This window comes from Burkholderia sp. BCC0405 (assembly GCF_902833075.1).
In the GTDB taxonomy this organism is placed as follows: domain Bacteria; phylum Pseudomonadota; class Gammaproteobacteria; order Burkholderiales; family Burkholderiaceae; genus Burkholderia.
This window is the reverse complement of sequence record NZ_CADFEO010000021.1, coordinates 112436-156121: the sequence shown is the minus strand read 5'-3', so window position 1 is coordinate 156121 and position 43686 is coordinate 112436. Positions and strand designations below refer to the sequence as shown.

Below are 43686 nucleotides of genomic sequence, written 5' to 3'. Positions count from 1 at the left end.
GCCATCGTTCGGCTGCGCTGCATCGACAGCAGTTCTTCCCGCTCGGCTTCGCTCAGATTCATTTTGCCCATGCACCATTAGATCAGTGCAATTTCATTGGTTCAATGGACTAGCGCGCGTCGGCCGGCGCCGGCGCGCGGGTATCGCTCGGCGTCTCGCCGAAGCGCGCGCGATAGCTGCGGCTGAAGTGCGCGCTGTTGTTGAAGCCCCAGCGAAACGCGATCTCGCTGACCGTCAGGTGCTTCAGCGACCGGTCGCGCAGGTCGGCGCGACAGCGTTCGAGCCGCCGCGCCAGGATGTAACGCGTGAGCGGCATCCCTTCGATTTCGAAGATGCGCGCGAGCTGGCGCGGCGACAGGTGGATCGCGCGGCTCACCGAGTGGCTGTCGAGATCGTCGTCGGCGAGATGGCTGTCGATGAACGCCTTTGCGCGCGACAGCGTGTGGACGGTCGACTTGGTCGGCGACGCGTCGCCGTCGCGCAGCCGCAGCATCGACTGCACGAGCTCGAGGATCGCGGCGGCGCGCCGTTCGCGTGCGTCGGGCGTGGCTTCCTGCGGCGCGGCGAGCAGCGCATAGACCTGCCGCACGGCCCACGACGCGATGCCGTCGTCACGGTCGATCTTGACGAGGCTGCGGTAGCGCCACGGGCCGACGCGCGCCTCGAACAAGTCGCGCGGCACGTCGAGCACGGTCATCGCCATGTCGGCGGGAAAGCCGTGACCGTATGGCATCGACGTGTCGTAGAGGACGAGGTCGCCGGGCCCGTGCTGCATGCAGTCGACGTCCTGGAACGTATAGCCTTGCCCTGCGTGCATCAGGCAGATGAACACGGCGTCGCGCGGGTCCGCATGGATGTTGTGCGGGGTGCGCACGACCGCGTGCCGGTTCGCGACGATGTCGCAGGCGCCGAACAGCCCGAGATCGCGCCTGCGCAGCGACGCGTCGATGCCTTCGGACGACTTGCCGCTGCATTCGATCCGCACGAGCGTGCGAGCGACATGGTCGACCCAGAAGTCGACGCGTTCGTGGCCGCGTACGGCGCGCGTCGAGATCGTGGCGATCTCCGTGCTGGTGTCCGGCATGACGTTCTCCCAATGACCGCTCGTGCGGCGCAGTCTCGGGCAGGGCGAATGACGCGGTCAATCGGTGAAAGACCCGGGACAGGCCTGTGACGCGCCTGCAGCGGGGCGTTGCGGGGGCAGGCGCGATCGATGTCCGGCCGAGTCAAAGGAAGCGGCCGTGCGAGTCAAGACACGTGTGCGATTTCGGGTTAGGTCGTGCCGGCTCACTTCGATGCAGTCGATTGCAGGCCGAGCGGCACGTCCTGCTCGTAACCCATCTTGCCGCCGCGGAATTCGACGCTGACGTAGCCGGCCCGCCGCGCGTCGGCGACGTTCGCATAGATCGACGTCATCACCATGCCCGCGTCGCAGTCGAACGGGATCGTGCGGTCGATGCGGCCCGTCGCGATGTTCACGGCCCGCAGCGACTGCATCGCGATGCCGCACTTGTCCGACAGCGCATAGACGCCGACCAGCATGTGCGTCTTCGTGCGATACCACATCGGAATATCGACGGTGCCGTCGAGCTGGAGGTGATCCTGATCGTTGTCGTTCAGTCTCCCGACTTCGTTCAGCGTGATCGGGAATGCCTTGCGACCGTCGTCCCAGGTGCCGGTTGCCGTTTGACCGGCGACGTTCAGCGCGATCGGGCAGGGCTTCGGCCGCGATGGCGATGCGGCCGGCACGACTGGCGATTCGGCACTCGATGCGGGCGGCGATGCTTCGCACAGTGTCATGCGGCCATCGGGCTCGCGGCGGCCCCGCAACGGGATCGGCTTGCGATGCGCGTCGTAGTAGTAGCTGCCGTCGACGCGCCAGCGGCCCGCGTCGCTGCGGTCGATGGCGTCGTAGGTCTGCAGCGATACGTGGACGGGCGCATTGCCGATCGTGCCGGTGTAGTTGACGACTTCGTACCAGCCTGCGCAAGACGTGGCCGGCGCGCATGCGCACAGCGCGGCGAGCATGGCGGCGAACGGGGAGACGTAGCGGGCACGGCAGGTGTTGCGGGGCATGGGCGGTCTTTGTGCGTGGCGGTGGTTCGGGCATCACGGATATCGGCCCGGCCGCGTCGCGTTGCGCGGCCGCCCGCCGGGATGCACGCCATTGTATTCATCCGCCAGTCCCGGATCGCCTGCATCCGCGAATGCGGCGACACGGGAATGCTCGTGACACGGGCCGGTCGCGAAACCGCGCAGGCTGCGCGATCCGGTCGACCGCCCCGCTACCGACGACCTCAGACCGCACTGGCCTCGTCGATCCGGCGAATGTCATCCTGATCGAGCCGAACGCGGATCGCCTCGCCGAGCGATGCCAGCTGCGCCAGCGACGTCGCGCTCGCGATCGGCGCGGTGATCGTCGGCCGCGCGATCTGCCATGCGAGCGCGATCGCGGCCGGCTGCGTGCCGTGCTTCGCCGCCACCGCATCGAGCGCCGCGAGGATGCGCAGCCCGCGTTCATTGAGATACCCGGCGACGCGATCGCCGCGCACGCTCTTCTTCAGGTCGGCCTCGCTGCGGTACTTGCCCGACAGGAAGCCGCTTGCGAGCGCGTAGTAATTGACGACACCGAGCTTCAGGTCGCGCACGACCGGTTCGAGATCGCGTTCGTAGTCGGCGCGATCGAACTGGTTGTATTCGGGCTGGATGACCTGGTACGCGGGCAGGCCGTCGCGCTTGCTGATGGCGGCCGCTTCGCGCAGGCGTGCGCCGCTGTAGTTCGATGCACCGATGATTCGCACCTTGCCCGCGTCGATCAGCGTCTGATAGGCGCCGAGCGTTTCTTCGAGCGGGGCCGTATCGGCGAGATCGCTGTGCGAGAAATACAGGTCGATGTAATCGGTCTGCAGACGGCGCAGCGAATCGTCGGCGGCTTTCAGGATGTTGTCCCGGGTCAGCCCCGCGCGCGCGGCCAGCAGGCCGACCTTAGTCGAGATCACGACCTGCTCGCGCTTGCCGGAACGCTTGAGCCACTTGCCGATGATCGTTTCCGATTCGCCGCCGCTGTTGCCGGGGGCCCAGGCCGAATAGACGTCGGCCGTGTCGATGAAGTTGATGCCGGTGTCGGCGAGCGCGTCGAGCAGCGCAAACGACGTGTTCTCGTCGACGGTCCAGCCGAAGACGTTGCCGCCGAACGCGAGCGGCGAAACCTGGGTGTTCGATGTGCCGAGGGTGCGTAGTGCCATGTTCTGCTCCGATATCTGCTGGGTGACGGAATTGAACTGCGGGATGGGCCGGGACGAGTGCGGCGAGACGACGGGTACGGGGTGCGGTCACGCCGATGTCGCGGGACGCCGGACATTCTCGCCGATCGCTCCGATTCATGCAGGCGGCGCGCGGCCGCGATGGCGGACGGCTTGACGCAGATGACGGACGCCTCGTCCGTTGTGTGAGCGCTTCGCGCGGCTGCGTTCGATCGGGAACCGATTTTTGTTGCGGCTGGCGCGACGGGGCACGGAACGGCGTGTGGGCGGAAGTGGGCGGGAAGGTGGATGCTCCGGCATTGCGCCGGAGCGGGCGGGACGACGGGCGGCAGGCAACCGCCCGTGTATTGGTGAGCCGGTCAGCGCAACTGCACGGCGGCGAGAAACAGCACCATGCTGCCGATCGCGCCGTCCAGCACGCGCCACGCCATCGCCTTGCGGAACCACGGCGCCAGCAGTCGCGCCCCGTAGCCGAGCCCGAGGAACCACACGACGCTGACCGACATCGCGCCGATCGCGAACGCGAGCCGCGCGCCTTCCGGCTCGCGTGCGCCGGCCGTGCCGATCAGCAGGAAGGTGTCGAGATACACATGCGGGTTGAGCCACGTGAACGCGAGCGTCATCAGCACGATCGCGAGGCCGCTCTGCGGCGGCGGCGCGATTGCGTCGCCGCGCACGTCGAGCGTTTCGTGGCCCGGCTTGAACGCGCGGCGCAGCGCGTTGATGCCGAACCACGCGAGATACGCGAGGCCGACGTACAGCACCGCGTGGACGAAGGTCGGATAGCGTTCGACGAGCGCGGATGCGCCGCCGACGCCCGCGCCGATCAGGATCATGTCGGACAGCGCGCACAGCAGCACGATCTTGCCGACGTGCGAGCGCATGATGCCTTGCCGCAGCACGAAGGCGTTCTGCGCGCCGATGGTGACGATGAGCGATCCGCAGAGTGCGGCGCCGTGGGAAAAAGCGAGCCAGTTCATGGTGGGTGACAGCAGTGGAAGCAGTAGACGGATGAATCGGGTAGCGCTAGTCTGCGGTCAGCATGAAAATAAGAGAAGCTAAATCACCTAATGCGGATTAAGGAAATCTAATGCTCGACTACGCGTTGCTCGATGCCCTCGCGGCCGTGATCCGGCACGGTTCGTTCGAGCGGGCGGCCAAGGAGCTGAACGTCACGCCGTCGGCCGTGTCGCAGCGCGTGAAACTGCTGGAGGAGCGGGTCGGCAGCGTGCTCGTCAAGCGCGGTCAGCCGTGCGTCGCGACGACGTCGGGTGCATTGCTGTGCCGGCATACCGAACGCGTGCAGCTGCTCGAGGCCGAGCTGGGTGGCAGGATGCCGGCGCTGCCGGGCCAGATCGCGAGCGCGTGGCCGACGTTGCGCGTGGCCGTCAACGACGACAGCGTTGCGACGTGGTTCATCGACGCGGTCGGGCCGTTCTGCACGGAGCGCGAGACGTTGCTCGACCTCGTGATCGACGACCAGGATTACACGGCCTCGCGCATTCGCGACGGCAGCGTGCAGGGCGCCGTGACCGCGCAGGCCGAGCCGATCCAGGGGTGCCGGTCGGAGCGGCTCGGGCGCATCCGCTATCGCGCGGTGTGCGCGCCGGCGTTTTACGAACGCTACTTCGGCGCGGGCATTACGCGCGATGCGCTGCGCCGTGCGCCGTGCGTGATGTTCAATCCGAAGGACGGGCTGCAGGCGCGTTTCATCCGGCGCGTGACGCGCGCGGATCTCGATCCGCCGCAGCACTGGATACCGCACGTCGCAGGCTACCTGCGTGCATGCGAAACGGGATTGGGATGGGGGATGTGCCCGGACCGGATGGTCGACCGCCAGCTGGCGGCGGGTGAGCTGGTCGACATGTCGCGCGGGCGAACGATCGACATCGACCTTTACTGGCAGAGCTGGCGTTTGTCGATCGGCTGGCTCGACGATTTCAGCGCGGCGCTGAAGGCGCGTGCCGCGCTGTTTCTCGATTGATCGATCGCGTGACGCAGGCGGCGCGCGAGAGGCGCGCGCCGTGCGGCATCACATCAGACGTGATGCAAACCGTCGAAATCGACGATTTGGACGTGGCGGCCCTGCATTTCGATCAGGCCGCGCTTCTGGAATTTCGACAGCGTGCGGCTGACCGTTTCGAGCGTCATGCCGAGGTAGCTGCCGATGTCTTCGCGCGTCATCCGCAGGTTGAATTCCGACGGCGAGTAACCGCGCTTCAGGTAGCGTGACGATACGTCGAGCAGGAACGCGGCGACGCGTTCTTCGGCATTCAGCGAACCGAGCAGCATCGTTTGCGACGTTTCGCGCACGATCTGTTCGCTCATCAGCTTGTGCATGCGCAACTGCATCGAACCGGCTTCGGAGCACAGCGCCTTGAGCGCGCTGTACGGAATCACGCAGACGGAGCTGTCTTCCAGCGCGACTGCCGTGCGCGGATGCGTGTCGTCGCAGATGCCGTCGAGGCCGAGCGCTTCGCCGGCGAGATGCAGCCCGGTGACCTGCTCGCGGCCGTCGTGGCGCGTCGCGACGGTTTTCAGCGAACCGGAGCGTACCGCGTACAGGTTGTCGAATGCGTCGCCTTCGCGGAACAGCGCTTCCCCGCGCTTGACGGGGCGCGCCGCGCAGATGACCGACTCGAGACGACTGAGCGCTTCGGGCGCCAGGCCCTGCGGCATGCACAGGTGCCGCATTGCGCATGACGAGCAGTGCGCGGCCTGGCGAGGAGCCCAGCTGCCGGCATGAGGCGTGGCGGCGGGACGTGTGGCGACGGGCGTCAGCATGATCGTTTACTCCGGCGTTGAATCGACTGAATCATTGTCCCACCGCAACTTGCCGCTGTCGGGTGACAAAACGTCGCGACTGCCCGCGCATGCCGGATGCGGCTCACGCGGCCGGTGTGTCGACGTTGGCGGCCGCCGGAATCAGCAGCACGGGCAGGCTCGCGTGGCGCACGCATTGCTCGGCGATGCTGCCGAGCACGAGACGGCGGAACCCGCGGCGGCCGTGCGTGCCGAGCACGAGCAGATCGGCATCGAACGCTTTTGCGCCGTCGAGGATCAGCGACGACACGTCGTTGAGCGACGTCGCTTCGCTCAGCTTCGTCTCGCCCTTCACGCCCGCTGCCTGCATCAGCGCAGTGAAATCCTTCGCGAGTGCGTTGCCCTGCTCGACGAGCTGGTCGCGCAGCACGGACGGATCGTAGCCGGGTACGTTGTAGTAGATCGCGGCGTTCTCGACGACGTAGAACGGTTGCAGCTCGGCGCCGTGCGATTTCGCGAGCGCCAACGCGGCATCGAACGCGTGGCGGGACGTGTCGCTGCCGTCGACGGCAACCAGAATACGCTTGTACATAGTGTCTCCGAGTGGCGGGTTGAAACGTAGTCGGCCGGATGGCCGATCGGGCTGGGCAATGCGCAATGCTGCGAGGCAGAGTAAACCAATGGCCGGGACTTTGCAGTGCGGCGCCGATCGTGCCGTGCGACAGCGCCGCTTCCGTTTCTGCGGCGTACTGCCCTGCCATGCACTTGGCGCAGGCTGCGCCGCGTGTCGCGCGCCGTGGGCGTGGGGGGCTGTCTGCATTGTCGGCGGAATTGCATGCGCGCGCATCGATGTCGCGTGTGGCAAACGCACACGCACACGCAAGCGCAAGCGCATACGCATCGCCGCGCGCGCCGATCGCATCGACACGACGCGACGCGACACGACGCAACGGTCACGCGGTTGCCTCGCCCGCATCGCCATTCAATCGCAATCGCGCCGTTTCGACATGACCTCGATCAATGCAAGTGTGTCGCGGCGATTCACGGCATGCATGACACCGCCACTGTCGCCGCGCGGAATCGTTCGCTTTTGCATCGCGCAGTGACTGGCCACGGTCGACGCGCATCAATGGCGTACGCCGGCCCCCAGCCATCGGCTGTCGGCCGATACCGGTTCGCAAACGAACGATCGATTCAAACGCCGCGCCGGCTATCTCGGCACGTCCGTCAGCTCGAAAACGCGCTCCGGCCGCCGCTGGTGGCTGGGCCAGTACGCGCTGCCGTACATCCGGTGGACGGGGCCGAACAGCGCGTCGCTCATGGGCGGCGGCGCGTCGAAGCCTTTCTCGATCACCCTGTAGCCGGCACGCAGCGCGAACGCCGGATGATTGCCGCCGGGGCGGCTGTCGAAACCGGCGAAGCCGTCGCCAGCTTCCGGCATCGCGTTGACGAGCGACGCGTTGCTGCGCGTGATCTGGTCGGGCGAAATCGGCCCGCCGCCGGCGAGGCGCGCCGCCTCGCGGTTCTTGCCGTCGGTGTCGACCGTGCTGTCGTGCGTGTCGTCGTTGTCGAGCTCGATGCTGCGGGGATGCGAACGTGCGGTTTGACCGGATGATTCCATCGCGGCTCTCCTCGCGGCGAAGCGTTCCGGATCGAAGCAAATCCCGTTCCGGGCGTGACGGGAAAAGGCGCGCGGGCGATCGCCGCGGTCGCGCGACGCGCACTGATTTGTCGTGATTTATTTCAGCTAGAAGACGCGTTTTCTACAGAGTATGATTCTTTTCCTGCGAAGCGGCGACAGGAGATTCGGCCGCGCCGCTTCTGCCCGCGCCGGGGCGCCGCAGCACCCTTAAGACGGGTAGTGAACAACAAGGCAAGGGACTAGAGGTGGCGGATTCATGCAAGCGACTACTGCCTTCACGCACCGCGGTTATCTGTTGAATTGCGCGCCCGCGCGCGCCAGCGACGGTTCGTTCAAACCCTACGTCGTGATCTCCCGATCGAGCGACGGGGAACTCGTTGCGAACCGCTTTTTTCCGATCGAGCTCCAGTTCAACGACGAAGGCGACGCAATCGCGCACGCGCGCGATTGGGCCGTGCGTTGGATCGACGCGAGCAGCGTCGCGATCTGATGCCGCCGCAATTTGGCGCAATCGGCCGTCCGGCCGATTGCCGGCGTGCCGCTCCCGGACAAAAAACGCGGTAATCTTGCGGAACCCGTCACTTTATTAGCGGCCGTGCGACCGAGCGCGGCCGCCTGCATTGGCATATGTCGACATCACCCGCCCGTCAGTGGGGCCTTGAAGAAATCGTTGCCGGCTTGCGCGAGTCGCGCGAGGAACTCCATCGCACGCGCCATCCGCGCGGTATTCGCGAACTGCCGTCGCGCGATGCGATCTGCAAGATTGTGACCGGCCTGCGCGCGTCGATGTTTCCAACGCACTACGGCGCACCGGATCTGACCGACGAAAGCGTCGACTTCTACGTCGGCCACACGCTCGAAAGCACGCTGCGCATTCTGTCCGAACAGATCCGCCGTGCGCTGCCGTTCCTGCCCGAGCATGCCGATACGCCGTTCGCCGAACTCGACGAACGCGCGTTCGAGATCGCGCGCGAATTCGGCCGGCAATTGCCGGCGGTCCGCGCGCTGCTCGTCAGCGATATCCAGGCCGCGTATGCAGGCGATCCGGCCGCGCAGCACATCACCGAGATCCTGCTGTGCTACCCCGGCGTGCTGGCGATGATGCATCACCGGCTCGCGCACGCGCTGCACCAGCTTGGTGTGCCGCTGCTGGCGCGGTTCATCAATGAAATCGCCCACTCGGCCACCGGCATCGACATCCACCCGGGCGCGCAGATCGGCCCGAGCTTCTTCATCGACCATGGCACGGGCGTCGTGATCGGCGAGACGGCGATCATCGGCGAGCGCGTGCGCGTGTACCAGGCCGTCACGCTGGGCGCGAAGAGCTTCCCGGCCGATGGCGATGGTGCGCTGGTCAAGGGCAATGCGCGGCACCCGATCGTCGAGGACGACGTGGTGATCTACGCGGGCGCGACGATTCTCGGTCGCGTGACGATCGGGCGCGGCTCGGTGATCGGCGGCAACGTGTGGCTCACGCACAGCGTGCCGCCCGGCACGAGTGTCGCGCAGGGCAAGGTTCGCGAAGGCGGGAGCGCCGAGAAGCCGTAACGCGGCGCGCGGCCGTCGGCGGCCGCGCGCGTCGGTCAGTGCTTGCCGTCGGGCGCGCGGTGCTTGTACAGCACATCCTGGTCGACGCGGATCAGGTTCTGCCCCGCATCGACGACGAAATCCACCCCGTTGTACGCGTTGCCCGTCAGCATCAGGATCGCGCTCGCGACGTCGTCGGGGCCGGCGATGCGTGCGAGCGGCGTCGATGCGCGGCTCGCGTGTTCGAAGTCGGCCTGCGTCTGGTCGTCGCTCGGCAGCATCAGCCCGGGGAATACCGCGTTCACGCGCAGCACCGGCGCGGACGACAGCGCGAGCATCTGCGTGAGGTTGCCGAGCGCGGCCTTCGCGACCGTATAGCTGAAATGGTCGCGGTGAAAGTTTTCCTTGATCTTCTGGTCGACCACATTCACGACGACACCCTGCGTGCCGGCCGCGCGGGCCCGTTCGTAGAACGCGCGCGTGAGCAGGATCGGCGCGCGGCAGTTGACCGCCCATGCCTGGTCGAACGCCGCGAGGTCGAAGCTCGGGAAATGGTCCTGCCAGAACACCGATGCATTGTTGACGAGCACGTCGAGGCGCCCGAAGCGCGCATACACCTGGTCGATCAGCGCGGTGATCCGGGCGGCATCCGACAGGTCGGCCTGCAGCGCTACCGAATCGTGTCCGCCCTCGGCGATCGCACGGGCCGCTGCCTGGGCGGCATCGGCCGAACGGTCGTAATGCACCGCGGTGCGATAGCCGTGCGCGGCGAAATACTCGGCGAACGCACGCCCGGCCCGGCGCGCGGCGCCGGTCACGAGCACGACGGGCGCGTGCACCGTTTGCTTCGTCTGCTCCATTTATGTATTCGTCAGGTTGACGGAAGAAGGATTGGCGACGATCGACAGGAATTCGCGCCGCGTCGACGGATCGGTGCGGAACGTGCCAAGCATGCGCGACGTGACCATCTCGACGCCCGGCTTGTGCACGCCGCGCGTCGAAATGCACTGGTGCGCGGCTTCGAGGATCACGCCGACGCCCTTCGGCTGCAGCACGTCGAACAGCGTGTCGGCGATCTGGACGGTCATCTTTTCCTGGATCTGCAGGCGCTTCGCGAACGCGTCGACGAGGCGCGCGAGCTTCGAGATGCCGACCACGCGATGATTCGGCAGATACGCGACGTGCGCGCGGCCGATGATCGGCACCATGTGGTGCTCGCAGTAGCTCTCGAAGCGGATGTCCTTCAGCACGATCATTTCGTCGTAGCCGTCGACTTCGCTGAACGTGCGCGCGAGGATGTCGCGCGGCTCCACCGCATAGCCGGCGAAGAACTGCTCATAGGCGCGCACGACGCGCGCGGGCGTGTCGACCAGGCCTTCGCGTGCGGGATCGTCGCCGGCCCAGCGCAGCAGCACGCGAACCGCGTCTTCTGCTTCTTCACGGCTCGGCCGGGATGCGGTCGTTTCGGCCGGTGCGGACTTCTTTTTACCCATCTATCTGCTCCATCGAATGCCGCCGCCGGGGCGGCGCGGAATCCGGGCATTGTTTCATGCTTTCGCGGGGCGTGCGCGAGGCCTGGCGCTCACTTCGGCCATTCGTCCTGCTCGTCGTTGAACAGCGACGCGACGACGCCGCGCAGCCACGCGGTGCGCGGATCGTTGTGGTACTTGCGATGCCAGTGCTGCTTCAGGTCGAAGCGCGGCAGGGCGAGCGGCGGCTCGACGGGCACGATGAACGCATGCTCGGCCGCATACGCATAGCCGATCGCATGCGGGACCGTCGCGATCAGGTCGGTGCGGCTCAGGATGAACGGCAGGCTCATGAAGTGCGGCGTCTCGAGCACCGCGCGGCGCTGCATGCGCTGCTTCGCCAGGTACTTCTCGAGCACTTCCTGACTGCGCCCTTCGGCGCGCACGACCGCGTGCCCGCATGCGAGGAACTGCTCGACCGTAAACGGCGGCGCCTGCTCGAACGGATGGCCGCGCCGCATCAGGCAGACGAACCGGTGCGTGAACAGGCGCTGCTGGAAAAAGTTGTTGCCGTCGAGATCCGGGAAGTAGCCCACCGCGAGATCGATCGACCCGGCTTCGAGGCCGCGCCCGACCTCGTCGTGCGCGAGCGAGACCGAACGCAGGTTCGCGTGCGGCGCGCGTGTCGCGAACGCCTGCAGCAGCTTCGGCAGGAACACGATCTCGCCGACGTCCGACAGCGCGATCGAGAACGTATGCGTGCTCGCGGCCGGGTCGAAGTCGTGCGGCGCGACGAGGCCGCGCTCGATCTGCGCGAGCGCGTCGCGGGCGGCCGGCAGCAGCGCGAGCGCGCGCGGCGTCGGTTCCATCCCGCGCGACGTGCGCACGAACAGCGGATCGCCGAAGTACGCGCGCAGCCGGCCGAGCGCCGTGCTCACGCGCGGCTGGCTGACGCCGAGCAGGTCGCCCGCGCGGCTCACGTTGCGGGTGTCGTCGAGCGCGACGAGGTAGGGAATGAGGTTCAGATCGAGCGCTTCCATCGCGAGGCCAGTATCTTCAAAACGTATACAACATATCTCCTGAATCGCGTTGCCGCATAGTCGGGAAAGCGCTCAAATGTGTTCCATTACTCGAACCAATGTTCAGGAGACGAACAATGCGCACCCAAGTCGCGATCATCGGCGCCGGTCCGTCCGGCCTTCTGCTTTCCCATTTGCTGCGCCTGCAAGGCGTCGATTCCATCCTCGTCGAAGCACGTTCGCGCGAATACTGCGAGAACCGCATCCGCGCCGGCGTGCTGGAGCAGGGCACGGTCGATACGTTGAACGAAGCCGGCCTCGGCGACCGGATGCGCCGCGAAGGGCTCGAACACCACGGCATCGAGTTGCTGTTCTCGGGCCAGCGCCATCGCATCGACCTGTCCGCGTTGACCGGCGGGCGGGCGATCACCGTGTACAGCCAGCACGAAGTGGTGCGCGACCTGATCGCGGCCGGCGTCGAGCATGGCCACGCGCTGCACTTCGAAGTGAGCGACGTTGCGTTGCACGACGTCGAAGGCGAACACCCGTTCGTCACGTTCAAGCACGCCGACGGCTGCGAAGACCGCATCGACTGCGACTACATCGCCGGCTGCGACGGCTTCCACGGCATCGCGCGCCAGACGATTCCGGCCGAGCGGCTGAACACGTTCGAGCGCGTCTATCCGTTCGCGTGGCTCGGCATCCTCGCCGACGCGGCGCCGTCGCTCGACGAGCTCGTCTACGCGCATCACGACAACGGTTTCGCGCTGTTCTCGATGCGCTCGCCGACGGTCACGCGCCTGTACCTGCAGTGCAAGCCTGACGAAGACCTCACCGAATGGTCCGACGCGCGGATCTGGGACGAATTGCACACGCGCTTCTCGAACGACACGGGCTGGACGCCGACCGAGGGCCGGATCACGCAGAAAAGCGTGACGCCGATGCGCAGCTTCGTGTCCGAGACGATGCAGCACGGACGTCTGTTCCTCGCCGGCGACGCCGCGCACATCGTGCCGCCGACCGGAGCGAAGGGGATGAACCTGGCGGTGGCCGACGTCCGCGCGCTGTCCCGCGCGCTCGGTGCGCGCTACCGGACGGGCGACGCGACGCCGCTCGACACGTATTCGGCGACCTGCCTCGAACGCGTGTGGCGCGCCGAGCACTTCTCGTACTTCATGACGAACATGCTGCATTCGTCGCCGGAGGATTCGCCGTTCGTCAATCGCCTGAAGCTTGCCGAGCTGAAATACGTGACGCGCTCGCGGGCCGCCGCGCAGTCGCTCGCCGAAAACTACGTCGGGCTGCCGTTCGACGACGTGTCGGCCCCCGAGGCAACCCGCCTTGACAACGCGCTGTGCGCGACTCTATGATCGGCCATCGTTCGCTAATCGAATCTAGGTTCGAATAGCGAACAAAACCGGAGTCGATATCGGCCCCGGCGCGGCACGCGGCACGCGCGTGTCCCCTCGACAGGCCGCGCATCGAGCCGCGGGTTCGTATCAGGAAGAGACATGGTCAACAAGATTTTCGAATCGCTTCAGTCGGCGGTGGCCGACATCCACGACGGCGCGACAATCATGATCGGCGGCTTCGGCACGGCAGGCATGCCGTCCGAGCTGATCGACGCGCTGATCGAACAGGGCGCGCGCGACCTGACGATCGTCAACAACAACGCGGGCAACGGCGAGACGGGCCTCGCGGCGCTGCTGAAGGCGAAGCAGGTGCGCAAGATCATCTGTTCGTTCCCGCGCCAGAGCGACTCGCAGGTGTTCGACGGGCTGTACCGCGCCGGCGAGATCGAGCTGGAACTCGTGCCGCAGGGCAACCTCGCGGAGCGCATCCGCGCGGCGGGCGCCGGCATCGGCGGCTTCTTCACGCCGACCGGCTACGGCACCAAGCTCGCGGAAGGCAAGGAAACGCGCGTGATCGACGGCAAGCCGTATGTGTTCGAGACGCCGATCCACGCCGATTTCGCGCTCGTGAAGGCGTACAAGGGCGATCGCTGGGGCAATCTCGTGTATCGCAAGACCGCGCGCAATTTCGGGCCGATCATGGCCAGCGCCGCGAAGGTCGCGATCGTGCAAGTGTCGGAAGTCGTGCCGCTCGGCGCGCTGAACCCGGAACACATCGTGACGCCGGGCATTTTCGTCCAGCGCGTTGTCGAGGTGCCGCAGGCCGCGCACGCGGCCGAGCTGGCCGCCGAACACGCATCGCAAGCCGCCTGAGGAGACCCGAAATGAAACGACTGACCCGCGATGAAATGGCCAAGCGCGTCGCCCAGGACATCCCCGAAGGCGCGTACGTGAACCTCGGCATCGGCGTGCCGACGCTGGTGGCGAACCACCTCGATCGATCCAAGGAAATCTTCCTGCACAGCGAGAACGGCCTGCTCGGCATGGGCCCCGCGCCCGCGCCCGGCGAAGAGGACGACGAACTGATCAACGCCGGCAAGCAGCACGTGACGCTGCTCACCGGCGGCGCGTATTTCCACCACGCGGATTCGTTCGCGATGATGCGCGGCGGTCACCTCGACTACTGCGTGCTCGGCGCGTTCCAGGTATCCGCGACCGGCGACCTCGCGAACTGGCATACGGGTGCGCCCGATGCGATTCCGGCGGTCGGCGGCGCAATGGATCTCGCGATCGGCGCGAAGCAGGTGTTCGTGATGATGGAGCACCTGACGAAGCAGGGCGAGAGCAAGATCGTCGCGCAGTGCTCGTATCCGGTCACCGGCGTGCAGTGCGTAAGCCGCATTTATACGGATCTCGCCGTGCTCGACGTGACGGCCGACGGTCTTGCGGTGAGCGAGATCTTCACCGACCTGTCGTTCGACGAACTGCAGAAGCTGACCGGCGTGCCGCTGATCGACGCGACGCAAAAGGCCGCTGCCTGAATCGCAAGCGTGCCGGCGCGTGCGCCTGCGCGCATGCCGGCACGCTTGGGTAGACAATACGCGCACGCCGTTTCCCCAATCTGATGCCATGCTCGAAGACAGCGCCAGCCTGACCTCCCTCATCTGCGGCACCGAGCCGCTCAACCGGATCTGGTCGCCCCGCGCGACGATCCAGCGGATGCTCGACGTCGAGGCCGCGCTCGCGCGTGCGCTCGCCGCGCAGCAGGTGATTCCCGCCGCCGCGGTCGCGCCGATCGAGCGCGCGTGCGATGCCGGCCGGCTCGACGCCGACGCGCTCGCGCACGGCGCGGCGCTCGGCGGCAATCTCGCGATTCCGCTCGTCAAGCAGCTCACCGCGCAGGTGAAGGCCGACGACCCCGAGGCCGCGAAGTTCGTGCACTGGGGCGCGACGAGCCAGGACATCATCGATACCGCCACCGTGCTGCAGTTGCGCGACACGCTCGACGTGCTCGAGCCGATGCTCGACGAAGCATGCGCGTCGCTTGCGGCGCTCGCGCGCACGCATCGCGCGACGCCGATGATCGGCCGCACCTGGCTGCAGCAGGCGCTGCCGATCACGCTCGGCCTGAAATTCGCCCAATGGCTCGATGCGCTGCTGCGCCATCGCGCGCGCTTTGCCGAATTGCGCGAGCGCGCGCTGGTGCTGCAGTTCGGCGGCGCGGCCGGTACGCTCGCGAGCCTGCGCGAGCACGCGCGCGGCGTCACGGCTGCGCTCGCGGCGGACCTGAAGCTCGCCGTGCCGGCCGTGCCGTGGCATACGCAGCGAGATCGCATCGCGGAAGCCGCATCCTGCTTCGGGATGCTGACCGGTACGCTCGGCAAGATCGCGCGCGACGTGTCGCTGCAGATGCAGACTGAAGTCGGCGAGCTTGGCGAGCCGGCCGCCGCCGGCAAGGGCGGCTCGTCGACGATGCCGCACAAGCGCAACCCGGTTGGCTGCGCAGCCGTGCTGACGGCTGCCGTGCGCGCACCGAACCTCGTCGCGACGGTGTTCGCGGGCATGGTCCAGGAGCACGAGCGCGCACTGGGCGGCTGGCAGGCCGAATGGGATGCATTGCCCGATCTCGCACGCCTGACCGGCGGCGCGCTCGCGCAGATCGCACAGATCGTCGCGGGCCTCGACGTGAACACCGAACGCCTGGCCGCGAACCTCGACCTGACGCGCGGGCTGATTCTCGGCGAAGCGGTGATGCTCGCGCTCGGCGACAAGATCGGCCGGCTCGACGCGCATCACGTCGTCGAACATGCGTCGAAGGAAGCCGTACGCACGGGCGCGACGCTGTTCGACGTGCTCGCCGCCGATGCGACCGTGTCGGCCCACCTGTCGCGCGACGTGCTCGCGCGGCTGCTCGATCCCGCTCATTACGTCGGCGAGGCGCAGGCCTACGTCGACGCCGTGCTCGCGCTGCACGCGGGCGCGCAACCATCAGGAGAACATTGATGCCCTTCGCCACTGTCAACGGCGTGAAACTGCATTACCGGATCGACCGTGCCGCGCGCGACGACGCGCCGTGGCTCGTCTTCTCGAACTCGCTCGGCGCCGACCTGCAGATGTGGGCGCCGCAGATTCGTCCGCTCACGCAGCACTTCAACATCCTGCGCTACGACACGCGCGGCCACGGCCATTCCGATGCGCCGGCCGGTTCGTACACGGTCGACCAGCTCGCCGGCGACGTGATCGGCCTGCTCGACCACGTCGGCATCGCCCGCGCGCATTTTTGCGGGATATCGATGGGCGGGCTGACGGGTGCTGCGCTGGCTGCGCGTTTTCCGTCGCGCATCGTTCGCGCCGTGCTGTCGAATACCGCCGCGAAGATCGGATCGCCGGAAGTGTGGGCGCCGCGTGCGCAGAAGGCGCGTGCCGAAGGAATGGCGGCGCTCGCCGACGCCGTGCTGCCGCGCTGGTTCACGGACGCATTCGTCGAACGCGAGCCGCGTTTGTTCGATGCGATCCGCGACACCTTCGTGCATACCGACAAGGACGGCTATGCGGCGAACTGCGACGCGCTGAACGCAGCCGACCTGCGCGAGGAAGTGAAAGGCATCGCATTGCCGGTGCTCGTCGTGACCGGCGCGAAGGACATGTCGACGCCGCCCGACCAGGGCCGCGCGCTTGCAGCCGCGATTCCGGGTGCGCAGCACGTCGAATTCGACGCCGCGCATATTTCGAACATCGAGTGCACCGACGGCTTCAACCGCGCGCTGCTCGATTTCCTGACCGCGTGAGGCACCGGCGATGGACGACCACGAACGTTACGAAGCAGGGATGAAGGTGCGTCGCGCGGTGCTCGGCGACGCGCACGTCGACCGCTCGATCGAGAACCGCACCGAGGTGACCGACGAGTTCCAGAACCTGATCACGCGCTATGCATGGGGCGAGATCTGGACGCGCGACGGCCTGCCGCGCCATACGCGCAGCCTGCTGACCATCGCGATGATGGTGGCGCTGAACCGCGGCGAGGAACTCGCGCTGCACCTGCGCGCCGCGCGCAACAACGGCGTGACGCGCGACGAGATCAAGGAAGTGCTGCTGCAGACCGCGATCTATTGCGGCGTACCGGCCGCGAACTCCGCGTTCCATCTCGCGGACAAGATCTTCAAGGAACAGGATGCGGCCGGTTGAGTGCCGGGCTTAGACCGATCCTGATTCGAGGCCCGCTGACGGTTGGCGGGCCGTCGACATTGAATGACTGCGCCGGCAACGCATCGGCGCGTGAACAGAAGAATGGCGCGGCTGGGAGGCCGCGCTTCTTGCATCTATATCGGTGTTGCATGGGACTGGCGTAACAACGCCGGCCGACAAGGAGACTAGCGATGAATCGCACACCCGTGGTCGATGTCCAGACCTTCATCAACGAGCAGCCGTTCGGCGGTTTTCAATGGCTCGTATTCCTCATGTGTTTCGTGATCGTGCTGCTCGACGGCTTCGATACGGCTGCGATCGGCTTCATCGCGCCGTCGTTGCTCGGTGAATGGAACCTCACGAAACCGGATCTTGCACCGGTGCTGAGCGCCGCGCTGTTCGGCCTCGCGTGCGGCGCGCTCGTGTCGGGCCCGCTGTCCGACAAACTCGGCCGCCGCTCGCTGCTGCTCGGTTCGGTATTCCTGTTCGGCGTCGCATGCCTGATGTCCGCATTCTCGACGACGATCGGGCACCTGACGATCCTTCGTTTCATCACCGGCGTCGGGCTGGGCGCGGCGATGCCGAACGCGGTCACGATGATGGGCGAGTTCTGCCCGGACAAGCGCCGCGCAACCGTGATCAACCTGATGTTCTGCGGCTTCCCGCTCGGCGCCGCGTTCGGCGGTTTCCTGGCTGCCTGGATGATTCCGCATTTCGGCTGGCGCAGCGTGCTGATCCTCGGCGGCGTGACGCCGTTGCTGCTCGGTGTGCTGTTGCTGCTGAAGATGCCGGAATCGGTGCGCTTCATGGTCGCCAACAATCACGCTGTCGACAAGATCCGCGCGACGCTCGCGCGCATTTCGCGCGATGCGCTGAACGCCGGCTCGTTCGCGATGACCGAAGCCGCGCCTCAGACGGGCAGCAAGGGCCTCGGCGTCGTGCTGTCGCGCCCGTACATCGTCGGCTCGGTGATGCTGTGGATCGCATACTTCATGGGGCTCGTGATCTTCTACGCATCGATCAACTGGATGCCGATCCTGCTGAAAGATGCCGGCCTGGCGCCGAAGAGCGCGACGCTGATCTCCGCGCTGTTCCCGCTTGGCGGCGTGGGTGCGGTGCTGTGCGGCGTGCTGATGGACCGCTTCAACGCGAACCGCGTGATCGCCGTGTGCTACGCGCTGACAGCGGTGAGCGTCTATGCGATCGGGCAGGCGGCCGGCAACGTCGGGCTGCTCGTGCTGGTCGTCTTCGTGGCCGGCGTGCTGATGAATACCGCGCAATCGTCGATGCCGGCGCTCGCCGCCGCGTTCTATCCGACCGAAGGGCGCGGCACGGGTGTCGCGTGGATGCTCGGCGTCGGCCGCTTTGGCGGGATTGCAGGATCGTTCCTCGTCGCCGAACTGACGCGCCGGCATGTCTCGTTCGCGGGCGTGTTCGCGACGATCGCCGTCGCGGGCTTGCTCGCGTGTGTCGCGCTGCTGATCAAGCAGATGGCGCGGCCGCATGGCGTGGCGCAGCCGGCAGGCAAGATCGAATCGCTCGGGCATTGAGCGAAGCGCGGGCCGGTGCGATGCGCCGGCCCGCGGATGCGGCGGCCATCGGGCCGCCGGCTATTCTTCCGCGTCGTGTTCCTTCACGAAGTTGCGCAGATACGCGCGCAGCGCGGCCTCCCGGCTGCGATGATCGGCGAGGTTCGCGGCGCCCATGTCTTCCTCTTCGCCGAACATCGTCGGCGGTGCGCAGTAGATCCCGATCTCGATGTCTTCGCGCAGCACGCGAATCTCGTGCGTGAGCGGATGATATTCGGCGATCCAGTGCATCCCCTCGATGTGTTCGCCCGCCCTCAGCAGTGGCTTCATCGGCACTCTCCCGGCAGCGGCGGCGCAACCAGCGAAACGGTTGCGCGCGCCCGTAGCAAAAGGGTACGCCTGCATCGGGCGAATCTCAACGGGCGCACGGCGAGCGCTCACTACGCCAGCAGGTGCGCGACCAGCGGATACAGCGACAGGATCAGCAGCACGGCCATCGTCACGTTGAAGATGCGCAGCGCGCGGGGGTTCGACAGGAAGCGGCGCAGGCCGAGCCCGAAAGCGGCCCACAGGCTGATGCACGGGAAGCCGATCAGGATGAACACGACGGCCATCCACGCGGCGTTCATTCCGTAGTCGGCGGACAGGCGGATCGTCGTCGCGGCGGTCAGCACCATCATCCATGCCTTCGGATTGATCCACTGGAACGCGGCGGCTTCGATGAACGTCATCGGACGCGGCTTGCCGCCGTGCGCCTTTACTTCGCCCGACGTGCCGATGCGCCACGCGAGGTACAGCAGGTACGCGACGCTCGCGGCTTCGAGGATCGTGTACAGAAGCGGCATGCGCTTGAACGCTTCGCCGAGGCCGAAGCCGACGCAGAGCATCAGGATCGCGACGCCGATGCTGATGCCGAACAGGTGCGGCATGGTGCGGCGGAAACCGAAGTTGACGCCGGATGCGAGCAGCATCGTGTTGTTCGGGCCGGGCGTGATCGACGTGACGAGCGCGAACAGCATGCCGGCGGGCAACGCGCTCAGGGTGAGGAATTCCATCGCGGATTCTCCGTTCGGTTCTGGACTGGGATGGAGGTCAGTTTAGCGACGGTTTTCTGTACAGTACCGGTACAGTTGGATTGACGATTGCCGGTACGGGGGAGGTGGGTGGTGTTGTGTTGCGAGTGTTCTTGTTGTTGTCTCTCAGAAAAGATGTCCGCAGTCTCGATATGTTGTCTTTGAATAATTGGCTACCAGTGCTGGTGTTCGCCGGAGACTACGGGATCCGGACTTTCGGAAGGGTTGGCTGCGGTAGAGAAGCTAATCGACTGTCGGCGTGCCTCAGGAGCCAAGAATGGGAGCGGCACCGTCGACCGACGGGCAGTCCCGTTGAATCAGATGCGGTATGCGTTGGGTCTTATCTAACTCGGTAAGTAGAGTCACTGCATTGGGTGCGCATTTCGATGATTTCCAGTCAATGCAGCCACTGTTTCGTGCCAAGCAAGTCAAACTGCTACTCGTGATTTGATGGCAGGAACAACGCCTTCACCTCGTCCCGGTTGCGCAGGGCCAGGATGTGCCGAGGCGGACGCGCATTCGGGAGATCCAACCCATAGTAAGTCGCGAAATAGCCGACCAGACAGTTCCTGATCTTGACTCGCCACAGGGGCTGACCTCCGTCCGACGTCATGCCGAAATCTCGGGCAACAACTTTTGTCTGGTGGTCGTTCAGCGCAGCATGGGGGATCACCTCAAGCACCGACTCCTTGTGCCACTGCAGATCATGGTCGCTGGGTTGAGGCGACGGATCCGTTAGTGCTTTGGGCTGCTCGATGCGTTGAAGGGCGAAGTTCCTGAACTCCTCACTGCGGCTGTCGAACGCCCGTAAATGCCACCACGACCCGGTGTGAATCAACGCATGCGGCCAGATCCGCCTCTTCACGGGCCCGATGGTCGTCATCGAATGGTAGACCACCTCCAAAGCGGTCCCTGATCTGATCGCCTGTACGGCCAAGGATAAGGTCTGTCGTTTCACGCCATGCGTAGGTATCGGCAGCCCCTGAATCGGAAGCTGATTGCCCACAAGCGAGACTAGGGCGCTGGACTTGATTTGCGATGAGGCCAGTTGCAGAGCTAGGTACTCGTGAGGGTCGCCAGAGGCGAAGCGCGGCTTGAAGGCCGGCCCGGGGACGTAGAAGCGTCGCCGAGGTTCGAAGATCAGGCTCTGTGGAAACGCAGCTTCGTACTCCCGGAAGTCCTTGGTGACATGGTTAAGCACGACACCGAAGACAGTGCTCACGCGAGAACGTTGGATCTCACCCTCCCAAAGGAGAGTCGACTCGACAAAGCGCAAGCGTTCACGCTGTGAGTGGGAGGGCACGAACCTGATGGAAGTTGGTGGCACGATCTAATCAAAAAGTGTGGAGCACTCTTATTGCTCAGTCTACATCTAACAAGTATTGTATTATAGTAGCGTTGAGGCACCCACGGCGGATGGGCTGCTGTCATAATCGTGTCTTTCTCGGCCTGTGGTCTCATGATTTCTACACGTCTCGATCCGTGGTTGCGTGCCCTCGGCTATGCTGAGGCTTCGCCGTCGCTGCATCTGGCGCGAGACCCAGTGCCGCAAGATCATCCCTATGCGCCCGAGCTCAGGGACCTGCTGAACCCCAATGGAGAGATTCAGGCGCAGGCGGTGTTCGACGTCGATGGCGTGCCTGCCATCACCTTCTTCGTCGGCGGTGAGGCTTCCCCGCTGCAAGACCCTGCCCAACTCCTGCAACTCCGTCAGCGCATCTGGAATCAAGGGTTAATCACGGTCGTATTGGTTGCTGATCTCGATATGGCAACCGCCTACCCAGCATCCGCAGTCGCGGGGGCGCAGGCGAAGCTCAAGCTGGCTGACGCTAAGGTCAATGGCCCGTGGTCCTGCTCCGACCTATTGTCTGGCGATGTGCGAGAGCGTTTCCCGACTTGGTTCCGCCTGGAGGACCGCGTTGATCGCAAACTGTTGAGAAACCTCAACTTGACCGTGCGCGACTTGGCAACGTGCAAGTTGCGTAACGGACGGGAGTGCGGCAAGAGCGCTGCCCAATATCTAGTCGGCCAAGCGCTGTTCATCTCCTACCTGGAGCATCGCGGCATCGTCGACGAGCCGTACCGCTCGAAGAACAAGGTCGGCACGTTTGTGGATTTAGTGACCGGTCGTGATCGGGATGGCTTGGCACAGCTGCTGAGTAGCCTCAAAGATGATTTCAACGGGGACTTTCTGGAGCCTGACGCAAAGAAAAAGTCCTTATGGCTCGACCTAGGCAACGCAGGGTTTGATGTCATCGCGGACTTCTTGCGCGCAACGGATGTGGCGAACGCACAGCCAAGTCTATTCCCTTATAACTTCCGCTACATCCCCGTCGAGCTGCTATCCGGCATCTATGAGTCATTTCTTGGCGATAGGAAAAAGGAACTGGCTGCCTATTACACGCCCCGGCATCTCGCCAACGTGGTGGTGTCGCAGGCACTGACGAATTCGACGGATCTGCTTGCAGAGCGAATCTACGACGGTGCATGCGGCTCGGGCATTCTTCTGACGACGGCTTTCCGCCGGTTGATCGGCGCTGCCGAGGCCAAAGCTGAACGGCAGTTGTCTCTGCGCGACCGGATAGAGCTACTCCAGACTCAAATTTTTGGCAGCGACCTGAGCGAGGCCGCTTGCCGCGTCACGGCGTTCAGCCTCTACCTCTCGTTGCTCGAACAGCTCCAGCCTACTGACATCGTGGCGCTGTGTGAGGACGAGAACGTCAAGCTTCCCCCACTTCGGGATTTCAATCTCTTTTGCGGCCCCGACAAAGGCGACTTCTTTTCCGCTCAAAACCCGTTGGCCAACGAGCGCAAGTTCACTTTGTTTCTCAGCAATCCGCCATGGAGTGAGCCGGACGGGGAGTCCACCGGGCTCGCGGACGAGTGGGCTGCCGAGCAGGGTTATCCGCGACCACTACGGCAGATTGCCGCTGACTTCGTCTGGCGAGCGCGCGAGTGTCTGGTGCCCGAAGGACGCATGTGCGTCATCTTGCCGATGACGCTGTTGCTCAAGCCGACGAGCCAAGAGTTCCTGTCAGCTTGGCTGACGCAGGTGCGGTGGCTGCGGCTGATCAACTTCGGCGACCTGAAGGAACTGCTGTTCGACGAGGGCAGGGCTTCTTGCATCGTGTTGCTGGCCAGCCCGCGTATCCTCAGCGAGCACGACGAGTGGATTGTGCCGCCGACGGAGAAGTTCGAGTACTGGGTGCCCAAGGCTGATGTCGGCCTAGCATTCGGCCGGATTTCGCTGCATGGTGTTGATCGCCATCAAGTCCAGACGCAGGCCATCGTGCGGTCCAACCGCGAACTGGTCACCCGCATGTGGGGCGACGAGTTCGATATGGCCCTGTGGGCACGACTTCGCCTTCGCGGTACTTTCGGCGACTTGCTGCGTGGCAAACACAAGCGGTGGAGCCGGAGAAAGGGATTTCATCGCGTCGATTCGTACGTGGAGGTCGAGAAGCACGTCAGCAGCGCGCCGCTGTGGAAGATGAAGTTCCTCAGGCCGGAGCATCTGTATAGGTGCCCTGTGATTGCCGACGCAGATCTAGACGCCTTTCCGCGCGATGAAATGCCGACGCTTCCGAGCCTTGATGCCTCGTTGATCGAATTTTTCTCCGGTCCACGCATCCTCTTCCCCGATGGTCCCGCTCCGGACAGGAGCATCCGCGCCGCGTTCCTAGCGACCCCGGCGTCCTTTATGAGCAGTGTGGGCGTAATCGGAGGCCCTCCAGAGGATGAAGATCTGCTGCGATTTGCTGCCTTCTACCTGAGGTCAGATCTGGTCCGCTATCTCATGGTGACCCAGGTCTATCAGCTGTTAAGTGATCGTGATCGAGTATCGCTAAAGGACATCGAACAGTTTCCGTTCTATCCGCCAGAACGACATGCTGATCCTGCAAAGGCGCGGCGGATCGTGGGCAAGGTTGCGGCGATCTCCAGATGGCTGGAGCAGCGCGACGACTTCACTCGGCCTCGCGCTTGGGACAAGATGCGGGCAAAGGTCGAGAAGTACATCAAAGATTACTTCGATCTACCTCATGATGCGCAAGCCATCGTCAAGGAGACGGTCGACGTCATTCTTCCCGCCACGCGGCCATATGGGATGTCGCGCGTCTACGAACTCGCGATGGAGCGTGTGTCCGATGCCGTGGCCGAACACTACGCCGATGCGTTGCAGAACGAGCTGAACGCCTGGCGGGATGCAGGTGACGGCGAAGGTAGCTTTGACGTCAACGTGTACTACACCGACGAGCGGCATACAGGGGCGCTTGCCGTGGCTCAGGTGAATTTGCACAAAAAGGCTGAGTCCAAGCCGACCGGTCAGCAAGCCAACCTTGTGGTCGACGCCATTCTGCGCAAGCTCAAAGAGGCGCAGTTGCTGACAGTCGAGTTGCAGGAGCGCATGCACTTCGTGCCCGACACTCTGATCGTCTCGGGCAATACAGCGTATCTGATTAAACCGGTAGCGCAGCGCTTGTGGCTGCGTCGGCAGGCCCGTCGCGATGCGGCGCGGATTGTATCGGCGACAACAGGCAACTGCTGAGCTATCTCCTCAATGCAAACAAAAAACCTCAGCGACTGGCAACGCGCTTTTGGCAAGAGCGATGCGAAAAAGGTGGTTCAGGTGCTCTGCGAGGCATGGCGCGAACTGGTAAGGGACAGCGCCCAGACTTTCCACGGAAAGGAGAAGGAGCACACGCTCACGGAACTGCTAGGTGAGTACATCCGGACTGCGAAGACTGGGGCGGGCCTCACGGGCAACTGGACCTATGAGGACCGGCTAGGATCTATCGTCCGTTTGCCGACGGGTGGCTTTGAGGTGGTGAAACGACGCCGGACGGATATCCAGTATTTTTCGGATCGGCTGCAGCCGGCGTTGCGACTGGTGTTCGAATTTAAGAAGATCGACCACACCAAGACTCGTCGCAACGCCTATACCGGCGCCGACGGCATGGAGCGGTTCGTAACGGGCGACTATAGCGTTGGTCAGCCGGTTGCATTGATGGCCGGCATGTTGCTGAAACCGACATCCGACTGCGTGCCGGCATTGAGGACGCACCTGTCGTCAGCGGCAGCTCAGGCGGCTCTTGGCATGGTGGCAAACCCTGCAGGTCAATTTGTGCGTAGCCCCGCTTCCTTCAGCGACGCCGAGTTCGACACCGAGCACAAGCGCCCCGCCGGGAAGGCGCCTGCCCACGGCAGCATCGTCATCTGCCATTTATTTCTGAGCTTCTGAGCCAGATGTCGCTGCCGCACGCTAGATCAGAAGGCTCTGTGTCGTCACGCGTCACCGGAGCAGTCAGCCGACTGCGGGGTGCTTGCAAGGGTCGTTTCTCTGCTGCGAATGCTGATAGCACTGCGTCCGAATCGGGACGGCTGTCAGCCCGGAAGAGTGGTTTGCGCCGCTTGCGCGTGTACGTTCGATTCCCTTCGCCTCGCAGCAAAGTGCTCCTCTGAAAGCGGACTTCCTTCACGCTGTCGGCGTTGTTTCCGTACCTTCCCAGGCGAGGCACTCGAAGGTGAATCGATCTTCCATTTCCGCTGACGTCAAAATGAGCAGCCTCGGATTTGCGCGTGCAGACGTCACAATCGCGAGACGCCAGTTCTTATTCAACCTTGAGCAATTGCGCTCGTTTCGCGAGATGAAGAAACGCGGGGCGGCCACATCTGTACCCTTCACTTCGTAGAGAAGTTCCTCCTTCCCGCGTTGAGCGTGCAGGTCGTAACCGCAGTTCTCTCGCTGACGGTCCTCGACCGCGAAACCTTGGCGTTTCAGCTCTTGCGTAACGTACCGGATAGCCGCCAACTCAATCTCCCGTCGAGTTTTCGGGTCGGCGAACCCACCTCCGTGGGCGGTTACAGAAACAGATCTGACGGATTCCAGAAACAAGATGCCTGCGACGTCGTCGGTTCTGCGCTCGCCACGGTGCTGCTCGATGGTCGACCTATCTGTCCTATAGGCCGTTGCTCTGTAGTCGCCGATGTATGCCCACGCATTGCTACCTCGCTTAACGTAGGTGGGGACGCCGTGCGGTGTATCGAGTAACAGCTTCGCGCGGTGTTCTATGCGTGGGCCCCTCCCAACAACGATGATCTCAGGGGCTTCTTCGTTTATGTCAAGGCGAAGGGCAAGCCCTTTAACCTTCCCGTCTTTGGTGCGGATATAGTCGTCTCCTCCTGCAGTTCGGCGTGCTAGCTCAGCCGTGTCGATCGGGCCAACATGCTTCATTGCCGTGCTATTTTTATGCGTTGCTTTGTGGTAAGCGATCAGGTAAAGACGCCCCTCTATGAATGGAGCGTCTTGGAAAGCCGCTGGCCGTCCCTCGAGAAACCATTTCGCTCGTAGAAGTTGTGAGCAGCCGGTCGGTGGTCACCGCTCGTCACTTCCAACTTTACACATCCCACCTGCCTAAACCAGTGTTCTGCAGCGTCAATCAGCGCGCTACCAACTCCGTTTCCCCGATATCGCTCGTCGACGACCATGCTAGTTATGCGCCCGAGGTTGCCCGCTGCGTGGAAGAGAGGTAGTGCATGGAGGCTAATACTACCGATGACCTTTTCTCGCACGGAGGCCACGATGATTTTGTCCACCGGGCTCGGAAGCATCGCTTCCATCTTCTCGAGGACTAGCGCTGGAGTCGTCAAGTAGCCGAGTTGCTGCAACAAGAATGCGATTGTTGCGTGATCCGATGATCGCGATTCACGAATGAGAAAGTCCGATGACTTCATCACGCACAGTGCTCCAAGGTAAAAGATCTTCGTAGTCGCTGAGGGTTTTTGCCTTCGGTAGCGCTCTAAACAGCGAGACCAGATAGCGATACGGCTCGACACCGTTCGCCTTGCATGTCTCGACGAGGGAGTACAGGTTAGCACTGGCCTGCGCGCCGGCGACCGTATCAGAGAACAGCCAGCCCTTGCGGCCGACGACGAACGGTCGGATCGCATTCTCGCAAGGGTTGTTCGAGATCGGCCAGCTCCCGTTCTCGACGTAGCGGACCAGCTTGGACCACTGTCCGCTCATGTACTGCAATGCCTTGCCGAGCAGACTCGACGGCACGACGCCCGGCAGATGCTCGACCAGCATGTGCTCGATGATGGCGAGCACGCGGGCGCTGTAGCGGGCGCGCAGTCGCTGCCGGCGTTCGGGCGCCCACTTCGCACTACGCGCCTCGGCCGCGAACAGCTTGCCGATCAGCACGACGAAGCGCGTCGCCAGCAGGTCCGGCGAGCGTGCCGCCTTTGGCACTGACTCCTCGGCCTTGATGAAGCCGCGGCGCACGTGGGCCCAGCATCCGAGATGCACGAGTTGATGATCGTGGGCGATGCCGTTGTAGAGTTCATACCCGTCCGTCATCAACACGGTGCCAGGCTGCACGCCGGCGTAGAGTTTCTGCGCGTGCTGGGCGCCGCGCCCCGGCGAGTAAGAGAACATCCGCACAGGCGGCCCCGAGCCGTTGATCTGCGCCCACAGGTAACTCTTCGCCTGCGGCCTTCGTCCCGGTTCCCTCAGCACCTGGAACGTTGTCTCGTCGCCGTAGATCAGGTTCGACTCAAGCAGCGCGTCGCGCATCAGGTTGATTACCGGCTGCGTGGCCAGTCCCACCCGCACCACGCTGGCAGCCAGCGTATTCGACGAGATATCTCCGCCGAAGCGACGCAGCAGCGTGGCCTGACGATACAGCGGCATGCCGTACTGGTACTTACCGGTGATGATCCACGCCAGCGCGGATTCCGTCAGCAGCCCGCGAGGGATGATACGCGCCGGTGCGGGCGTGACCTTGATACCGAGATCGCAGCATGGGCACGCGTACTTGACCCGCTGGTGCTGAACGACGCGCACTTGCTCGGGAATCACGTCGAGCTGTTCGCTCGTTTCCACGCCGATCTCGACGAGAGCATGGCCATCATGCGCGCAGAACCGCTCGGACTCGGGCAACTCGTGCCGCACGACCTCGCGTGGCAGGTTAGGATCGAGTGGTTTGCGCCCGCGCTTGCCTCGCGTGTGGGCGGCGACCGATGTGCCAGGCATATCCTCGCGAGCGGGCGCGTCGGTAGTCGTCGCCAGCGCCTCGGCTTCGTTGAACAGGCCGAGCTGGTCGGCATGGCGCGCTTCGCTCGATGCGCCGAACAGTTCGTGCTTGTAGGCCCGCAGCTTCTCTTCGGCCAGATCGCGCTGAGCCGTCACGAGCCGAAGCTCGCCGCGCAACGCATCGCGTTCGGCGAGCAGTTCCTGGTATTCCTCAACACTCGGCATGACGGGGCTGTTCGGCATGGCCGATTAGACCATGTCACCTGCGTGGTGTTCAGCTCATCCGCGCGTAATATCGCTGGGGATGCTTCTGGATCACGGCCAGGTCGATTCCGTCGAGCAGCCAATGCAACTGCTCAGCACTGAGGGTGATCGTGTCGCCTCCGTTCGGCCAGACGAAGCGGTCGGCTTCGAGTCGCTTGAGCAGCAACCAGAAGCCGTTGCCGCCCCAACCGAGGATCTTGATGCGATCGCGTCTTCGGTTGCCGAACACGAACAGCGCCGAGGTCATCGGGTTCAGGCGCATCGCCTGTTCGACCAGGATCGACAATCCGTTGATGCCCATGCGGAAGTCGACTGGATCCCGATGCAGATAAACCTTCAGTTCTTCGTCGAACCGGAACACGGCAGCCTCCCGAGCATCTGGATCACCGTGGCCAGCTCATCGACACTCGCCTCGCCAAGATCAAATTCGACACCATTCGACAGGCGCACATGTAACGAGAGCGCCATCAACGACGTGTCCGGTGGCAGTACAGGGGAAACGGCTGCCACTGTCGATGGCGATGGCGCCGTGACGACAGGGACAAATGCCTGCGCTTCACTCATCGGAACACGACGTGCCGAACCCGGGATGTCGATCGATACGCCGTCTATCACCAGCGGGTCCGGTCTCGGTGGTGTTTGCAGCGTATGCTGCTGATGACGCGAGATCCAGCGACGCAACTGGTTCGGATTGACATCATGGTCCATGGCCGCCCGGGCGATCGATACCCCCGGCTTCAGGCAAAACTCGACCAGCTCACGCACCGCCTCTTCATCAAATTCCCGCCGACCATCCCGTCGACGGCCAACCACCAGTCTGCTTCGAAGGTCCTGTTTTTCTGTCATCACGGTCTGAGTGCATGTGTCCACGCGGACACTTAGCATCAGACCTTCTGCCGCCCATTGGTAGGGCGTCGTTTATTGACGGCTTACGCTTTGTGGCTCAACGTGCAATTTTTGTTGCGACGCAAGTGTTCAAAGTGAGGGGGGGTGTGGCCACCGCCTCGATGCGGACGGACCGGTCGACCGCATTCTGTACAAGTGAACGCCGGTATTGGCCGGTCGTCCGATCGAGCGATTTCCCTAAGCTGAATCGCCTCTTGAACGTTGATTTCCCTCTGCTCCAACTTACACTTTGTTGCTGTCGGCATTTTTTTCCCGATTTATATGGGCTTATAGCTTTTCAGTGCGCAATTTTAGCGGGGGCGGCCGGCAGCGGCACGATGTACTGCTACCGGCGCTTAATGCTCGTTCGGGAGCGACGAAATGCAGCAATTTCGCCGCTCAGACCATCGAGTTGTTAGCCGGCCTTTGGCTGGAATTTACCTTCCCACAGTGACGTGCGAAATGTAAGGCGAGAAGCTGCAACGCCTCAGCAGCGCCTCGATTTCGGCAAGGGCGGACGGAAGCTCCACGGCCGGGCTACGAACGAAACCGGTCGCGTCTGTATGGTCAAATGGCGGGATCTTGACCTCGAAAGGAACAACACTGGCCTTGTAGGCTTCGGCCTTAGCGGGGCTCTGCAGCGCCTGTATGATCGCGTCTGCTACTGAAACCGATTGCATTTGGAAATCAACATGGAATTCAACTTCCTGGTTATTTTGGTCAAGACCCCCGCCGAAGATACTTTTTCCCGTCAGAAGCAAATTAAACAAAGTATCGAGATGCACGAAGTAAGGTTCTTCCTTGCGCTCGCCCTCGAGTAAAAATGAGTTAGATACGACCACTGAGACAACTCTTTCGATGGGCTCGATAGGTAAGTCGATTTGCAACTTACGTGCCCACGACACGACCACTTCGGGGTTTTTGGCTATGTAGTTCTTTTTTCTGGTTACCTGACGAATTTTGTCTTCCAGTGCGTCGTTGACAGACCAGAACTCATAGGCCTCAGCCGGGTATCCCACCGAACGACACTCGAGAATAAAGAGCGTCTTCTCCACGATGAAAGCCGCATCAACATCTCCGACCTCGTTTCCGTCTTCTGCAATCTCCTTTATGGCCAGACGAGGTCCGAGAGCGGTGAATGGTATAGACACATTACGATAGCGACTCAGGCGATGTAACAGATCACCGATCAAGTCTTCATACTCGTGTCCTTTGTCAGAATATTGCGCACCCTTAGAACCCTTAGCGCCTCCCCAACTGTCGACGAGCCGCATAAGATGACCTGCCTGGAGGGGCCACCACAAAGGCAGCACGAAGTCGGAGGTAACGAGAAGCGGTCTTGACCAAAGAGTTTGATGGCCGCCTTGATAAGTCAGGAAGTTCAGGATCGTTTTTGCATCTGCTGGCGGGACCTCCAATACGAGGGACATTGCGTTGACCAACTCGTTTATTGAAATTCTGGTCAGTTGTGCGATCGAGGTATTTTCAACTTGAGTTGGATCTTCGTGCGCCGAATGCCAGTCAATGAGCGCCAGCAGTGTCAAACAATACCAGGCATCAAGAACCTTTCGATATGTCATTCCTTTCAAGGATTCATGGGTCGCATTGAGGAAAAACTCGACTTGGCGATCGAGTAAGGTGGAGTGCGCCACCGCCAATTGGATAGCTATCTCCCGCAACTCCGGTGGCATTGCGCCGGCGCTGAGCACCGTGAGTGGCGAGCACCCCGGACCTTTCCTGTCGCGCATTATTACTTTTCTTGCAAGTGCTTCGCCAACTCTGGCTTGACCTTTCATCTCATCTGCGTCGCGAGCGATAACAGACTCACGCCGAGCAAGATCGACACTCGCTAGAAACTCGCGCCGGGAGACGTATTTGTCGATGTGGTACTGGTAGGGCGGCCTAACATCGACGTAGACACGAGCTTCTCCCCAGAGGACGCTGTTCCATTGACTGCGTAACGACTCGAATTGGCTTCCTAACCTAAGAACAATAGGCAGCACTGCTTGAAGATCATCGATTCCGCGCTCGCTGCCTTTGCCACCGAATCCTTTGTTACCGCGTGCATGCTTCAACACATGCCGAGCTCCATCCACGGCCGCCTGCAAAATCTCTTGGGCGGTAAACCGGCTTCCATGCTCATCGACTGATGTGCGTAATCCTTGCAGTGCCTCTCTAGAAATTGTTGTGATTTCTTCGAGTGCGGCCTGGTAATCCGAGAACACTTGCACTTGTGTGCGATGTAAGAAGACAACAACTGCTTCTGCGACCTCGTCATAAGTGAATCGTCGACATTCTCGCTCCATTTGCTCTAGAGTCATAAATATGCGCTCAACTCGACTAGCGACGAGGGCGCCAAAATTGTAGATATTGAGATCTTCTGGCGACCCGTCTCCATGCGCCATGAAAGCATCATAGAACGCAGACTCGCTAAAGCCAGGAATCAACGGATCGGGGATGGTTCTGGGCTGCCCGTCGTGGACACGTAACATTGAAGTGAAGCGCATTATTTAATGAATTCGTGGTGGGTTGGTCAACAGCACGCTCTGCGCGGGCTCTTGCATGGTTGAGTATTCGTATCGCATCTATGCCTCGCCCCGCGAGGATGAAGAATCGACCATGGTCGAAGTGAGGTGCATTTGTTGCGGTTACTATAATAGGATTATCGAGGTCGAAATGTAACGTTTGCGAACGATCGACTACTTATAGATTTGCGAGGAGACGTTACAATCCGAACACGCGTAGGATACTCAAAGACGAGCGGGGCGCTCGATAAGCGGAATGCGGGGAACAACGATTGGATCAACGGCAACTAGATCTGCCAGGGATGCTGGCCGATGCCGGTGTCGCCGAGAAGGCAGGCGAAGACGGGAAAGGCGTGGATGTACCCCACCGGGGCGAACTTCATGTGCACATGAACGGCGCGATTCCAACGTCGAAGATTCGAGAGATCCTTGCCGACGAAGGGACCGTGTTGCCGACTGGATTCGAACTTGAGCGTGTAGTGGTCAACTAATCCCGGACACTGCGTTAAGTTTTTCTTCCGCAACCGCCGGCGCCAGTCCGTCATTGAACTGATGCGGCCGTATCCAGTTGTACCGGTGCATCAGGTAGTGGCTGATGTCCCGGTGTGCCTCCTGCGCCGACATGTAGCCCACTGACGGTAGCCATTCGGTCTTGAAGCTGCGGAACAGCCTCTCCATCGGGGAGTTGACGCTCCTATGTCAAGCGGAGGCGGTCGAATCGGCCAGATCGGCCAGAATGAGCGGGTACAACTCCCGGACGATATAGCGCTTCAGGCAGCGGTGGATTTCCTTGTTGGACATGCCTTCCTTCGTCCTGCGTTCGACATAGGCGCGGGTGCGCGGATCGCTGCGCATCCGAACCATGGCAATGGTCCATAGGGCGTTGTTTGCAGATCGATCACCACCCCTGTTCAGACGATGCCGGACTGTCTTGCCGGACGACGCCTGCAACGGACTTGTGCCGCAGAGTGCCGCCAGCGCCGCTTCGCTTTTCAAGCGCTCAGGATTGTCGCCCGCAACAGCAACCAGAACCGCAGCGGTCTGCGGGCCGACGCCGAATCTTTCGCGAACCCGCTTGGCATGCTGACTGGTGAGGCTGTCAAGCATGGTATCGAGTGCTTTGAGCTCTTCTGCGAGCGTCAGCCAACGCTTCGCCAGCAACCGTAGCGTAGTCGTGAGCGTTTGCAGCATTGGCGTTTTACCCAACGAGCGAAGACGGACGCAACCCTCAACACATTCTGCAGCCTTCACTTTCAGAAGACGATCACGGATTTCTTGCGGTGCGCTCACGAGCAAAGCCCGTAGCTGATTGATAGCCTGCGTCTTTGCTTTGACTGCACTGCGCCTAGCAACGGAGACGGCGCGCATCGCCTCAGCGGCACCGGACTGCTCCTTTGGAATAGCCGTAGCCCTTCCGGAGAGAACCGCACGTGCGGCGTTTTCAGCATCAGTGGGGTCTGACTTCCCTCTGGATCTGCGCATCGCGCGATCGGGACGATTGACTTCCAACACATCGATTTCATGATCGCGCAGCGCGCGGGCCAATCCCGCGCCGTAGGTGCCTGTCCCTTCAACCCCGGCGCGGCGTAAAAGGCCGAACGAATTCGCCCATGTCAGCAGATCGAGATATCCAGCCATGTCGGTCGAGACCGATAGCGTACCAAGGAGTCTGCCTGTGTCGCTGATCACAGCCCCGACATGCGTATCCAGATGCGTGTCAACGCCCAGAATCACTTCGTTTTGTTCCATACGTGTATCCGTCGTAGTGGGCGCATCGCCAGCCCCACTCGCAGGACAGGACACTCATGGTGCAGTACAAAGCTCCTATCAGGTCACAGACGGTGAGCCCGGCAACGCTCGGGGAACGCCGGAACCCGAACGACAGGTCAACACCAGGGCAGCTCGGCCAATCCCAACACGGGTCAGATCGGTCCGGCGTTCAGAAGCGATCTTAGACTGAGTATCCCAACAATTTCCTCGACGGCTCATGCTCTGCTGTATCCGATAGCGCCAGAGGCGCTGACGGAATTTCCGGCTTGCATATTGGCCGCCTTGATCCGAGTGAAACAGCAGGCCTTGCGGTCGACCACGTTGCTCATAGGCCATCTCCAACGCCTGCACGACCAGATCGGCATCAGGGCGTGTCGAGAACGACCAGCCAACAACCCGACGCGTGAACAGGTCGAGTACTACGGCCAGATAATGCCAACGGCCCTGCGCCCAGACATACGTGATGTCACCACACCACACCTGATTCGGCGTACCAACCTCGAATTCGCGATTGAGATGGTTCGGGATATCGATCCGCTCGACCGTGGCCTGCTTGTAGGCATGGCGGCCCGGCTGCTTGCAGATCAACCCGAGTTCTTCCATCAAGCGGCTGACCTTGAAGCGGCCAATCGCCGTACCTTCCTCGCGCATCATGCCCATGATGCTGCGACTGCCAGCAGAGCTTCGACTCTCGATGAACAACTCGTGTACCCGGCTACGCAGTGCCATGCGCTCGGCATCAACGCGTCGGGCTCGCCCTCGGTGTGCATACAGGCAGGACCGCGACACGTCGAATACCGCGCAGATCAGCTCGACCGATTCGCTTGCGCCAATCTGATCAATTACTTCGTACGTTCGATGCCTTCCGACATCAAGAGCGCGGTAGCCTTTTTTAAAATGGCCTTCTCACGCTCGAGGCGTTCGATACGCGCCTCGAGTTCCTGAATACGCTGTTGATCCGGCGTGATTGCCTTGCCCTGCGGCGTGACGCCCTGGCGTTCCATCCGAAGTTGCTGCACCCAGCGGCGCAGCACCGTCTCGCCGACGCCGACCGAGCGGCTTGCTTCCATATGGCTATAGCCCTGGTCGAGCACCAGACAGGCGGCTTGCTGTTTGAACTCCGGGGAAAACGTACGTCGTTGCTTGCTCATCAGACACCTCTTCATGGCGACCATTCTCGCCTAAATTAGTGTCCGGATTCATTAGACCACTACAACTCCCTCCAGATAGTCCACGATTTTGTCTGCATCCCCGACAGGCCCAGGCGGGTCAATTCCGGGTGAACACCAACGAGAGAGCCGCCCGCGGCCCGAACCCATCAGCCGATGCCGGACGCCGGCAGCCTGATCACATGTCGGTGACCGAAGCCCCGCTCACTTTTCCGTCGATGATGTCCTTTCCCTGCTGCCGGGCGGCACGCCTTGCCATGCCAAAGTCGGAGAATGCATGCGGTTGGCCCAGCCTGAAAACACGGCTTGCGGCGGAGGTTGAGATCGCGCCCGGGCGACATATCCGTACCGCAATGTCATACCCTTCGGCATAACGGGAGTGTCCGTCAAAGCGACTGAATGTGCGGGCGAAGACGAGGGGATGAAGTTCGTACCCCTTGTAGAGAATATGCAGGTGTGTCGACATGTTGGTCACTCCACAGGGGACGACTCCCCATACTCTCGAACGAGGTTTTTCATTTCCGCTGCCGCAGCCGGCTCAGCAACTCGAGCACCATCGTGTCAGCGTCGTTGTTGATCATTTCCGCTCGCAACAGCAGGCCGCCAACACGAACGGTTGCATCCCAACTATCTTCCGTCATTGCCTGATGGTTGCGTGCAAGCTGCTCGGCAAGCGTCAGGAGCGCCGCCATCCTCGGCGACTCGCCAGAAGCCCGGCGTTCCTCTCTTCCGGCAATTAGCCTGAACAGACCCAGGACCGACTCGGCGGTAACGGAAGGGATAGTCATTCGGACTTTATACGCTCTTTCGATCCGCCCCGCCCATCTATTCACGCTGGCCCCGAACCTGCCTAGTACCGCCTCGCATACCCCTCGCGATACAGCGAGGCGCCGATCGACGTCAGCAGTGCGATCTCATCCTCGCTCAATCGACTCCATGCCTCCGCCAACCAGCCGGCGAACTCGGCACAAGCATGGTCCAGATCGGCGGCCGCCCTTCCCTGTGCGTTCATCCGCTCGAAGATTGCCATCACGTCATGCGGTGTCATGGTCGGTTCCTCGCGAGTGCCCAACATCGTCGATCGGCGGCTTCCGCCCCTGCTCCGTCACGCTCTGGCGCGCCCGTGGCCACAAGCCGAAGCCAGCCAGTAGCGTTCGACCTGGCGCCCCTTGCCGTTGATGTCGATAGGCCACGCGCGTATGGACCGGTTAAGGCGCTACCTGCGCCATGTCATCGCCTGCGTCGCCGAGCATCCCGTGAACCGCGTCGGCCAGTTGCCGCCATGAGCCGTCGCCGATCAGCCTTGTTCCAATATCGCCTGAACGCGTCGCCGTTTGCCCGTGCCGCTGACGCACGCCTGGCTTCGCAGCGTTATGCAGAAGACAACATCGACCAGAACCGTGGCGAACATCGGATGCTCGACGCAGTACCTTGATGCGGCCCCCTGTTGTGCAGCAATGCATGGGAGCGCGCGACAAACGCAGACGCGTGTCCCGAACTGAAAATGCGCAAGCCGACGCCAGGCTGCCGGTCAACGGAAAACTCGTGTCGAAACGCCGATATTCCTTTTTGCCTGGTGCGCTGAAGGCACATCAACGGACGAGCGGCCGCATTGTGCAGCTGCCGCGCGACGCGCTGATGGACGTCGTGTTACCGATCGAGGCTGCGTAACGACCCAGCCGCGAGGCGGGTTCAATCGATTCCTTGCGTCTTTTCGTACCCCTGGATGTGTTCTTCGAGCAAAGTGCGCGCAAGCGACCGAGCGGCGTCGCGCGCTTCCACGTTCGTCGCGAAATCCCCTTCGGTATCGTGTTGCTCAGAGAAACCTGGATCCTCTCCGATGCGGTGCAAGTGGACGATGCCGCGATAGCGCCCGGACACGGTCTTCATCACGCGAAGGCGCGCCACGTGCGTATGGGTTGTACACACTTCATCATCCATGATGCTTTCCTTGCCAAGACACTTGGTGAGACAACGACATGGCCGACTTCACTCGCCCGTCGGCGTCCGTGAGCGTGGTCCCCGGCAAACTTCGGCAAGGCGGCGTTGTCGCCGCCCGCGCGGAGATGTCAATGTTTGCGATGCATCCACCCCAAGTGATGGGAATCCAACCATTGAACGACGTGCATACCTGGATGTTCGCTCTGGAAACGGCGCGCCAACGCGACTGCAACCACCGCGATCACAGCAAGAGCAACCACCCATCCAATCATCGACTGAGTCATGACAGCCTCCTTGTGGAATGCAGCCATGACTGAATTCTAGGCGTCTTGGCAGAAGGATTCCCAAGTCCTGCATCATGCCGCGCAGACGAACCGCCTCCACAATCCGGGGGACGGTACGCTCGTGCTCTACCTGATCGGTAGCGCCCCATATCCAGCGATGGGGTCGCAACGATCAAGCAGGTCATGGACTGGAAAATAGTCGCGTCGGAAAGCGAACCTCCGTGGTCTTGGCGCGGGGATGTCGGCAAACGCGCGCTCATGCGTCTTGCGACAGGCTGCGGTTGATCGGCCGCCGGGCCAACGGGCGCCATCCGATCACCTGGACGCCACCGACGCCCGGACGGGGCGCTTTTCTCAGGTCGCATGGGCGGTAGGGGCGCATGCTCGGTCGAATCCGAGATGTCTGTCGCCCTGCGTCAGGCGTCGAGGCGGAAACCCTGTCGGCGTACGAGCCGCGGCGAGGCTTGACCGTCACGCGGCCCATCCATCAGATGATCGTGGAACCGTATTCGATGGGTGAAGCGCTAGAGGCCACGGCGGCTAGCCTGGCAGCGCAGCATGCCTGCCTGCCCGGGACGCCATTCGCAACGCAGCCTCAATGGGGCGTTACACGCGATGTCGAGGATTTCGTGGGCGATCGGCGGGATGCTCGGCAACTTCATCGGCAGCATCGCCGCGGGCTGGACGACGCTCGCGCCGGGATGGATCCTTTTTATGGGAATCGCGCTGACCGGTCTGCTCGCATTCCGCACGCAGCGGCCGGAGTAGCCAGGGCGACGGTCGCGGCAGCGTGAACTACCTGCGTCTCCGAACCCGCGCCTTTGCGCACTTGAACCACAGTCGCATCGCACCGACGCCGCCCGCGACCGGAATCCGCGGCAACAGGAACCGATCGTCGTACGCATCGGCGCAGCCGCGCCGGGTCGTCGTCGCGTTGCGGTAACCCGCGGCGGCGACCTGGTCGCGCACGCGCGGGTCCAGGTCGCCGTACGGGTAGCAGAACGATTCGACGGGCTGGCCGCTCAACGCTTCGAGCCGCTGCTTCGATTCGATGATCTGAACCTCCGATACGTGCGCCGGCACGTGCGACAGCGCGACGTGATCGAGTGTATGCGAGCCGATCTCATGGCCGTGATCGCGCCATGCGAGCATGTCGGCGTACGTCATGAGCGGCGAGCGTGCGGTATCGGCGCCCGCATCCCAGTCGTTCTCGCCGCCGAACCGGCCGGCGACGAAGTAGCAGGTCGCGGTGAAGCCGACCGCGTCCAGCACGGGCATCGCATGCGTCAGCACGTTGCGAAAGCCGTCGTCGAACGTAATGCCGAAGACTTTCCCGCTGCGCTCGCCGCACAGGTACGGCTGCAGCTCGCGCACGCTCAGGCCGCGGTAGCCGAGCCGCCTGAACAGCGTCATCTGGCGGCGGAAGGCATCGGGCGCGACGCTCAGGCTGCGCAGCCGGTCGGGCGGCGGCGGTGGCGTGCGGACCTGGTGATACATCAGGATCGGGTAGCGCGTGGCGGGCAGCAGCATGAGCGGGTCGCGAGAACGGGGAATGACACGGCCTTGCGGAAAATCCGCAGGGTCTTGAAGTCGCCGCTTTCGACGAAGTGCACGTCGCACGGGCACTCCTGCGTGCGCAGGTCCCAGTACTTCTTCCAGATGTTCATGGTCGTTAAACTGACCTCATGGAGGCCACCCGACGATAGGGGTTGTGGCGAATCGATTTCTGATAGACGGACAGCGTCGCGTCGACGAATCGTTCGAACGAGAATTCGCGCCTGCCCTTCAGCCGCGCGTTGTGTCCCATCGCTTGCACGCAGCCGGGCTCGCGCATGATCGCGCGCAGGATTTGCTCGATCGCTTCGGGCTCGCGCGGCGGGACGACCCAGCCGTCCACGCCCGGCTCGACGTTCTCGGGCAGCCCGCCCACGCGCGTCACGATCGCGGGGCAGCCGAGCGACATCGCTTCGCGGCACGCATACGACAGGCTCTCCTGGTACGACAGCACGAACGACACGTCGACGATCGAGAACGGTGTCCACACGTCGTCGAGCCGGCCGGTGAAAGCGGTGCGCGCGGCCATGCGGTGCAGCGCGATCTGCTCGCGTTGCTCGCCGGTCGGCTCCGCGCCGACCAGCAGCACGCGAAACCGCTCGCGCTCGTGTTCGGGCAAGCGGCCCAGCGCCGCGATCAGGTCCATCCAGCCTTTCTCCGGCGTGGTGCCGGCGCTGCTGCCCAGCACGATCGCGTCCGCGCCGGACGGCCCGAACAGCGCGATCTTGCGGCGGCGAATTTCGTCGCCGGCCAGTCGTTCCGCGGCCTGCCGGCGCACGCCGTGCTTGACGACCGTGACGTTTCCATACGGCGACCGGAGCGCGAGCATGCCCGCCACGTAGTCGCTGACCGCGATGGTGTGGTCGGTTGCCAGCCGGGCGCGCAGCACGTTGCCGAAGCTGTCGGCACGATAGGTGTTGTGCTTGGTGAGCACGACCGCGGGCCGATACCGGCAGCCGAGCAGCGCGAGCATCACCTGCCGGTGATCGGCGGACCCGTTGACGTGGATGACGTCGAAGCGCCCGGCGACGATCCGCTGGCGCAGCCGGAGGATTTCCCGGCACAGCCGGTTCCAGCGCGGCTTGAATTCCATGTCGAAGATGGCCACGTCGGGACTGTCCTTCAGCAGCCGCGACAGGCGGCTGCCTTCCGGTGACGCGACGGTCACGCGATGATGCCGGCTCATCGCGGCGGCGAGATCGCGGACGTAGGTGTCCTGGCCGCCACCGTAGTCGCCGTGGAAGTTGGTATACAGGATGTTCATCACGATGCCGCCTTTCCTCGGTCATTCATAGGGCAGGACTACTGAAAAAAATCAATATTTCGACTTGTTGAAAGCAACGACTCGAATCCGGTTCCGCGTTGCCGATGCGCCATTGCGCATCGGCGCCCGGGCGGGACGTCACCGCGAATCGTTGCCAAATATTACAGACGCGTTACGGGCCGTAGTGTCAAGGTCTGCGCATCTTTGTGAGAATGTGTCGCGATCGTTGGCCGTGTCGTCACGCAGTGCGATGCCGCCCGGGGGCGAGGGGGAGTCCGGCGACACGGTGCCACTCGCCGGCACATGAACCGTGGCGAGCCCGGTGCGAACGGCGATGCGGCCCGATTACCCCGCGGCCGCCCACGCAGGAAGCGGGCAGGATCGCGACAAAACCCGCCTTTTCGACGACATCCGGACGCAGATCAACCCGGTCGGCTTTCAGATTTGAAAGCAGGGGTGCCATTTGCGTTAGAATGCCCCCCCCTGTCCGCCATGGCGATCGCCAACGGCGGACTTGTCGCACCCAGAGAGACATGGGTTTCGATTCGTAGCCGGGCGCGAAAGCTGTGCCAGCCGTTAGCAACATACGCTTTGTGATTTGGATTACTAATGAAGAAGAAGCACAACATCACCAAGTACATCGTTGTCGCGATGATTCTTGGAATCGCAGTGGGTTACGCTTGTCATAGCGCATTTCCCGACCCGAACATGGCGAAGGAGGTTGCCGGCTACGTGTCGTTGCTGTCCGACGTGTTCCTGCGCCTGATCAAGATGATCATCGCGCCGCTGGTATTCGCGACGCTGACCGTCGGCATCGCGCAGATGGGCGACGGCAACGCGGTGGGCCGCGTCGGCGTCAAGGCGTTCGGCTGGTTTTTCATCGCGTCGTTCACGTCGTTGCTGCTCGGCCTGCTGACCGCAACGATCCTGCAACCGGGCAGCCATCTGAGCCTGCCGCTGCCGGCGTCCGATGCGGCCCTCGGCCTGAAGACGGGCGCCTTCACGCTGAAGGACTTCGTGGTCCACCTGGTGCCGAAGTCGATCGCGGAAGCGATGGCGAACAACGAAATCCTGCAGATCGTCGTCTTCTCGATCTTCTTCGGTACCGCGCTGTCCGCGCTCGGCGAGTCGGGCAAGCGCCTGACCGGCGTGATCGACGATCTCGCGCAAGTGATGCTGAAGGTGACGGGCGCGGTGATGTGGTTCGCGCCGGTCGCGGTGTTCGCGGCGCTGGCGTCGACGATCACGACCCAGGGGCTCGGCATCCTGCTCACGTTCGCGAAGTTCATGGCGAGCTTCTATCTGGCGCTGGCGCTGCTGTGGGGCGTGCTGACGCTCGCCGGCGTGACGTTCCTCGGCAAGCGGGCGTTCACGCTGATCCGGCTGATTCGCGAGCCGTTCCTGCTGTCGTTCGCGACGGCGAGCTCCGAAGCCGCGTATCCGAAGCTGCTGGACGCGCTCGACCGCTTCGGCGTGAACCGCAAGATCTCGAGCTTCGTGTTGCCGATCGGCTATTCGTTCAACCTCGACGGCTCGATGATGTACTGCACGTTCGCGGTGCTGTTCATCGCGCAGGTGTACGGCATCCATCTGCCGCTGGGCACGCAGATCACGATGCTGCTGATGCTGATGGTCACGTCGAAGGGGATGGCGGGCGTGCCGCGCGCGTCGCTGGTCGTGATCGCGGCGACGCTCAACCAGTTCAACATGCCCGAAGCCGGGTTGCTGCTGATCATGGGCGTCGACATGTTCCTCGACATGGGGCGCTCGGCCACCAACGCCGTCGGCAACTCGATCGCGGCGGCCGTGGTCGCGAAGTGGGAAGGGCAGCTCGACGATCCGCGCGACGACAACGATCCGGACAACGGACGCGCCATGCAGGTGAAGGTGCCGGAAACCTCGGCATCGGCATGAGGCACGGCCGTGCGGCAGCGCAGCGGTAGTGGCGCGTTGCCTGCTCCCTGGCAAACGATGATCGCCGGCCTGGATTCGCTATGGATTCAGGCCGGCGATTGTGTTTGGCGGAATCATTCCACCGTGAGTGCGGCGGACTTCGCCGATTCCCTGACGCTGGCGCTCGCTATTTCAACCGGTCGCCGTTGATCGAGCGGCGATATTCCCGCAGGCACGAGCCTGATTTTCCCGACCCCGATCCGACGCGTAAGTGACCATTCACTGTCGCGCAGCCGCGCTCGCCGTCAGCACGCATGAGCGCGACAGGCAATGCGTCGAGGCCGAACCCGTGAAAAGCGCAACGGCGCGAGCGGTCCGCAATTTTTTTCGATTTATATGACGCTATGCTCGCGCTGCGCATGATCGAACGCATGCGGCACGTAATACCGACTGCGCCGGATGATTCAGGGGAAAAATTGACGCATCGCGGTTTTCAAGCCATCCGGCCGGCCCTTCATGTGAATGTTCGCACCCTTCAGGAGCGCATCCGTCATGGTCGCCAGACAACGGTTTCAGGCTGCGCTTCTTGCCGCAGCGATCGCCGCGATGACCCCCTGCGTTCATGCACGCAACACCACCGACTGGCTGGCGAACACGTATGGCACGCTCGCAGCCCACGTCGGCAACGTCGCCCGCTCGATGTGGGTCGCGCCCGAAGGCGTGATCTACACGGCGTCGATGTGGGACGAGGATGAGGGGGGCGTCGCGATCTACCAGGACGGCAAGAGCGTCGGCTCGATCGGCACGCACTCGGAGTTCCAGGGCGGCGCGATCACGGGCAACGCGACCTCGCTGTTCGTCGCGCTGCAGCCGGGCAAGACGTACGGCAGCGGCGCGGTGGGGCGCTACAACCGCGCAACGAAATATCGCGACCGCGTCATCCAGGTCAGCGCGGCGACCAACCAGCCGCGCATCGACGTCGTCACCGGGCTCGCGACGGCCGGCTCGCTGCTCTATGCGAGCGACTTCTACGGCAATCGCGTGCGCGTGTTCACCACCGACGGCGTGTGGCAGCGGGACATCGGCGTAGCGGGGCCGGGCGCGCTCGCGGTGGACGGTGCGGGCAACGTGTGGGTGGCGCAGAAGCGCGCGGGCTCGATCGTCGGCTTCAGCCCGGCCGGTGCACTGCTGAACACGATCCGGATGCCGGCCGGGTCGCAGCCGTCGGCGCTGTATTTCGATGCGGCGGCCAGGCAGTTGCTGGTGGGCGACGAAGGCCCCGACCAGAACATCAAGCGCTATACCGTGTCGGGCCGGCCCGCGCTGGCTGGCACATTCGGCGTGCGCGGCGGCTATCTCGACACGACGACGGGCGTCAAGGGGCAGGTCGGTGCGCAGCGCTTCACGCGCATCGTCGGGCTTGGCAAGGACACCGGCGGCAATCTCTACGTGCTCAACAATCCGTGGGGCGGCAGCTGGGATCTCGGCCGCAACGGCGCGACCGACATCCATGCGTACAGCAGCACCGGCAGCCTGCGGTGGACGCTGCAGTCGTTGAACTTCGAAGGCATCGCCGCGCCGGATCCGGTCACGGATGGCGCGCTGTTCTACGGCGGCACGCACGTGTACCGCGGCGGCGCGGGCGGCACGTTCGTCGCGAACACGGTCGACCCGTTCACGTATCCCGCCGATCCGCGCATCGACATGAGCGACACGCAGCGCGACGAGCATTTCGGGCTGCTCACGTCGGTGGGCGCGAACCGGATTCTCGTCGCGGCGGGCCAGAACCCGCCGATTTTCTACTTCTTCCACTTCGACGCGGCGAACGGCTATATCGCGATCCCGGACGGCTCGATTCCGGGCCCCGCGTTCAACACGACGCGGCGCGTGACGAGCGGCTTCAGCATCGACAGCAAGGGCGGCGTGTGGGCCGGCCTCGACAAGACCGGCGCGATTACCCACTACCCGCTGGCCGGCTTCGACGCGAGCGGCAAGCCGTCGTGGGGCCCGGGCGTCGCGACCCGCGTGCCCGACAGCATCCAGCCGCTCACGCGCATCGTCTATCTCGCGGACAGCGACACGATGGTGCTCGCGCAGGGCGCCGTCGGGAGCAACGACTGGACCTCGATCGGCACGCGCATCGAGGTGTATCACGGCTGGAGCGCGGGCAACACGACGAGGCCGGACCCGGTGATCACGCTGCCGCACAGCGGTGCGAAATCGATCGACGCGGCGGGCAATCATCTGTTCGTCGGCTACTGGTTCAGCAGCAGCGGGCCGCTG

General features: G+C 63.3%; 44 protein-coding genes and 2 pseudogenes (1 of these 46 running past the window's edge). 17 read left to right on the top strand and 29 right to left on the bottom strand.

The features are described from left to right. Positions 1-109: 109 nt before the first annotated feature. The 4 genes from HWX36_RS29105 to HWX36_RS29090 all read right to left on the bottom strand — a co-directional run bounded on the left by HWX36_RS29105 (position 110) and on the right by HWX36_RS29090 (position 4243). Complete coding sequence (locus HWX36_RS29105) at positions 110-1084, bottom strand: helix-turn-helix domain-containing protein (RefSeq protein WP_175957002.1); 975 nt, start codon at positions 1082-1084, stop codon at positions 110-112. 203 nt (positions 1085-1287) lie between these two features. Beyond that, on the bottom strand, positions 1288-2076 hold the full coding sequence (locus tag HWX36_RS29100) for a hypothetical protein (protein WP_175957000.1): 789 nt from the start codon (positions 2074-2076) through the stop codon (positions 1288-1290). Between the two features lie 221 nt (positions 2077-2297). After that, positions 2298-3245, bottom strand: coding sequence for an aldo/keto reductase (locus HWX36_RS29095; RefSeq protein ID WP_175956998.1), 948 nt, complete (start codon positions 3243-3245; stop codon positions 2298-2300). A gap of 377 nt (positions 3246-3622) precedes the next feature. Further along, positions 3623-4243 carry a LysE/ArgO family amino acid transporter gene (locus HWX36_RS29090; protein ID WP_175956997.1) on the bottom strand — a complete coding sequence of 207 codons (621 nt, stop codon included), beginning with the start codon at positions 4241-4243 and terminating at the stop codon, positions 3623-3625. 110 nt (positions 4244-4353) lie between these two features. Between HWX36_RS29090 and HWX36_RS29085 the strand changes: the two genes are divergently transcribed. Beyond that, a complete protein-coding gene (locus HWX36_RS29085) occupies positions 4354-5247 on the top strand; it encodes a LysR family transcriptional regulator ArgP (protein ID WP_175956994.1) in 894 nt (297 codons plus the stop codon). 53 nt (positions 5248-5300) lie between these two features. Here the strand turns inward: HWX36_RS29085 and fnr are convergent, their stop codons facing one another. From fnr to HWX36_RS29070, 3 genes are all read right to left on the bottom strand, one after another. After that, complete coding sequence (gene fnr / locus HWX36_RS29080; protein ID WP_175956992.1) at positions 5301-6047, bottom strand: fumarate/nitrate reduction transcriptional regulator Fnr; 747 nt, start codon at positions 6045-6047, stop codon at positions 5301-5303. 103 nt (positions 6048-6150) lie between these two features. Next, the gene (locus tag HWX36_RS29075) at positions 6151-6618 is read right to left on the bottom strand and encodes a universal stress protein (protein ID WP_175956991.1); all 468 of its coding nucleotides are present in this window, start codon (positions 6616-6618) and stop codon (positions 6151-6153) included. Positions 6619-7236: 618 nt separating this feature from the next. Then, positions 7237-7647 carry a DUF3005 domain-containing protein gene (locus HWX36_RS29070; RefSeq protein WP_175956989.1) on the bottom strand — a complete coding sequence of 137 codons (411 nt, stop codon included), beginning with the start codon at positions 7645-7647 and terminating at the stop codon, positions 7237-7239. 277 nt (positions 7648-7924) lie between these two features. Here HWX36_RS29070 and HWX36_RS29065 point away from each other — a divergent pair, with 277 nt between their 5' ends. Then, positions 7925-8158 (top strand): hypothetical protein, encoded by a 234-nt coding sequence (locus HWX36_RS29065; RefSeq protein WP_175956987.1) that lies wholly within the window; start codon positions 7925-7927, stop codon positions 8156-8158. Positions 8159-8295: 137 nt separating this feature from the next. Next, entirely contained in the window at positions 8296-9216 is a 921-nt protein-coding gene (epsC, locus tag HWX36_RS29060) for a serine O-acetyltransferase EpsC (RefSeq protein WP_175956985.1), read from the top strand. Between the two features lie 35 nt (positions 9217-9251). Here epsC and HWX36_RS29055 read toward each other — a convergent pair whose 3' ends face one another. From HWX36_RS29055 to HWX36_RS29045, 3 genes are all read right to left on the bottom strand, one after another. Continuing rightward, positions 9252-10055, bottom strand: coding sequence for an SDR family oxidoreductase (locus HWX36_RS29055; RefSeq protein WP_175956984.1), 804 nt, complete (start codon positions 10053-10055; stop codon positions 9252-9254). Further along, entirely contained in the window at positions 10056-10688 is a 633-nt protein-coding gene (folE, locus tag HWX36_RS29050; protein ID WP_175956982.1) for a GTP cyclohydrolase I FolE, read from the bottom strand. 89 nt (positions 10689-10777) lie between these two features. Further along, positions 10778-11704, bottom strand: a complete 927-nt coding sequence (locus HWX36_RS29045; protein ID WP_175956980.1) for a LysR family transcriptional regulator — start codon at positions 11702-11704, stop codon at positions 10778-10780. Between the two features lie 116 nt (positions 11705-11820). On the opposite strand from HWX36_RS29045, the gene pobA reads away from it, so the two are divergent. The 7 genes from pobA to HWX36_RS29010 all read left to right on the top strand — a co-directional run bounded on the left by pobA (position 11821) and on the right by HWX36_RS29010 (position 18770). Further along, the gene (gene pobA / locus HWX36_RS29040; RefSeq protein ID WP_175956978.1) at positions 11821-13053 is read left to right on the top strand and encodes a 4-hydroxybenzoate 3-monooxygenase; all 1233 of its coding nucleotides are present in this window, start codon (positions 11821-11823) and stop codon (positions 13051-13053) included. A 141-nt stretch (positions 13054-13194) separates the two neighbouring features. Then, the gene (locus tag HWX36_RS29035) at positions 13195-13908 is read left to right on the top strand and encodes a 3-oxoacid CoA-transferase subunit A (protein ID WP_085038225.1); all 714 of its coding nucleotides are present in this window, start codon (positions 13195-13197) and stop codon (positions 13906-13908) included. An 11-nt stretch (positions 13909-13919) separates the two neighbouring features. Beyond that, positions 13920-14576 (top strand): CoA transferase subunit B, encoded by a 657-nt coding sequence (locus tag HWX36_RS29030; protein WP_175956976.1) that lies wholly within the window; start codon positions 13920-13922, stop codon positions 14574-14576. Between the two features lie 88 nt (positions 14577-14664). Further along, a complete protein-coding gene (locus tag HWX36_RS29025; protein ID WP_175956973.1) occupies positions 14665-16038 on the top strand; it encodes a 3-carboxy-cis,cis-muconate cycloisomerase in 1374 nt (457 codons plus the stop codon). Further along, positions 16038-16823 carry a 3-oxoadipate enol-lactonase gene (gene pcaD, locus HWX36_RS29020; protein WP_175956972.1) on the top strand — a complete coding sequence of 262 codons (786 nt, stop codon included), beginning with the start codon at positions 16038-16040 and terminating at the stop codon, positions 16821-16823. Before HWX36_RS29025 ends, pcaD begins: the two co-directional genes overlap by 1 nt. A 10-nt stretch (positions 16824-16833) precedes the next feature. Next, positions 16834-17220 (top strand): 4-carboxymuconolactone decarboxylase, encoded by a 387-nt coding sequence (gene pcaC, locus HWX36_RS29015; protein WP_175956969.1) that lies wholly within the window; start codon positions 16834-16836, stop codon positions 17218-17220. Positions 17221-17411: 191 nt separating this feature from the next. Beyond that, entirely contained in the window at positions 17412-18770 is a 1359-nt protein-coding gene (locus HWX36_RS29010) for an MFS transporter (protein WP_175956967.1), read from the top strand. A gap of 60 nt (positions 18771-18830) precedes the next feature. Here the strand turns inward: HWX36_RS29010 and HWX36_RS29005 are convergent, their stop codons facing one another. The 3 genes from HWX36_RS29005 to HWX36_RS28995 form a co-directional block, all read right to left on the bottom strand. Beyond that, positions 18831-19079, bottom strand: coding sequence for a hypothetical protein (locus HWX36_RS29005; protein ID WP_085038229.1), 249 nt, complete (start codon positions 19077-19079; stop codon positions 18831-18833). 110 nt (positions 19080-19189) lie between these two features. Further along, a complete protein-coding gene (locus HWX36_RS29000) occupies positions 19190-19804 on the bottom strand; it encodes a LysE family translocator (protein WP_175956966.1) in 615 nt (204 codons plus the stop codon). A 454-nt stretch (positions 19805-20258) separates the two neighbouring features. After that, positions 20259-21044, bottom strand: coding sequence for a WYL domain-containing protein (locus tag HWX36_RS28995; protein WP_174391251.1), 786 nt, complete (start codon positions 21042-21044; stop codon positions 20259-20261). Between the two features lie 237 nt (positions 21045-21281). On the opposite strand from HWX36_RS28995, the gene HWX36_RS28990 reads away from it, so the two are divergent. Both HWX36_RS28990 and HWX36_RS28985 read left to right on the top strand, forming a co-directional pair. Beyond that, positions 21282-24368, top strand: coding sequence for an N-6 DNA methylase (locus HWX36_RS28990; RefSeq protein ID WP_175956964.1), 3087 nt, complete (start codon positions 21282-21284; stop codon positions 24366-24368). Positions 24369-24380: 12 nt separating this feature from the next. After that, positions 24381-25061 (top strand): hypothetical protein, encoded by a 681-nt coding sequence (locus HWX36_RS28985; RefSeq protein WP_175956962.1) that lies wholly within the window; start codon positions 24381-24383, stop codon positions 25059-25061. 234 nt (positions 25062-25295) lie between these two features. Here HWX36_RS28985 and HWX36_RS28980 read toward each other — a convergent pair whose 3' ends face one another. The 6 genes from HWX36_RS28980 to HWX36_RS28955 all read right to left on the bottom strand — a co-directional run bounded on the left by HWX36_RS28980 (position 25296) and on the right by HWX36_RS28955 (position 31510). Beyond that, positions 25296-26054, bottom strand: coding sequence for a DUF3883 domain-containing protein (locus HWX36_RS28980; RefSeq protein ID WP_175956960.1), 759 nt, complete (start codon positions 26052-26054; stop codon positions 25296-25298). Between the two features lie 56 nt (positions 26055-26110). Continuing rightward, a complete protein-coding gene (locus HWX36_RS28975) occupies positions 26111-26440 on the bottom strand; it encodes a GNAT family N-acetyltransferase (protein WP_264171191.1) in 330 nt (109 codons plus the stop codon). An 85-nt stretch (positions 26441-26525) separates the two neighbouring features. Beyond that, positions 26526-28097, bottom strand: a complete 1572-nt coding sequence (locus HWX36_RS28970) for an IS66 family transposase (protein WP_175956956.1) — start codon at positions 28095-28097, stop codon at positions 26526-26528. Positions 28098-28128: 31 nt separating this feature from the next. Further along, a complete protein-coding gene (tnpB, locus tag HWX36_RS28965; protein ID WP_124084024.1) occupies positions 28129-28479 on the bottom strand; it encodes an IS66 family insertion sequence element accessory protein TnpB in 351 nt (116 codons plus the stop codon). Next, positions 28455-29003 carry a transposase gene (locus HWX36_RS28960; RefSeq protein ID WP_175956954.1) on the bottom strand — a complete coding sequence of 183 codons (549 nt, stop codon included), beginning with the start codon at positions 29001-29003 and terminating at the stop codon, positions 28455-28457. Before HWX36_RS28960 ends, tnpB begins: the two co-directional genes overlap by 25 nt. 437 nt (positions 29004-29440) lie before the next feature. Next, positions 29441-31510, bottom strand: a complete 2070-nt coding sequence (locus tag HWX36_RS28955) for a hypothetical protein (protein ID WP_175956952.1) — start codon at positions 31508-31510, stop codon at positions 29441-29443. 320 nt (positions 31511-31830) lie between these two features. Here HWX36_RS28955 and HWX36_RS36850 point away from each other — a divergent pair, with 320 nt between their 5' ends. After that, positions 31831-32019, top strand: a complete 189-nt coding sequence (locus tag HWX36_RS36850) for a hypothetical protein (protein WP_208457827.1) — start codon at positions 31831-31833, stop codon at positions 32017-32019. On the opposite strand, the pseudogene HWX36_RS28945 reads toward HWX36_RS36850, so the two are convergent. The 6 genes and pseudogenes from HWX36_RS28945 to HWX36_RS28920 form a co-directional block, all read right to left on the bottom strand. After that, a pseudogene (locus tag HWX36_RS28945) lies at positions 32012-32215 on the bottom strand (integrase core domain-containing protein); the annotation flags it as partial. The gene HWX36_RS36850 and the pseudogene HWX36_RS28945 overlap by 8 nt on opposite strands. A 12-nt stretch (positions 32216-32227) precedes the next feature. Beyond that, positions 32228-33277 (bottom strand): IS110 family transposase, encoded by a 1050-nt coding sequence (locus HWX36_RS28940; RefSeq protein ID WP_175956950.1) that lies wholly within the window; start codon positions 33275-33277, stop codon positions 32228-32230. Positions 33278-33490: 213 nt separating this feature from the next. Continuing rightward, positions 33491-34449 (bottom strand): annotated as a pseudogene (locus tag HWX36_RS28935) (IS3 family transposase); the annotation flags it as partial. Between the two features lie 196 nt (positions 34450-34645). Continuing rightward, positions 34646-34933 (bottom strand): hypothetical protein, encoded by a 288-nt coding sequence (locus tag HWX36_RS28930; RefSeq protein ID WP_175956948.1) that lies wholly within the window; start codon positions 34931-34933, stop codon positions 34646-34648. A 49-nt stretch (positions 34934-34982) separates the two neighbouring features. After that, complete coding sequence (locus HWX36_RS37390; RefSeq protein ID WP_244136541.1) at positions 34983-35159, bottom strand: hypothetical protein; 177 nt, start codon at positions 35157-35159, stop codon at positions 34983-34985. Between the two features lie 158 nt (positions 35160-35317). Continuing rightward, on the bottom strand, positions 35318-35515 hold the full coding sequence (locus HWX36_RS28920) for a hypothetical protein (protein ID WP_175956944.1): 198 nt from the start codon (positions 35513-35515) through the stop codon (positions 35318-35320). Between the two features lie 440 nt (positions 35516-35955). Between HWX36_RS28920 and HWX36_RS28915 the strand changes: the two genes are divergently transcribed. Next, positions 35956-36138 (top strand): hypothetical protein, encoded by a 183-nt coding sequence (locus HWX36_RS28915; RefSeq protein WP_175956942.1) that lies wholly within the window; start codon positions 35956-35958, stop codon positions 36136-36138. Positions 36139-36159: 21 nt separating this feature from the next. On the opposite strand, the gene HWX36_RS28910 is transcribed toward HWX36_RS28915, so the two are convergent. Beyond that, positions 36160-36408, bottom strand: a complete 249-nt coding sequence (locus HWX36_RS28910; protein WP_244136540.1) for a hypothetical protein — start codon at positions 36406-36408, stop codon at positions 36160-36162. A gap of 128 nt (positions 36409-36536) precedes the next feature. After that, on the bottom strand, positions 36537-36719 hold the full coding sequence (locus tag HWX36_RS28905) for a hypothetical protein (protein ID WP_175956759.1): 183 nt from the start codon (positions 36717-36719) through the stop codon (positions 36537-36539). A gap of 588 nt (positions 36720-37307) precedes the next feature. Here HWX36_RS28905 and HWX36_RS28900 point away from each other — a divergent pair. After that, on the top strand, positions 37308-37460 hold the full coding sequence (locus HWX36_RS28900; protein WP_175956940.1) for a hypothetical protein: 153 nt from the start codon (positions 37308-37310) through the stop codon (positions 37458-37460). A gap of 27 nt (positions 37461-37487) precedes the next feature. On the opposite strand, the gene HWX36_RS28895 is transcribed toward HWX36_RS28900, so the two are convergent. Together HWX36_RS28895 and HWX36_RS28890 are read right to left on the bottom strand one after the other, a co-directional pair. Beyond that, the gene (locus HWX36_RS28895) at positions 37488-38222 is read right to left on the bottom strand and encodes a polysaccharide deacetylase family protein (RefSeq protein ID WP_175956938.1); all 735 of its coding nucleotides are present in this window, start codon (positions 38220-38222) and stop codon (positions 37488-37490) included. A gap of 142 nt (positions 38223-38364) precedes the next feature. Next, complete coding sequence (locus HWX36_RS28890; RefSeq protein WP_175956936.1) at positions 38365-39510, bottom strand: glycosyltransferase family 4 protein; 1146 nt, start codon at positions 39508-39510, stop codon at positions 38365-38367. Between the two features lie 609 nt (positions 39511-40119). On the opposite strand from HWX36_RS28890, the gene HWX36_RS28885 reads away from it, so the two are divergent. Further along, entirely contained in the window at positions 40120-41424 is a 1305-nt protein-coding gene (locus tag HWX36_RS28885; RefSeq protein ID WP_175956934.1) for a dicarboxylate/amino acid:cation symporter, read from the top strand. Positions 41425-41955: 531 nt separating this feature from the next. Next, on the top strand, positions 41956-43686 hold the 5' portion of the coding sequence (locus tag HWX36_RS28880; RefSeq protein ID WP_175956933.1) for an SMP-30/gluconolactonase/LRE family protein. The gene runs 204 nt beyond the window's last position; the window shows 1731 of its 1935 coding nt (coding positions 1-1731); its start codon is at positions 41956-41958; its stop codon lies off the right edge, out of view.

Excerpts from the sequence above, each read along its gene's own strand:
- HWX36_RS28980 (WP_175956960.1), bottom strand. The coding sequence starts at position 26,054 with ATGAAGCATGTTGGCCCGATCGACACGGCTGAGCTAGCACGCCGAACT.
- fnr (WP_175956992.1), bottom strand. The coding sequence starts at position 6,047 with ATGCTGACGCCCGTCGCCACACGTCCCGCCGCCACGCCTCATGCCGGC.
- HWX36_RS28985 (WP_175956962.1), top strand. The coding sequence starts at position 24,381 with ATGCAAACAAAAAACCTCAGCGACTGGCAACGCGCTTTTGGCAAGAGC.
- HWX36_RS29105 (WP_175957002.1), bottom strand. The coding sequence starts at position 1,084 with ATGCCGGACACCAGCACGGAGATCGCCACGATCTCGACGCGCGCCGTA.
- pobA (WP_175956978.1), top strand. The coding sequence starts at position 11,821 with ATGCGCACCCAAGTCGCGATCATCGGCGCCGGTCCGTCCGGCCTTCTG.
- HWX36_RS29075 (WP_175956991.1), bottom strand. The coding sequence starts at position 6,618 with ATGTACAAGCGTATTCTGGTTGCCGTCGACGGCAGCGACACGTCCCGC.
- pcaD (WP_175956972.1), top strand. The coding sequence starts at position 16,038 with ATGCCCTTCGCCACTGTCAACGGCGTGAAACTGCATTACCGGATCGAC.
- HWX36_RS28905 (WP_175956759.1), bottom strand. The coding sequence starts at position 36,719 with ATGGCTGCATTCCACAAGGAGGCTGTCATGACTCAGTCGATGATTGGA.
- HWX36_RS28960 (WP_175956954.1), bottom strand. The coding sequence starts at position 29,003 with ATGCTAAGTGTCCGCGTGGACACATGCACTCAGACCGTGATGACAGAA.
- HWX36_RS36850 (WP_208457827.1), top strand. The coding sequence starts at position 31,831 with ATGCTGGCCGATGCCGGTGTCGCCGAGAAGGCAGGCGAAGACGGGAAA.
- epsC (WP_175956985.1), top strand. The coding sequence starts at position 8,296 with ATGTCGACATCACCCGCCCGTCAGTGGGGCCTTGAAGAAATCGTTGCC.
- HWX36_RS28990 (WP_175956964.1), top strand. The coding sequence starts at position 21,282 with ATGATTTCTACACGTCTCGATCCGTGGTTGCGTGCCCTCGGCTATGCT.
- HWX36_RS29065 (WP_175956987.1), top strand. The coding sequence starts at position 7,925 with ATGCAAGCGACTACTGCCTTCACGCACCGCGGTTATCTGTTGAATTGC.
- HWX36_RS28930 (WP_175956948.1), bottom strand. The coding sequence starts at position 34,933 with ATGTCGACACACCTGCATATTCTCTACAAGGGGTACGAACTTCATCCC.
- HWX36_RS28970 (WP_175956956.1), bottom strand. The coding sequence starts at position 28,097 with ATGCCGAACAGCCCCGTCATGCCGAGTGTTGAGGAATACCAGGAACTG.
- HWX36_RS29055 (WP_175956984.1), bottom strand. The coding sequence starts at position 10,055 with ATGGAGCAGACGAAGCAAACGGTGCACGCGCCCGTCGTGCTCGTGACC.
- HWX36_RS28900 (WP_175956940.1), top strand. The coding sequence starts at position 37,308 with ATGTCGAGGATTTCGTGGGCGATCGGCGGGATGCTCGGCAACTTCATC.
- folE (WP_175956982.1), bottom strand. The coding sequence starts at position 10,688 with ATGGGTAAAAAGAAGTCCGCACCGGCCGAAACGACCGCATCCCGGCCG.
- HWX36_RS28895 (WP_175956938.1), bottom strand. The coding sequence starts at position 38,222 with ATGCTGCTGCCCGCCACGCGCTACCCGATCCTGATGTATCACCAGGTC.
- HWX36_RS29025 (WP_175956973.1), top strand. The coding sequence starts at position 14,665 with ATGCTCGAAGACAGCGCCAGCCTGACCTCCCTCATCTGCGGCACCGAG.
- HWX36_RS28975 (WP_264171191.1), bottom strand. The coding sequence starts at position 26,440 with ATGGAAGCGATGCTTCCGAGCCCGGTGGACAAAATCATCGTGGCCTCC.
- HWX36_RS29005 (WP_085038229.1), bottom strand. The coding sequence starts at position 19,079 with ATGAAGCCACTGCTGAGGGCGGGCGAACACATCGAGGGGATGCACTGG.
- HWX36_RS29085 (WP_175956994.1), top strand. The coding sequence starts at position 4,354 with ATGCTCGACTACGCGTTGCTCGATGCCCTCGCGGCCGTGATCCGGCAC.
- HWX36_RS28955 (WP_175956952.1), bottom strand. The coding sequence starts at position 31,510 with ATGCGCTTCACTTCAATGTTACGTGTCCACGACGGGCAGCCCAGAACC.
- HWX36_RS28920 (WP_175956944.1), bottom strand. The coding sequence starts at position 35,515 with ATGACACCGCATGACGTGATGGCAATCTTCGAGCGGATGAACGCACAG.
- HWX36_RS29030 (WP_175956976.1), top strand. The coding sequence starts at position 13,920 with ATGAAACGACTGACCCGCGATGAAATGGCCAAGCGCGTCGCCCAGGAC.
- HWX36_RS28910 (WP_244136540.1), bottom strand. The coding sequence starts at position 36,408 with ATGGATGATGAAGTGTGTACAACCCATACGCACGTGGCGCGCCTTCGC.
- HWX36_RS28940 (WP_175956950.1), bottom strand. The coding sequence starts at position 33,277 with ATGGAACAAAACGAAGTGATTCTGGGCGTTGACACGCATCTGGATACG.
- HWX36_RS29090 (WP_175956997.1), bottom strand. The coding sequence starts at position 4,243 with ATGAACTGGCTCGCTTTTTCCCACGGCGCCGCACTCTGCGGATCGCTC.
- HWX36_RS28890 (WP_175956936.1), bottom strand. The coding sequence starts at position 39,510 with ATGAACATCCTGTATACCAACTTCCACGGCGACTACGGTGGCGGCCAG.
- HWX36_RS29095 (WP_175956998.1), bottom strand. The coding sequence starts at position 3,245 with ATGGCACTACGCACCCTCGGCACATCGAACACCCAGGTTTCGCCGCTC.
- HWX36_RS29070 (WP_175956989.1), bottom strand. The coding sequence starts at position 7,647 with ATGGAATCATCCGGTCAAACCGCACGTTCGCATCCCCGCAGCATCGAG.
- HWX36_RS29010 (WP_175956967.1), top strand. The coding sequence starts at position 17,412 with ATGAATCGCACACCCGTGGTCGATGTCCAGACCTTCATCAACGAGCAG.
- HWX36_RS37390 (WP_244136541.1), bottom strand. The coding sequence starts at position 35,159 with ATGGCGGCGCTCCTGACGCTTGCCGAGCAGCTTGCACGCAACCATCAG.
- HWX36_RS29035 (WP_085038225.1), top strand. The coding sequence starts at position 13,195 with ATGGTCAACAAGATTTTCGAATCGCTTCAGTCGGCGGTGGCCGACATC.
- HWX36_RS29045 (WP_175956980.1), bottom strand. The coding sequence starts at position 11,704 with ATGGAAGCGCTCGATCTGAACCTCATTCCCTACCTCGTCGCGCTCGAC.
- HWX36_RS29000 (WP_175956966.1), bottom strand. The coding sequence starts at position 19,804 with ATGGAATTCCTCACCCTGAGCGCGTTGCCCGCCGGCATGCTGTTCGCG.
- HWX36_RS29100 (WP_175957000.1), bottom strand. The coding sequence starts at position 2,076 with ATGCCCCGCAACACCTGCCGTGCCCGCTACGTCTCCCCGTTCGCCGCC.
- HWX36_RS28885 (WP_175956934.1), top strand. The coding sequence starts at position 40,120 with ATGAAGAAGAAGCACAACATCACCAAGTACATCGTTGTCGCGATGATT.
- pcaC (WP_175956969.1), top strand. The coding sequence starts at position 16,834 with ATGGACGACCACGAACGTTACGAAGCAGGGATGAAGGTGCGTCGCGCG.